The organism is Aquabacter albus (assembly GCF_040049275.1).
Lineage (GTDB): Bacteria > Pseudomonadota > Alphaproteobacteria > Rhizobiales > Xanthobacteraceae > Aquabacter.
Window position 1 is genome coordinate 392,578 of record NZ_JBDZDT010000002.1, and the last position, 55,824, is coordinate 448,401.

Genomic DNA, 55,824 nt, shown 5'->3' on the forward strand with positions numbered 1-55,824 from the left:
GACCCTGGCGCAACGCGCCGAGCGCTATCGCCGCCTGTCGCTCGGCGCGCCCTATGAGCGGGACATCGGGCAGGAGCATGCCGCGATCTACGAGGCCGCCATCGAGCGGGACGCGCCGGCCGCAGAGCGGCTGCTTTGCTTCCACTACGAGCAGACGGCGCGGGCGCTGGAAACCCTCGTTGTCGCGGCGGAGGCGGGATCATCGGGGGAATGGTCGTTATAGCCGGCGCTCATCCTGCCCGAGCCCCGACGTTATCCAAGGTCACGTCGCCGCCTTGCTCGCGGCCACGAGCGCGTTGACCCCGGCGATCCGGGGTGACGCCGCCTTCCACAGAAGGCCCACGCGTCGCACCGGCGCCGGGCCGGGGACGGGGATCTTGAGCAAAGACAGCTTTTCCGGCCAGGGCGGTGACCAGTCCGGCACGAGGGAAACGCCGAGCCCGCGATCCACCATCACCGCGATGGCGTCGAGCGCATCGAGCTCGAACCGCTCGGCGGGCTGGAGCTTCCGGCGCCGCAGATAATCGTCCGCGAGCCGCCCGCCCCAATGCTTCCGGTCATAGCGGATGAAGGGCTCGGTGGAGAGGAGCGCGATGGGGTCGCGGCTTGAGGCCGATTGCGGCGCGATGACGATCAGCGGCTCCTCGCGCAGCACGGTGAAGACGCAGGTCTTGGGCAGCGCGAAGTTCGGCTGGATCAGGATCGCCGCATCCAGCTCGCCATCCATCACCATCTGGTAGAGTTCGACGCTGGTTCCCGGCTCGATATAGATCTCCAGCGCGGGGTGGCGCGTCGTCATCTCCCGCATGATGTCGGGGATGAATCCGGTGAGGGCCGTGGCGATGGCGCCGATGCGCAGCTCGCCCGCCAGCGCCGAGCCCTCCGCGACGAATGTCAGCGCGCGCACCTCCCGCAGCAGCGCCCGCGCCCGCTCCAGAATGGCGGCGCCCGCCTCGGTCGGCCGCACCATGCGCCCCGAGCGGCCGATGAGCGGGGTGCCCAGCTCGGCCTCCAGCGCCCGGATGCGCTGTGCCACGGCGGCCGGTGTCAGGTTGAGCCGGCGCGCGGCCTCGGCCAGGGAGCCGTGGTCCGCAACCGAGACGAAGCTTTGCAGGAAGCGCGTGTCCATCGATAGATTTTGTAACTCGTGAAGGAACATTTAGGTAGATTTTATATCCCCTCGCCGTGCGCCAGTCTTGGCTGTGGAAGGGGATGTCGACATGGATCTTGGTCTTGCCGGTAAGACGGCTCTGGTGCTGGGCGCAGGGGGCGGCCTCGGGGGCGCCATCGCCCGCACATTGGCGCGCGAGGGTGCCATGGTCGCCGCCGCCGACATCGATGCCGCCGCTGCCGGACGCACCGCTGAAGCCATCGCTGGTGCCGGGGGCAAGGCCATCGCCCTCGGCTGGGATCTCGGCGACCTGTCCCTGATCGAGCCCTCCATCGCCCGCATCGAGGCGGAACTCGGCCCGGTGGACGTGCTCGTCAACAATACTGGCGGCCCGCCGCCCACCCCGGCCTCCGGCCAGTCACCGGAGCTGTGGAGCAAGCATTTCCAGTCCATGGTGCTCTCGGTCTTCGTCCTCACCGACCGGGTCCTGCCCGGCATGCGGCAGAGGAAGTGGGGCCGCATCATCACCTCCACCTCCTCCGGCGTGGTGGCGCCGATCCCCAATCTCGGCGTGTCCAACGCCCTGCGGCTGACGCTGGTGGGCTGGTCGAAGACCTTGGCCCGCGAGGTGGGCCGCGACGGCATCACCGCCAACATCGTGCTGCCCGGCCGCATCGGCACGCCGCGCATCACCTTCCTTGATGAGCAGCGGGCGAAGCGCGAGGGGCGGGAGGTGGCGGAGATCGCCGCCGACAGCCAGTCCTCCATCCCGGTGGGGCGTTATGGCGACCCGCAGGAATATGCCGACGTGGTCGCCTTCCTTGCTTCCGTCCCCGCTTCCTATGTCACCGGCTCCGTCATCCGCATCGATGGCGGGCTTATCCAGAGCATCTGAGAGAAGAGAGACCCATGTCGCTGGACCCGACCGCCATTGAGACGCTGCGCGGCATTTCGACGGCCACCCTCACCACCATCCTGCTCAAGAAGGGCTTGAGGAATGTGTGGCTGCGCGGCACCCACCCGCTGAAGCCGGGCCAGGGGCGGCTCGTCGGCCCCGCCTTCACCTTGCGCTTCGTGCCGGCCCGCGAGGACCTCGCGACCCCGGCCTCCTGGGCCTCGCCCATCTCCACCCGCGCGGCCATCGAGGCCATGCCGGAAGGCGCAATCGCGGTGGCGGACGCCATGGGCACCACGGACGCGGGCATCTTCGGCGATATCCTGTGCGCCCGCATGCAGCAGCGCAAAGTGACCGCTTTGGTCACCGACGGCGTGCTGCGCGACCTCGAAGGCTGCCTCGACACCGGCCTTCCCATCTTCTGCCAGGGCGCGGCGGCCCCACCCTCCGTCGCCGGCCTCACCTTCGTCGCCTGGCAGGAGCCCATCGCCTGCGGCGGTGTCGCGGTGTTCCCGGACGATGTGATCGTGGTGGACAATGACGGCGCGGTGGTGATCCCCCAGGCGCTGCTGGATCAGGTGCTCGCCGAGGCGCCCGAGCAGGAGCGCATGGAGGCGTGGATCATGAACGAGGTGATGAACGGCGCCGCGCTGCCCGGCCTCTACCCCATGAATGCCGAGACCAAGGCCCGCTACGAAGCCTCCAAGAAGGGCTGAGATCGACGTACCGGCCCGCCGTGCGGCGGGCTGGTTCCAACAGAGAAAATCCGGGGGAGATGTCGTGACCAAGGGGATGAAGAAGGGCCTGCCCAATTATGGCGACGCGGGATTCTCGCAATTCCTGCGCAAGGCCTTCATCAAGGCCATGGGCCTCTCCGACGACGCGCTCGGCCGCCCCATCGTCGGCATCACCAACACCTATAGCGACTTCAACCCCTGCCACGGCAACGTGCCCCAGCTCATCGAGGCGGTGAAGCGCGGGGTCATGCTGGCGGGCGGGCTGCCGATGGAATTTCCCACCATCTCCATCCATGAGGCCTTCGCCCACCCCACCTCCATGTTCCTGCGCAATCTCCTGGCGCTCGACACCGAGGAGCTGATCCGCGCCCAGCCCATGGACAGCGTCGTGCTGATCGGCGGATGCGACAAGAACATTCCGGCCCAGCTCATGGCGGCGGCGAGCGTCGATCTGCCCGCCGTGGTGCTGCCCACCGGCCCCATGGTGGTCGGCCATTACAAGGGGGAGGTGCTGGGCGCCTGCACCGATTGCCGCCGCCTCTGGGCGGGGTACCGGGCCGGCAACCTCTCCGATACGGAGATCGAGGAAGTGAACGAGCGCCTCGCCCCCTCCGTCGGCACCTGCATGGTGATGGGCACCGCGAGCACCATCGCCTGCATGACCGAGGCCATCGGCATAGCGTTGCCGGGGAGCGCCACCGCGCCCGCGACCCATGCGGACCGGCTGCGCAATGCGGAGGCCGCCGGCAGCGCGGCAGCGCGCCTCGCGAAGGAGGGGGGGCCGAAGCCGAGCGAGGTGATGACCCCCGCCGCGTTCCGCAATGCCCTCACCGTGCTCCAGGCCATCGGCGGTTCCACCAACGGGCTCATCCATTTCACGGCAGTGGCCGGGCGGCTCGGCATCACCCTCGACATGGACGATTTCGACGCGCTGGGCAAAGAGGTGCCCGTGCTCGTGGACCTCAAGCCCTCCGGCGACCACTACATGGAGCACTTCCACTGGTCAGGGGGCATGCGGCGGCTGATCCGCGAGCTCGCTCCCAATCTCGACATGACGGCGCGGGGCGTCAGCGGCCGGACGCTGGCGGAGATCGCGGCGGAGGCGGAGGACTTTCCGCAGACCGTGATCCGCACCCGCGACAATCCCATCGCCACCGGCGGCGGGCTCGCCGTGCTCCGGGGCAACCTCGCCCCCTCCGGCGCGCTCATCAAAAGGTCCGCCTCCACCGAGCGCCTCTTGAAGCACGAGGGCAGGGCAGTGGTGTTCGACGGGCTGGAGGACATGGCGCGCCGCCTCGACGACGACGCCCTCGACGTCTCCGCCGACGACGTGCTCGTGCTGCGCAATGCCGGCCCGAAGGGCGCCCCGGGCATGCCCGAGGCGGGCTATATCCCGATCCCGCGCAAGCTCGCCCGGGCGGGAGTGAAGGACATGGTGCGGATCTCGGACGCGCGCATGAGCGGCACCGCGTTCGGCACCATCGTGCTGCACATCGCGCCCGAGGCCGCCGTGGGCGGTCCCTTGGCGCTGGTGCGCACCGGCGACCGCATCCGGCTCGATGCCGATGCGCGCCGCATCGACCTTCTGGTGGACGAGGCGGAGCTTGCCGCACGCCGCGCCGTTTGGACCGCGCCACCGGCGCCGGCTGGCGCCGAGCGCGGCTATGCCTGGCTGTTCCAGAACCACATCACCCAGGCCGACCAGGGATGCGACTTCGACTTCTGCCTGCCGCCGGCAGGCCGACGCGCGGCCGCATCCCCGGACAGGACCTGACAGGATAGCCGGCGGCAACGTCCGCCAGCTTGAAGTGCGCGTCGCGTAAAGGCTGATCGCCTTTCGTCATTTAGATCTCCACCGCGTACCGCCGGAAACAGGCGGCGGGCTGAACGGTGGGCATGGGCAATCGGGCATGCGCCCGGCCGGAGAGGGCACCCGCAGAAGGTGCCTGCCGGAGGAAACGGAACCAACGGAGGGAAACATGGACGTGACACGACGCGGCCTGCTGGCTCTGGGCGCCGGCGCGGCACTGGCGGGAACATCGCTGGCGGGCCTGTCCGCGGCATCGGCGGCGGACTATCCGGCGCGCACCGTAAGGCTCGTGGTGCCGTTCCCGCCCGGCGGCACCACCGACGTGGTCGGCCGCCTGGTGGCGAGCGCCTTGTCCGAGGAACTGGGCAAGCCGGTCATCGTCGACAATCGCGGTGGGGCAGGGGGCGTTATCGGCGCGGACAATGTCGCGAAGTCCCCGCCGGACGGCTACACCCTCATGGTGTTCCATATCGGCATGGTCTACGGGCCGGCGCTCTATGCCTCGCTGCCCTACGACGTCCTGAAGGACTTCTCCCCCGTCGGCCTCATCGGCATCGCGCCGAGTGCCCTCGTGGTGACGCCGTCTCTGCCGGTCAACAATGTCCAGGAATTCATCGCGCTCGCAAAGTCGAAGCCGGGCGCACTGAATTTCGGCTCCGCGGGCGTTGGCACATCGAGCCATCTCGCGCCAGAACTCTTCAACATCGTTGCGGGCGTCAAGACCACCCATGTGCCCTATAAAGGCGGCGGCCCGGCCTTGACCGGCACCATGGGCGGGGAGGTGCAGTTCATGATCGAGACGGCGGGGTCGCTGGTGCCGTTCGTCAATAGCGGCAAGCTGAAGATCCTCGGCGTCTCCACCCCCGAGCGGTTCTCGGCCATGCCGAACGTGCCGACCATCGCCGAGAGCGGGCTGCCGGACTATGTCTATTCCACCTGGTACGGCATGTGGGCGCCCGCCGGCACGCCGCCGGACGTGGTCAAGATCCTCAGCAATGCCCTCTCCAAGGTGCTCGCCACCGAGAAGCTGAAGAGCGCGCTCCAGGCCGCCGGCATCGACGAGAAGGCCATGCCGCCGGACCAGTTCGCGGCGCTGATCAAGGCCGATCTGACGAAATGGACCAAGATCATCAAGGACGCCGGCATCACGGCGCAATGACCCCTTCGGCGGGGCGCGCTGGGCGCCCCGCCAGACCTGGAACGGAGGCAGCGTGACGCGACCCATGTCCCTCGACGGGCGAACAGCAGTTGTGACCGGCGCCGGCGCCGGCATCGGCCGGGCGGTGGCGCTGCGGCTCGCGGAGGAGGGGGCCGCGGTCGCCGCCACCGACATTAACGGGCCGGCGGCGGAGGAGACGGCCGGCCTCATCGCCGCCGCCGGCGGCCGGGCCCGCGCCTATGCCATGGATGTGGGCAATGAGGCGGCGGTGGCCGGCACCTATGAGCGGGTGCTTCATGAGTTCGGCCGCATCGACGTCCAGGTCAGCAATGCCGGCATCACCGACCGCATGGCCTTCCTCGCCATGCCCATCGACAAGTTTGAGCGCATCCTGCGCATCAATCTCGTGGGCACGGTGCTGTGCGGGCAGGCGGCGGGGCGCGCCATGGCGGCGGCAGGCGGCGGGCGCATCGTCAACCTGACCTCGGTTTCCGGCCAGCAGGGCGGCATCGGCCGCGCGGCCTATGGCGCCTCCAAGGCCGCCATCATCAACCTGACCCAGACCATGGCGGCGGAGCTGGCGGAGCACGGCATCCTGGTGAACGCCGTCGCCCCCGGCCCGACCCAGGTGGCGCGCACCGCGCACTCCCCCGAGCAGCGCGCCGCCTTCCTCAACCGCATGCCCATCAAGCGCTATGCGACCCCTGAGGAGATCGCCGCGGCAGTCCTTTTCCTGGTGTCCGACGATGCCAGCTTCATCACCGGCCACGTGCTCAACGTGGACGGCGGCTTCATGTCCTCCGGGCTTCTCTACGACCCCGACAAAGGTGAACTCTGATGCCTCACGCCACCCTCTCCGACGGGGCCGTCCTGCACTATCACGATTATTGCTTCGCCGATCCGTGGACCACGCCCGAGACCGTGGTGCTGCTGCACGGCTATGTGCGCGACAGCAATTTCTGGTTCGCCTGGGTGCCGGCGCTGGCGCGCCACTACCGCGTGCTGATCCCGGACCTGCGCGCCTGCGGGAAGTCCGATGCCCCGCCGCCCGGCTTCAAATGGAGCCTTGAGCAGTATCACCGCGACCTCGTGGACTTCCTCGACGCCACCGGCACCAAGGCGGCGCATTTCGTCGGCGAATCCATGGGCGGCATGGTCATGCCCTATTTCGCCAACTGGTATCCCGACCGCCTGAAGAGCATCACCTGCTGTTCGTCCAATCTCGGGGTGAAGGGCGTGATGGCGAAGGAGATGTCGGCGGGCGCCGCCTCCATGACGGAGGCCATCACCAGCGCGCCGACCCTGGTGGACTATATCCGCAAGACCGAGACGAGCCGGCTCGCGCCCGACGAGGTGTCTGAGGAGGGCCGTACCTGGTACGCCGAGGAATGGGCGAGCACCCCCCGCCGCATCTGGGAGGAATGGTCCGCCCAGCTCGTGCCGACCATCAATGTGGACGAGGAACTGCTGGCCGGCGTGAAGGTGCCGCTGCTCTTCATCGCCGCCTCGCGCACCGTGAAGCTGCCTTTGTCGGAGGCGCAGTTCTGGGTGGATCACACGCCCGACGCCCGCCTCATCGTGGTGGACAGCGCCAGCCAGGGCCTGGCCTTCGCCAAGGCGGACATCTGCGCGCAGCATACGTTTGAATTTCTGCAGGGTTTGAAGCAGGCTTGAGTTCCCCACCGAGACCCTTCCATGTGGCAGCCGAGCGAACGCTATCCCGATCCCGCCATCGAGATCCTCGATGAAAGCTTCACGAAGTACCGCATCTACAGCGCGGCGGTGGAGCGGCTTGCGACCGGCTACCGCTGGGCCGAAGGGCCGGTCTGGTTCGGGGATGGGCGCTACCTCCTGTGGAGCGACATCCCCAACAACCGCATCCTGAAATGGGAGGAGGAGACGGGGGCGGTGAGCGTGTTCCGCAAGCCCTCCGCCTTCGCCAACGGCAACACCCGCGACCGCCAGGGCCGGCTCGTGACCTGCGAGCATGGCGGGCGGCGCGTGACCCGCACGGAATATGACGGCTCCCTCACGGTGCTGGCCGACAGCTTCGAGGGCAAGCCGCTCAATTCGCCCAATGACGTGGTGGTGAGGTCCGACGGCTCGGTCTGGTTCACCGACCCGCCGTTTGGGATTTCCGGCTGGTATGAGGGCGACCCGGCGCGGCCGGCGCTGCCGCAGAACGTCTACCGGCTCGATCCCGCCGCCGGCGACCTCCGGGTGGTGGCGGGCCACGTGCCGGGCCCCAACGGCCTGTGCTTCTCGCCGGACGAGCGCACGCTCTATCTCGTGGAATCCCGAGCCCAGCCGAACCGGCTCATCGTCGCCTACGACGTGGCGGATGGCGTGCGGCTGGAAAACCGCCGGGTGGTGGTGGATGCCGGGCCCGGCACGCCCGACGGGCTGCGCTGCGACGTGGACGGCAATCTCTGGTGCGGCTGGGGCATGGGCAGCGACGAACTGGACGGGGTCATGGTGTTCTCGCCCGACGGCCTGCCCATCGGCCGCATCCGCCTGCCGGAGCGCTGCGCCAACCTCTGCTTCGGCGGCCGCAACCGCAACCGCCTGTTCATGGCGGCGAGCCAATCGCTCTACGCGCTTTATGTGAACACCCAGGGCGCGTGAGGACGGAGCCCCCGCTCCGTGGCGGCGAGGGTCCTAGGCACCGCCCTTGAAGGTTCGGGCCCAGTACGCCTTGACCTGTTCCACCAGTGCGGGCGGCAAGGGAACGTACCCGAGTTCGGAAGCGTGCTTCTCGCCTTCTCCGAGCGAGAATTTCCAGAAGTCGAACGCCGTCCGGCTGGTGCCGGGTGCCTTTGGCTCCTTGTACATCAGCACGAACGTGGAGGCGGTGATCGGATAGGCGTCCTCAGCCGGAGAATCGGTGATGACGACCGCGAAATCCTCGGTCACCGTCCAGTCGACGCTCGCGGCCGCCGCCTGGAACGAAGCCGCGCTCGGCGCGATGAACTTACCCGCCCGGTTCTGAACGAGGCCGTATGTCAGCTTCACCTGCACGACATACGTGAACTCGACATAGCCGATCGCATTCCTGATCCGCTTCACGTCGGTTGCCATGCCTTCGTTGCCCCGTGCGCCGGAGCCGACGGGCCAGTCGACTGCATTGCCCTCACCGATCCGCTGTTTCCATTCCGGGCTCGCCTTTGACAGGAAGGAGGTCCAGTTGAAGGTCGTTCCGGAGCCATCAGACCGATGAACGACGGCGATTTTCGCGTCAGGGAAGGTCAGGTCCGGATTGATGGCCTTGATGGCAGGATCATTCCACTTGGTAATCTTCCCCATGAAAATGTCGGCCAGCAAGTCCCCGGTGAACTTCATCTGGCCGGGCGCGATGCCCTCCACGTTGAGGACCGGGACGACCCCGCCGAACACGATGGGGAACTGGCCAAGGCCGAGCTTCGCGAGCTCCGCCGGTTGAAGGGGCTTATCGGTGGCGCCGAAATCGGCCGCTCCGTCCTTGATGGCCTTGATGCCCGCGGATGAGCCGACGGACTGATAGCTGACCGTATGGCCCGTCTTCTCCCGGAATGCCTGCGACCACTTCCATATGATCGGATAGGCAAATGTCGAACCCGCTCCCCGGACCTCGTCTGCACGTGCTTCGGGGGCGAGCACGGCGGCGGCCGTCATTGCAGCCAAGGCCAGCCTGAAGATGCGTTTCACGGGATCCTCCTGGCATACTTATGTTTTTTGTCCCGTGAAACGTACACTACCGTATGTCTATGATCTTCGACAAATAAGGTGGATGCCGCAAAGGAATATTGGGCCGCGCACGGCCGTCCCGAAGCCCGCCGCAAGCACTCGCGGTGGGCTTCTTCATCTGGGTGGCCAGCGCAATCTCCCGTGAGACTGTCCGCACCTCTGTGAAGGCAATGTTCCCGAAGGTCGGTGTCCGCAGCCAGCGTGCGCTCCGCATCTTGTGATGGATCTCGCACCGCAGTCCCGGCGTGATGAGTTCAGATCCGCATTGAATGGTCTAGAGTGCGGGTTGGCCGACCCTTCGGAACACCCGTTCGCCCGCCTGCGAGGCATGGAACTGCGGTGTGTCAGCGGCGGACCGGACCGAGCACGTATCCTCAGGAGCAAGACCCAACATGTTGCACCGGCTCGCCTCCGCCCGCTTTGGTTTTGCCGTCTGCGTCGGTGTTTCGCTGCTGATGGGCGCGCCAGCCGGCGCGGCTTCCGTCGTGGACGAGTGGACGAGCGTCAAGGCGCCCCCGCCGCCGGAGGTGAAGCCCGTGACCGCGGATCCCAAGACCACGGCATTGCTGGTGCTCGATCTGGTGCGCCAGGGCTGCAACGAGCAGCGCCGGCCGCGCTGCCTGCCCACGGTGGCGCCCGTCCAGGCGCTGCTGGAAAAGGCCCGCGCTGCCGGCGTGCCGGTCGTCTACAGCCTCGTGGCCAACAGCACCGCGGCCGACGTGCTCAAGGACGTGGCTCCGCTCGGCTCCGAGCCGACGGTGACATCAGGCACCGACAAGTTCCTCGGCACCGATCTCGACAAGATCCTGCGCGAAAAGGGCATCAAGACCGTCATCGTCGTCGGCACCGCCGCCCACGGCGCGGTGCTCACCACTGCCACGGCGGCGGCGCTGCGGGGCTTTTCCGTCGTCGTTCCCGTGGACGGCCTCTCCTCGGAAACGCCCTATGCCGAGCAGTACACCGTCTGGAACCTGGTGAACGCCCCGGTCATCGCCCCCCGCGTGACCCTCACCAAGACCGACACCATTACGTTCTGAGCCGACCACATCCGGCCATGGCCGCAAACTGTGCTCCGTCCTCGGAGCACAGGATCGTTGCTTCCGATTTCGTTCAACAGTTTTGGCTCGAATTCTGCTGAAAGTACCGTCATCGTCCATTTTAGCTGTAAGCACAGCACTTTGCCGGGAGCGTTGCCACACTCATGGCAGGAACGCTAACGGCAAGACCGCCTGGAATTGACATCCTTCCTACTAGTTGGTAAGTAGTCTCATGGGAAGCTTGCAGACCAAGGCTGATGACATTCTTCGCTGTGCGCGCTCCCTCATTATCAGGGGCGGCTACAACAGTTTTAGTTATGCCGATATTTCCAGTGTGGTCGGTATTCGCAATGCGAGTATTCACCACCATTTTCCCAGCAAATCAGATCTGGTCCGCAAACTGGTTGTACAGTATCGGGAGGAAGCTGAAGCCGGGATCGCCGAACTGGAACGAAATGTCTCCGATCCGCTTGAGCAACTTCGCGCTTATGTCGCCTATTGGGAGGGATGTATCGCTGGCGCGACCCACCCCTTCTGCGTCTGTGCCTTGCTCGCCAGTGAGATGCCGGTTCTTCCGGAAGCAGTCGTTCTTGAAGTGCGCGCGCATTTTCGAAGGCTCTCGGACTGGCTCACCTCCGTCTTGGAGCGTGGCGCTGCACAAGGTCGCTTTGCGCTGACCGGGACCGCCAAGGCCAACGCTGAAATGTTCATGGCCACCGTGCATGGCGCGATGCTGTCAGCGCGCGCCTACGGTGATGCCACGGCTTTTCGCACAATCACCCATCCCTTGCTGGAGCGCATCGCCGCCTAAAATTGGGACTTCGCCAGGGAGGTGGACGCATGACCTGGCGGACTACCGACTAGTAGATAGATAGCGCTGCTCGTGAGTTTGTCAGCGGCAGTCTGCTGCTCGATCACCCCGTCCCTTTGGATGAGAAAGGCAATCTCTCATGTTCGGAATTTCTCAGCTTGGCTGGATCCATACACTCGGTAGCCTGCCAGCCATTCCCGTGGCCTTTTATATGTTTGCCCGTCATGGTCGAATCGTTCCCCGATCCACGCTGGGCGCCATCTATTTTGTTTCCATGCTTATTGGCGCCACAACGGTCTTCCTCGTGGCACATCAGCCAGTCAGCTACGGCATCGGCACCCTGACCATCCTGCTCTTGCTTGCAGGTTACGGGATCGAACGCGTTCTGGGTTCAGCGCGCATAGCCAGATACATTGAAACCATCTGTCTGAGCCTGACTGCGTTTCTTTTGATGGTGCCGACCGTTAGCGAGATCCTGCGCCGTGTTCCGGACGGCCATCCCCTGGTTACCGACTTGAAATCGCCGCTGCTTCTCGGCGCTCAGGGGGGACTCTTGGTTATTCTCGTACTCGGCCTGACGGCCCAAATGATCTACCTGGCAAGGCAGGGCAAGACTGCCGCGAACTAGTCGCAAGGCCATATCGCCCGCGGCAATTGTTCTCTCTGCCAATTACCATAGGTGAACGTCCGAACGAGTATCCTCGGGCGGCGTATCCTTGCCGTATCGAGTAGAAACTAGAGTGAAAGGCCCATTGTTCGACCGCAGATACGCTGCCGAAACCACGCTATTGCCGCCGTTTGCATCCCTCACTCCCACTCGATCGTCCCCGGCGGCTTGCTCGTCACGTCGTAAACCACCCGGTTGATCCCCCGCACCTCGTTGATGATGCGGGTTGCCGCGCGGCCGAGGAAGTTCATGTCGAAGGGGTAGAAATCGGCCGTCATGCCGTCCACGGAGGTGACGGCGCGCAAGGCGAGGACGCTGTCATAGGTGCGGCCGTCGCCCATCACGCCCACGGTCCGCACGGGGAGGAGCACGGCGAAGGCCTGCCAGATCACGTCATAGAGGCCGGCGGCGCGGATTTCCTCGAGATAGATGGCGTCCGCTTGGCGCAGGATGTCCAGCTTCTCGCGGGTGATCTCGCCGGGGCAGCGGATGGCGAGGCCCGGGCCGGGGAAGGGGTGGCGGCCGACGAAGCTCTCGGGCAGGCCCAGTTCGCGGCCGAGCGCGCGCACCTCGTCCTTGAAGAGGTCGCGCAGGGGCTCCACGAGCTTCATGTTCATGCGCTCGGGAAGACCGCCCACATTGTGGTGGCTCTTGATGGTCACCGAGGGGCCGCCGGTGAAGGAGACGCTCTCGATCACGTCGGGATAGAGCGTGCCCTGGGCGAGGAAATCGGCGCCGCCCACCTTCTTCGCTTCCGCATCGAACACGTCGATGAAGAGGCGGCCGATGGTCTTGCGCTTGGCCTCGGGGTCCGAGACGCCCTCAAGCTCCTTCAGGAAGAGCTCGGAGGCATCCGCATGGACCAGGGGGATGTTGTAGGTGTTGCGGAACAGGGAAACCACCTGCTCCGCCTCGCCGAGCCGCATCAGGCCATGGTCGACGAACACGCAGGTGAGCTGGTCGCCGATGGCCTCATGGATCAGCACAGCGGCCACCGCCGAATCGACGCCGCCCGAGAGCCCGCAGATGACCCGGCCCTTGCCCACCTGGGCGCGGATCTTCTCGATGGCGGCGTCCTTGAAGGCGCCCATGGTCCAGGCGCCTTCGAGCCGCGCCACCTTGCGCACGAAGTTGGAGAGCAGCCGCGCGCCGTCCGGGGTGTGCACCACTTCGGGGTGGAACATGAGGCCGTAGAAGCGTCGGGCCTCATCCTCGATAATGGCGAAGGGGGCATTGGCCGAAGTGCCCTTCACCTCGAAGCCGGGGGGCAGGGCGGTGATGCGGTCGCCATGGCTCATCCACACGGTATGGCCTTCGCCCTGCTGCCACACGCCGTCGAACAAAGCGGAGGGCTGCTGCACATTGAGGGTGGCGCGGCCGAACTCGCGGTGATGGCCGCTCTCAACCGAGCCGCCGAGCTGCTCGGCCATGGTCATCTGGCCGTAGCAGATGCCGAGCACGGGAATGCCGGCCTCGAACACGGCCTGCGGGGCGCGGGGGCTATCGCCGTCCGGCACCGAGGCCGGACCGCCGGAGAGGATGACAGCCTTCGGCTTGATACGCTGGAAGGCCTCATCCGCCTTCTGGAACGGCACCACTTCGGAATAGACGCCCTCCTCGCGCACGCGACGCGCGATGAGCTGCGTCACCTGGCTGCCGAAATCGATGATGAGGACGGTATCTTGCATGGCGCGGCTTCCGGAAGGGCGGTGGCCCCTCCTTTAACGGCAAAGCGCCGATTCCAAAAGCAAGGCCTGCGCCAAAAGGCGCAGACCTCTTATGCAGGCGGAACAGGGCCGGTTTCAGATGGCCGTCCAGTAGCCCTCGCACCCTTCCGGGGCCGCCTGGGCGCTGGCGTGGCGTTTCTTCAGCTCGGCGCAGCCATAGGCGCGGGCCTCGTTGGGCAGATGCGAATTGATGGCGACGCCGATCTGGTCATAGGGCGAGCTGGCGGCGAAAACGTAATAGGCCCAATAGCCGCCGACGGCGATGATCAGCAGAACGAGGAGGCGGATGATGAACATGGCATGTGTCCTTCGCGCGGGGCCGCAAGCCCCTCGCGCTATGGACGCGCTTGAGGTGGAAACCGTTCCATCGCGCGGTATCAGGCTGCGCGCTTCAGCACGCTGACGAAGAACCCGTCCGTCCCGGTGCGGCGTGGGGTCATGAGCAGCCCCTCCGGGCTTTCCAGCGCCGCCGCCTTCAGTTCCAGCCCCCGGCTGCCCAGCGCCAGAACGGTTTCCACCGCCGGCACCACGGCGAAATCGCCATGCCGCTCCAGGAAGCCCCGGATCTGGGCGCCGTTCTCATCGTCCAGCAAGGAGCAGGTGACATAGGCGATCCGCCCGCCGGGCCGTACGAAGCGGGCGGCGTCGTCGAGGATCTTCGCCTGGTCGGCGGTGCGCTCGGCGAGCGCGCCGGGGCGCACGCGCCATTTGGCATCGGGGTTGCGTCGCCACGTGCCGGTGCCGGTGCAGGGCGCGTCGACGAGAACGAGGTCCATGCGGCCTTCGAGGTCTTCCAGCACGTCCGCCGCGCCGCGCGGGGCGCGCACCTGGACGTTGCGCACATGGGCGCGCTGCAGGCGCTCATGAATGGGCTTCAGCCGGCGGATGTCGGAATCGTGCGCGTAGAGTTGGCCCTTATTGTCCATGAGGGCGGCAAGCTCCAGCGTCTTGCCGCCGGCGCCGGCACACAGGTCCAGCACCTGCGAGCCGGGGATGGGGGCGGCGAGGATGGCCGCGATCTGCGAGCCCTCGTCCTGCACCTCCACCGCGCCTTTCACGAAGGCGGTCTCGGAGGTGAGGGGCGGGGCCTTGCCCTCGGCATCCAGCAGGATGCGCATGGTGAGCGGCGACCAGCGGCCCGGCTCGGGGGAGAGATGGGCGAGATCCTGAAGCGTGGCCTCCGGCGTCGCCGCGAGGGTGTTCACCCGCAGGTCCAGGGGCGCGCGGGCGGCCAGCGCGCGGCCTTCCTCCACCCGCTCCTCGCCGAAGGTGCGGTTGAGATGGGGGTCGAGCCACTGGGAATAGTCGCCCTTCACCCAGGGCGCGGCCTTCTCCAGGCTGGGATCGGCGAGGCGCGTGCGCTCGTCTTCGCTGAGGGGCGCGGGCGCAAAGCGCGAACCGTCCGCGAGGCGCTCGATGGCGGCGAGGTCGAGATTGCGCATCACCGCCAGCATGCCCAGCACCAAAGCGCGGGGCTCGTCGGCGCCCATCACGTAAGCTGACGAGGCGCGGCGGCGCAGGGTATCGAAGATGAGGCCGGCAATGGCGGCGCGGTCGCCGGAGCCGGCGAAGCGGTGGGAGAGGCCCCAATCCTTCAGGCTGTCGCCGGCGGGCCGGCGGCGGGCGGCAAGGTCGGTCAGAACCTCGATGGCGGCGGAGAGGCGCGCGGAAGGCGTCACGGTGCGGACCTCGCAAAGGTAAGGGTGCCGTCTTCCACCTGGGTGGCGAAGGCGTCGAGCGCCGCGGCAAGCTTCTCGTCGATAAGGTGGAGATAGTCGGCCCAGTCCTCATAGCGGGACAATTCGGTGCGGCCATCCGTGATGCCGCGCAGGCCCATCATCTCCACGCCGAAGCGGTGCGCGGCGCGCAGCACGGCGAAGGATTCCATGTCCACCATCTCATCGGCGATGGCGTCATAGGCGGCGCCGGAAATGATCGCCCCGCCGGTGGAGAGGGAAGCGGCGGGGATGCCGGCGATGCGATGGGGCAGGGGGATGACCGCCGGATGGTCGAGGAAGGGCGTGCGCCCCTTCTCGAAGCCCAGCACGGATGCGTCCATGTCGCGATAGGAGACGCTGGCCACCTGGTACACTTCCGCATGCTCCAGCAGGCGCGAGCCCGCCGAGCCGAGGGTGAAGACAAGGTCCGGCGCCGCGCCGTGATGGCTGAGATGGGCCAAGGCGGCAGAGGTCGCGGCCGCCGCCTCGACGGGGCCGACGCCGGTGATCAGCGGCTCGATATGGCGCTTGAGATGCGGCCCATATTCCTGCGCCGTCGCCATGACGAAAAGGACATCGTGCCCGCCCACGGCGCGGACGTGGCGGCGTGGATCATCCATGGCGCGTCACCTGAAGCATTGCGGCGCACTCCTCGGATGCGGGGCGCGCCGTGTCAATGGTGACCTCAAATGTTGAGGAGGATCGCCAGGGCGAACAGCACCCACATGAGCGCAAGGATGATCGCACCCAGCGCATAGGCCGGAAAGCGCAGGCGCATGTCGTTGGAGGTGGCGTGGATGACGGCATGGATGATGCGCGAGAGGACGAACACCCAGGCGAGGATGACGAAGATCAGGTCCGCCTTCCGCGTGAACAAAGCGAGCGCGGTGAGCACATAGAACAGAACCGGCAGCTCGAACTGGTTGTGGAAGGCATTCGCGACCTTGCGGCAGGGCGGCGGGTAGGCCTCCCGGTCGAGCGCCACGTCGGGCCCCGCCTCGCCCGTCGCGACGGCGCGCGCGCGCAACGGGCCGAGGATGAACAGGAGGGCGAAAGTCAGCGCCACCTGGACGAACAGGGGCAGGAGGATCATCGCGACGGTCATGGCGGCCTCTCCAATGGAGCTCGGCTGTAGGAACCTCGAGCGCGGCCACACGTTCCCTTCCCACGTGGGAGTGAACACATGTCCAATTCAGAGCAGCACGTGCCATCAGGGGCGCAGGGTCCGGCTCCGCGCCCTTTCTTCACGCGTTTTTCCCAGCAGGTCGCGCGCTATGCCGGCAAGCCGGTGACCTTCTTCGGCGCCATGGTGGTGATCGTGATCTGGGGCGCGACGGGGCCGCTGTTCGGCTTCGACGACACGTGGCAGCTCATCATCAACACCTCCACCACCATCATCACCTTCCTCATGGTGTTCCTGATCCAGAACAGCCAGAACCGCGACACGGCGGCGCTCCAGATCAAGCTGGACGAGCTGATCGCGCGCACGGAAGGGCCCCGCAATGCCCTCCTGGACCTGGAGGATCTGGACGAGGCGATGCTGGACCGGCTGCGCGCCGACTATGCCCGCCTTGCGGATCTGGCGCGGGCCGAGGTCGGGGAGGGGGCGGAGATGCTGTCGCCGGACCGCAGCATCGGCGAGATCTGCGACCCGGATCAGAACGGCGCGGGGAAAGCGGCCGGGGCGGCGGCTCCGAACGTGATAAAGCCTGCTGGCCGGCTTGCGGCAGCCAAGCCGGCCAAACGTCCTTCCTCTTCCCGACGGCCTGCGCGTTCTGCCGCGGTGAAGGCGAACGAGAAAAGCGGCTGAGGGCCTATCCTTCGAGGATGGGCACCGCGAAGGGCGCGGGCGCCGTTCCGCTCAGCCAGCGCTCCATCATGCGCTCATAGGCGCTTTCGAGATGGCGCGTGTAGCGTGCGATATCGAAAAGCGGCGAGGACAGACTTTCCCCAAGGCGATCCCGGATGGCGGCGAGGAGCGCGGCATCGCCGGCAAGGCCCAGAGCGAGGGCCTCGAACTCTTCCGGCGTCGCTGCCACGCATTCGCCGAGCCCCACCTGGTGCAGCAGGCTCGCCGCCACGCGCGATGCGAAGGTGCGGCCGCGGCGGGTGATCAAAGGCAGGCCCATGCGGAGCGCATCGCTGGCGGTGGTGTGCGCGGTATAGGGAAAGGTGTCGAGGAACAGGTCGGCGAGCGGCAGGCGGGCAAGATGCTGCTCAAGGGGAACCGGCGGGGCGAACAGGATGCGGGCGCCATCGACGCCCCGCGCTTCGGCCTCCCGCCGCAGATTGTCCTGCGCCTGCGTGTGCCGCGCCAGCACCCAGAGCACGCTGCCCGGCACGGCGCGGAGCAGGCGCATGAACAGCGAGAAAGTCTCCGGTTCCAGCTTGTTGACGTTGTTGAACATGCTGAAGACGAAGCCGTCCTCGGGAAGTCCGCATTCAGTGCGCGTGGGGCGCGGGGCTGGCGCCAGGGTCGGATCATTGGGCTGGTAGGCGTCCGGCAGGTGCACGATGCTCTCGGTGAAGAAGGGCGCGTTGGAGAAGGGCACCACCACCGGGTCCGCGATCACATAGTCCATGAAGCCGGCGCCGGTCGTGCCGGGATAGGCGAGGTAGGACACCTGCACGGGCGCGGGGCGGAAGGCGAACGCCTCCATGCGGTTTCCCGTCGTGTGGCCCATGACGTCCACAAGGATATCGATGCCGCAGTCGCGGATTTTGGCGGCGAGCACGGCAGGGGCGTCGCGCGGGCAGGAGACGAAGCGGTCGGCCCCCTCCACGATGCGGCGGCGATAGGGGGAATCAACCTCCGGCCCCAGCGAGAAGGCGGTGATCTCGAACCGCGACCGGTCATGGATTTCCACCAGCCGGCTCATGAGGTGGGTGGTGGGATGGTCACGGAAGTCGGCGGAGACATAGCCGACGCGGATCGGTCCCGGCCGCCGCGCCGCAGGATCGTGCCGGGTGGGCGAAACCTGCGCCAGCCCCTTCTTCTCGACCGCGCGCTGTGCGGCGGCGCGCTGAACCTCCGGATCATCCAGCCAGAGCGTGAAGAAGGGCGAGACCGGCGGACGGGCGGGATCGCCGCTCGCGGCCACGCTCTCCATGAGAAGGTCATGGTCCCGCCAGTCGCAGATGGCGCGGCGCAGCGAGAGCAGCATGCCCACGGCCTCGTGAAGGCCGGCGTCCAAGGCGTGGGCTTGGGCCATGGCCTCCGCGCCCTCGGGATGCCGCTCCAACGCTGAATAAGCGAGGCCCAGATTGAACCAGGCCTTGGCGTCGCCCGGCTTCCGGGCGAGGGCGGAGCGGTAGAGATCGATGGCGTCGTCGAACCGGTTCTGCCGGGCACGGACCATGCCGAGCAGGTTCAGCACGTCCGCATTGTCCGGCGCGCGCTTGAGGATCTTGCGATAGCAGCGCGCGGCGTCCTCGAACTGCTCGCGCAACTGGAACTGGTAGCCGTCGTAGAGCAGCTTCATCAGGTCCGGCGGCAGAGGCGGCGGGGCTGCGATATCGGTGGGGCGGTTCATCGGCTGCTTGTGATGATTGCGCCAGAGGGCCTAGCACGGCCGGGTGCGCCGTTATAGTGAGCATGTCGGAAACGCAGGATGTTCACATGCCGCTTTATTCGCTCGACGGGCTCAGCCCGGAACTGCCCGCCTCCGGCCGCTATTGGGTCGCGCCTGACGCCACCGTCATCGGCCGCGTCATCCTGAAGGACGAAGCCAGCATCTGGTTCGGCTGCGTGCTGCGCGGAGACAATGAGCCGATCGTGGTGGGCGAGGGCACGAACATCCAGGAGAATTGCGTCCTTCACACCGATCCCGGCTTCCCCATGACGCTGGGCACCAATGTCACCGTAGGCCACATGGCGATCCTGCATGGCTGCACGGTGGGCGACAACAGCCTTATCGGCATGGGCGCGACTGTGCTCAACGGCGCGCGCATCGGCAAGAACTGCCTTGTGGGCAGCAATGCGCTTGTCACCGAGGGCAAGGAGTTTCCCGACAATTCCCTGATCGTCGGTGCGCCGGCGAAGGTGATCCGGACCCTGGACGATGAGGCCGCCGAACGCCTGCGCCAGACGGCGCTGCGCTATCAGGCGAACTGGAAGCGCTTCGCCGCCGGAATGAAGCGGATCGACTGACGCAATCATCGTTGCAGAGCAGCCGTCATGGCCGGGCTTGTCCCGGCCATCCACGTCTTGCCGTTGGCGGGTATCCTGCGGAGCAACGTGGATGCCCGGGACAAGCCCGGGCATGGCGGCTGCTCTTATGAATGCTGGCTTTACGAACGCAGGCTCACCGCCCGCCGCCGACCACCGGGGGAGAGCGCGTCTCGCCGAGGGCCACCCACAAAGCAGGGTCGCCCTGGGACTGGCGCTTCACGTAGCGATAGCCGGTGTCCTGCCAGGGCAGGATCTCGCTCGCCTGGTTGTCGAGGATGAGATCGCCCCGGTCGGTGACGACGGTGAGCACAGCATGGCCGTCGCCGTCCTTGTCCCGCACCACCGTGATGAGCAGGACCGAGGCGGGCCAGCCGAGCTTGATCAGCGCCTTGCGCTTGGCGAGCACATAGTCCTCGCAATCGCCCTTGCCGTCGGTGGGATAGGTCCAGCGTTCCGTCTCGCCGAAATGCTCCAGGTCGGTGACCGGCTCGATCTCGGTATTGAGCGTGTTGTTCACCTTCTCAAGCTGCGACAGGTGCGCCTTGTCCAGCGAAACCTCGAAGACAACCTCGCCGCTGGCGGCGCAGTCAGCACCGTTGTCGGCGCAGAAGCGCACATAGCCGACGGGCGGCGAAGTGCCGCCGATGGCGTTGAGGTGCGCCGGCAGCGTCGCGGACGGAAGCGACGTGGAAGGAGACAGCGATGCGGTGTGGGTCTCCGCGGCGGCAACACCCGCCGTGCCCGCAAAGAGCAGGCCGAGGGTCAGGAGCAGGCGGAAGGGAAGCGGCATGGCAGCGGTCGGGTCTCGGTTAACGATTCGATAATGCCCGAGGATCGCCGCATTTGCGCCGTCAACCACTTCTTAACGTTAATGCGTGTTGCAGCGCACGCAAGTGCATCGAAAGCACACCCTCCGGAAGATTGACCGCCGGCAAAAGGCTTTCTCCTTGCCTGCCTTGAGCCGGGCGCCTATGTGCGGGGCGTGCTCGATCCCTTCGATCCCCGCCGCGCGCCACCTCGGCAACCGGTCTTCAATGTTCCCGGAATTGTGGCGGTCCTGGCGGGAGCCATGATCGCTATCGAGGCTCTGCGCACTGTCCTCAGCGAGGACGCGAACATCGAGATCCTCGCCCTCTTCGCCTTCATCCCGGCCCGCTATGACAGCGCGGCCGAGTTTGCCCTGCCCGGCGGGCTCGGGGCGGACATCTGGACCTTCGTGAGCTACGCGCTGCTGCACGGCAACTGGGTCCATCTCCTCGTCAATCTGGTCTGGATGCTCGCCTTCGCCTCGCCCGTGGCGCGCCGCTTCGGGACTGTGCGGTTCATCCTGTTCTGCGTGGTGACGGCTGTGGCCGGTGCAGCAGCCCATCTTGCGGCCTATCCGGGAGCCATGGTGCCCATGATCGGGGCCTCCGCGGTGGTCTCGGGCGCCATGGCGGCGGCGGTCCGCTTCGCTTTCTCGCCGGGCGGCCCGCTCGGCCCTCCCGGCGCGATCCGCGATGATCATCAGCCGGCTGCGTCTCTGCTGGGGGCGTTCCGGGAGCCGCGGGTGCTGGTGTTCGTCGCCGTCTGGGTGGCCCTCAACTTCCTGTTCGGCGTGGGCATTTCCGTTCCCGGCACCGAGGGCTCGGAAATTGCCTGGCAGGCCCATATGGGAGGGTTCTTTGCCGGGCTGCTGCTCTTCTCCTTCTTCGATCCCGTGCCCCCTGCGGCCCGCAGCGCCTCGCTCAATCCTTGAACGGTTCCATTTCGAGGTTGCGGATCGCGCCCTGAGGGGGGATCATTGCCCTAAAGGCAAAGGTCCGGCCGGCGGGCGAGCTCAAAGGCCCGCGCGCCGTCGCCGTAACCACAAGGGAGCGGAGATATTGCCATGACCGTTGGTGTCTTGTTGCAGCGGAAGACCGGGGACATCATCACGATCTCCCCCGAAGCGTCCCTCACCGATGCCTTAAAGAGCCTCGCCGAGCACCGCATCGGCGCCATCGTGGCAGTGGGGCCGGCCGGCCGGCTCGAAGGCATCCTCTCGGAGCGCGACCTTGTGCGCATTCTCGCGGAGAAGGGGCCGGACATCCTGTCCTCGCCCGTCTCCTCGGTCATGACGCGCGCCGTGGTCACCTGCGGCGTCGACGAGACCATTCCCGTCATCATGGAGCGCATGACGCGCGGGCGTTTCCGCCATGTGCCCGTGGTGGACGGGGACAAGCTTCTCGGCATCATCTCCATCGGCGACGTGGTGAAGCACCGGGTCGAGGAGATGGAGCGCGAGAGCGCGGAGCTGCGCGACTACATCATGACCGCGTGATCCGCCCTCTGACGTCATGCCCGGGCCAGGCCCGGGCATGACGGGTGGAGCGGCTAGCTCAGCGCGGCGATGGCGGTGGTGATGTCCTCCATCACCCGTTCGGTGGCTTCCTCGCCGGCGGCGATGGTTTCGCGTGCGCGGTGAAAATCGAACAGGCCGATCTTGCCGAGCTTGGGCGAGACGAGCACGTCCGGCGGATCGCCCGCGAGGCGCGAACGGGCGATGCGGTCCTGCATCACGTTGAACGCATCGATCATCACGGCCGAGATGGCTCTCGGCCCGTCCGCCGGGCCGGAGAGGAAGCCGCCGCGCAGGATGCGGTCGGGGCGGAACATGCGGGCAAAGCCCTCCTTCTTCTGCGTCACCGCCGCCTCGGCGGTGGCAAGGAGGGGACCGCCATGGTCCTGGATCACGGTGCCCCGGCCGAACACTTCGGCATTGAGGTTCACCGCGATGACGATGCGCCCGCCGAGTGCCCGCGCGGTGGAGACCGGGATGGGATTGACCAGCGCACCGTCCATGAGCCAGCGCCCGTTCACCTTCGCAGGCGTGAAGATGCCCGGCAGGCAATAGGAGGCGTGGATGGCGTCCGCGAGATTGCCGCGCGTCAGCCAGATTTCGTGGCCGGTGCCCAATTCCGTGGCGATGGCGCCGAAGGTGACCGGCAGCATCTCGATGTCCAGCGTGCCGATTTCCGTCTTCAGGCGCTCCATCAGGCGCCTGCCGCTGATGAGGCCGGGCGCGCCGAGGGCGGGGTCGATGAGGCCGAGAATGCCGCGCTTGGTGAGATGGACGGCCCAGTCCTCAAATTCGTTCAGCTTGCCCGACGCCCAGAGCCCGCCCACCACGGCGCCGATGGAGGTGCCGGCGACGACGGTCGGCCGGATGCCGTGGCGCTCCAGCGCGCGCAGCACGCCGATATGGGCGAAGCCGCGCGCGGCGCCGCCGCCAAGGGCGATGGCGACGCTGGGGCCTCCCGGCCGGTCGGCCGTCCAGTGCGGGGGAGGGGGCGTTTCGACGTGCTTTGTCTGTTCGGGGGCGGTGCTCCCACTAGCGGCGCCGGACGGATCGGCAGCGCGGCCGAGAAAGTTGAACCCCTGCAACATGTACGCCTCCACGCTCTTCGGCGCGTTGACCGAGGTCTTCAGCTTGGACGCGCTTGGTGTCGGAAGCGTGGCCGGAGCCGGAGGTGCCCTGGTCCCTATGGGTATCAGCTTTTCTGCGGCGTCCCCGCGTAGACCTTGGTGGGGTCGAAACGCGGCGTGTCGCCGGTGAATTCCAGCCGCGCCTCGGACGGCGTGGCGCCGAGCGGCACGCGGCGATAGAAGCAGGAGCGCCGGCCGGTGTGGCAGGCAGCGCCCGTGCCGCCCATCTCCACCTTAACGAGCACCGCATCCTGGTCGCAATCCACCAGGAGTTCCTTGACCTTTTGGGTGTGCCCGGAGCTCTCGCCCTTCCTCCAGAGCGCTTTGCGCGAGCGGCTGTAATAATGCGCCTCGCCGGTCTGGATGGTGAGCGCGAGCGCCTCGTCATTCATATGGGCGAGCATGAGCACCTCGCCGGTGGTCGCGTCCACGGCAATGGCGGTGACGAGGCCGGAGGCGTCGAAGCGCGGGGTCAGGAGCCCGCCTTCTTCCAATGCGTCCTTGCCGGCGCTCGCGCCGAACAGGGCGGTCTCGGACATGGGATTATCTTTCAACTTGGAGGCTCAGGGCCGTCCGCGAACCATGGTGATGAAGCGCACCTGCTCGGCCGGGTCGTCCCGGAAGGCGCCGGTGAACTGGCTGGTCAGCGTGGAAACGCCGGCCTTCTGGATGCCGCGCATGGCCATGCACATATGCTCGGCCTCGATCATGACCGCGACGCCGCGGGGCTTCAGCGCCTCGTCCAGCGCCGTGATGATCTGCGAGGTGAGATGCTCCTGGGTCTGGAGGCGGCGGGCATAGACGTCTACCACCCGCGCGATCTTGGAGAGCCCCACCACCCGCTCCACGGGGAAATAGGCCACGTGCGCCTTGCCCACGAACGGCACCATGTGGTGCTCGCAATGGGAATAGAAGGGAATGTCCCGCAGCAGCACGAAATCGTCGAACGTGCCGATCTCGCCGAAGGTGCGCCCGAGGATCTCCTCGGCATCGTGGCCATAGCCGGCATAGAGTTCTTCATAGGCCCGCACCACCCGGCGCGGCGTGTCCAGCAGGCCCTCGCGGCCGGTATCCTCGCCGATATAGGCGAGCAGCGTGCGCACCGCCGCTTCCGCATCTTCGCGCGAAGGGCGCGATGTGTCTTCCGCAAGCGCCTTCAGCCGCTCATCGGCCTCCAGCTCGGGCTGCGTTTCCAAAAGCTTGGCAATCGCGTCCATGACCAACTCCGTCCGACCGCCCCATTCCTGGGCGGGAGTGTCACCGGTGTCGGCTGCGCATAGCGCGGCCCTGTGATCCGCGCCGCAGCGGCTTCGCCGTCCGTCATCGGGAGCATTCAGCCCCCGCGCGGCGTCTTCCGCCAGCGCTTCCGCGCCCTATATAAGAGGCCCGGCAGGTTGCCGCAAATGCATGTTTTGCCTATCTCCACGCCGCGTAACGCATGGTTGTGATGCTTTGCCGGCGATTACAGATGACCCGCCATGATCAACGACGTGTACAATTCCCGCATCCTCGCCTTCGCCGCCGACATTCCCCGGCTCGGGCGCCTTCCCGAGCCCGGCGCGACGGCCACCGCCCATTCGCGCCTGTGCGGCTCCACGGTGACGGTAGACCTGTCGCTGGACGGCGACACGGTGGCCGATTTCGCCCATGAGGTGCGCGCCTGCGCCCTCGGGCAGGCCTCCTCCTCCATCATGGCGCGCCATGTGGTGGGCTCCAGCGTCGCGGAGCTGCGCGACGTGCGCGAGGCCATGCGCAAGATGCTGAAGGAGAACGGCCCGCCGCCGCAGGGGCGCTGGGCCGAGCTGGAGGTGCTGGAGCCAGTGCGGGACTACAAGGCCCGCCACGCCTCGACCCTGCTCACCTTCGATGCCGTGGTGGACGCCATCGACCAGATCGAGGCGCGGCGCGCCTGACGGTCTTGAGGAGCCGCAATGGCGCGGATGGACGTTTCTTTTCCTGGCGCGCTGAAGGCATTCGCCCGCCTGCCGCGCCTTCTCCTCCGCGTGCCAATCCTCGTCTACCGCTACACGCTCTCCGCCTTCATGGGGCGGCAGTGTCGCTATCTGCCCACCTGCTCGGAATATGCGGACGAGGCCATCTCCCGCCACGGCGCCTGGGCCGGGGGCTGGATGGCGGCGGCCCGCATCTGCCGCTGCCACCCCTGGGGCGGCCACGGCTTCGACCCCGTGCCGCAATGCCTGCCGGCCGAGGGCTCCTGGCGCCGGCCCTGGCGTTATGGCGTCTGGCGCGGGAGCGCGGACACCGACTGAGGCGGATAGCAGCTCTGCGAACGGGTCTGGAGCGCGTTCCACACCATCGCCACGGCCGCATCGTTGTTGCAGGTGTCCTGGGTGGATTCCAACTGCTTGTGCAGGTTGATCTGGACCGCCTTTGACAGCCACCAGCTCATGGAGACTTCCCGCAGGCGCACATCTTGGGCCTTTGAGGGCGCCTGAAGGAGGTCGCAGACATTCCGGGCCGGCAGATCGTCGAACAGCCTTTCCGGAAGGCTTCGGCTCACCTGCGGCCACACATCGATATGCGCCACATGCTGGCTGCAGGGCATGTCGGTGAAGCGGTCAGGGGGCATGGGGTCGGGGATGGAGATAGGGGGATAGTGGGTGCGGGCCCAGGTCTGCAGCTCCGCCACCGCCAGGCGGCCGCGGGCCGTTCGGACGTTCGCGACCCCGCCGAGGGGCGCCGTCACCTCGGTGAAGAAGGGGGCGTCCTGGACGTCGGCGGTCTGGACCGGGCTCTTTGCATCCCGGCGTTCCAGGAACGTGCTTTGCGGGTCGTTGGCGATGATCAGGACGAAGGGCGCGAGCCGGGGTTGCAGCGCCACGATGGCCTTGGCCAGTTCCAGGGCGCTGAGAACCCCGAAATTCTCGAAATAGCCGCCATCGACGATGCGGTCGACGATGTTGCCGTCGAGGTCCCGGATGGAGCCGGGGGGAGAGATGATGGGGAAGCGGGCGGAGTTGGTCGCCGCCGTGCTGAGGGCGATGTCGGCCACATTGCGCCGCGGGGTGGCAGGTTCGCTCCCCGTGGACTGTTCAGCCGTGCCTTTCAGCGCCTTGCTCATCAAGGCCCGGCCTGTTGCCGTGGCCGCCACGCGCGATGTGATCAGGGCTTCATAATCGATGGCCTGCTTGAAGACGCGGCAGGTGCCGGGCTGGCTTCCATCGGGGCAGGGCGCGTTGAGATCATAGGTCGCCGCAAGGTCCGAGGTGATGATGCGCTGCCCGGTGGCGACCGAGGTCCCGTTGAGGATGAGCAGCGGCACCCACTGGCTGGCCCGCAGGTTGCTCGCGAAGAAGGGCCGCTTCAGGCCGGTCTCGGCCGGTTCATTCCCGCCCGAGCCGGTAATCACATTCCGGAACCTGTATTCCCACGCCTGTTCCAGCAGGCTCGCGCGGTCGTCGGTGAACAGCAATTGATAGGGGTCCCACGCCTGCGCCTGGTCGTGGAAGGCGAGGCCGAAGAAGACCGGCGTCAGGTAGTCGCCCGATGTCAGCGCCTCCAGGCAGTCGCGGGCGTTGGAGATTTCATAGCCGTACCATTCCGAGGGCGCGCCGCCGCGGCAGGGCAGCTTGCCGGAGGGGCCGCGTTCCGCGAGCGCCGTCGCCGCCACCACCGCGCCATAGGCGCCGCCGGACACACCGGAAATGGCGAACAGGCGGTTGGCGACATCCGCGGCAGTGAGAGCCGGCGCGTCGGGGGCGGTGCCGGCGAGCTTGACGATGCGGCCGTCGTCATTCTGCGTTTTCACCACGGGCGGCTTGTCGCCCCGGGCCTGCGAGAAGAAGGGGCGGTGCTGCTCCACGTCGAGAAAGTGGCCGATGACGCTGGCGGTGAAGAAGGCCGCGCGGCTCGCACCACCCGCCGCCGCGACGATGATGGGGCGCGGGCAGGTCCCCGGATCCTGCCGGCACTGGTTGGCGTCCATCCAGGCATCGAGCGCCTGCGGGAGCGTCGGCCTCTGGGATTGGAGCGGCGGCTGGCCGGCCTCGGCCTTCCAGGGCCGGACCACATGATTGTCGCCCCAGAAATAGACCAGGATACCCGGCAGCAGCACGAACAGCAGGATCAGCGGCATGCGCAGGCGCCGGCCGTAATAGCCGATGACCGAGAGCACCGGCACCCAGCCACCGAGCACCAGGGGAATGGCGAGCGCCAGGGGAAGCAGGGTTGCGAGGCGCAGCGGCGTCATGATGAGCACGACGCCCACCAACAGCACATAGACCAGCAGGCCCAGACGCCCCGTCGAGCGCATCTCGGCCTGATTGTCCATGGTGGCGCGGAACCCCAGCGCGCGAAACAGCGGGGCGACCCAGGGGTCGAGGATCGTGTCGATATTCTTGCCGCCAGCGCTGTCGGCGAGCCTCCGGCGGGCCATGGCATAGACGAGGAAGATCGGCACGCCCGCCACCATGATCATGGCGAGCGACCAGAGCCGCACCGCGGCGGCCACATCCTCTCCCCCGCTTCCCAGGTTCGGCAGGTCGCGAATGGCATAAAGCGCGCCAATGGAGAAAGGCAGGAAGGTCGCGGCACCCAGGATGCGGGGGAAATAGACGCGAAGCCCCTCGACCCAGGCTTTGGTGACCGGCCCCCGGGTCGCGCGGAAGGTGCTGGCGCGGAAATAGCGGGCGTCCGTCTCCAGCAGCAGGCGAGCGGAATAATGGACCGGCATGGCCCACAGGAAGAAGGTGGACGCGAACAGCGCGAGCATGCGCCACGACACGGGAGCGGACGGCAGGATGGCCTCTGCCATGGCGACGTCCACCAGCGTGTCCTGCGCCTGCGGCACCTTCCACATCAGGAGAAAACCGAGGACGACGCTGGAGAGGGGCGCGCGCAGGATCCATGCGACGTAGCCCAGGTCCAGGACCCAGAGCCAAAGCCTGCCGACCAAACAGTCTAGGCCAGCCTTTGCGCCAAACATCGTCATCACCCATCCAGGGGAGTACCGACGGTAAAGCCAGAGTATCATACAGTCCCTGGATGTATATGGCCGCCGCAGGCCGGTAGTGTTTCAGTTTGAAATCTCGCCGCTTTGACCCACCTGTCGCCAATCCGGCACCGCTCCGATATGCGTAGCTCAAAGCAGGAGAGGCGGATGCCCATGGTCAAGATCGCCAGCAACTCAACGATCCTCAATCTGACTGGAAAGCCAGAACAGCGCGAGGAGTACGTCCGAGCACTGATCTTAAATTTTTACAAACTTGGGCCCAACCGTGCCGGCTTCGTTGTCCGCATTGGAGCGCAAGGTAAGGGGCATTCCCCGCATTACAGATTCGAAACCGCTGTTCCTGTCATGCATGGTGATCAACCGGCAGGCTTTTCACAGGACACATTCATTATCTACAACGGGCTAAACCATGAAGAAATGACCGCATTTGAGATCCAGGATACGAACGATCAAAACTGGTCTTCAAAAACCATGACGTTTGCTGAAGTGGAGTCGCATTTTGGCGACCTCCGCGCGCGTCCAAGGAGAATTTGATGTCCCGTGCGTGTCACTTCGTCGTCGCGGTGTGTTCGACGATTTAAGTTTCAAACTGACACTACCCCCAGATCTTCCGCCCTCTGGACGATTGCCGTCCGCCAGCCTAGATGATGCGCTGCCAAAAGATGCCTACCTGCGTGGTGCGCAGGAGTGGGCGGGAGAGAAGCCATGATCCATTTGACGTTCCCCGACGGTGCGGTGCGCGATTACGCCGAGGGGACCTCCGGCGCCGATATTGCCGCCGCCATTTCCAAATCCCTTTCGAAGAAAGCGGTCGCCGTCACCCTCGACGGCGTGCTGACCGATTTGTCCGAGCCCATCACCAGGGATGCGCGCATCGAGATCGTGGTGCGCGATGACGAGCGGGCGCTGGAGCTGATCCGGCACGATGCCGCGCACGTGCTCGCCGAGGCGGTGCAGGATCTCTATCCGGGCACGCAGGTGACCATCGGCCCGGTGATCGAGAACGGCTTCTATTACGATTTCGCCCGCAACGAGCCCTTCACCACCGAAGACCTGCCGAAGATCGAAGCGAAGATGCGCGAGATCATCGCCCGAGACCGGCCGTTCACCCGCGAGATCTGGTCCCGCGAGAAGGCCAAGAACACCTTCGCCATGAAGGGCGAGGCGTTCAAGGTGGAACTGGTGGACGCCATCCCCGAAGGCCAGGACCTCAAGATCTACTTCCAGGGCGACTGGTTCGACCTGTGCCGCGGCCCCCACATGCCCTCCACCGGCAAGGTGGGCAACGCCTTCAAGCTCATGAAGGTGGCAGGCGCCTATTGGCGCGGCGACAGCAACAACCCCATGCTCACCCGCATCTACGGCACCGCCTGGCACGACCAAAGCGAGTTGGACGCCTATCTCCATCGCCTGGAGCAGGCGGAGAAGCGCGACCACCGCCGGCTCGGCCGGGAGATGGACCTCTTCCACTTCCAGGAGGAGGGGCCGGGCACGGTGTTCTGGCACCCGAAGGGCTGGACCCTGTTCCAGGAACTGGTGGCCTATATGCGCCGCCGCCTGAAGGCCGATTATGACGAGGTGAACGCCCCCCAGGTGCTGGACAAGTCCCTGTGGGAGACCTCGGGCCATTGGGGCTGGTACAAGGAGAACATGTTCAAGGTGCAGTCCGCGGGCGAGGAAACCGAAGACGAGCGCGTGTTCGCGCTGAAGCCCATGAACTGCCCCGGCCATGTGCAGATCTTCAAGCACGGCCTGAAATCCTATCGCGACCTGCCCATGCGCCTCGCCGAGTTCGGCGCGGTGCACCGCTACGAGCCTTCCGGCGCGCTGCACGGGCTCATGCGCGTGCGCGGCTTCACCCAGGACGACGCCCACATCTTCTGCACCGAGGAGCAGATGGCGGCCGAGTGCCTGAAGATCAACGATCTCATCCTCTCCACTTATGCCGATTTCGGCTTCGAAGAGATCATCGTGAAGCTCTCCACGCGCCCGGAGAAGCGCGTGGGCTCGGACGCGGTGTGGGACCATGCCGAGGAGGTCATGGGCCGGGTGCTGAAGCAGATCGAGGCGCAGTCCGGCGGCAAGATCAAGACCGGCATCCTGCCGGGCGAGGGCGCGTTCTACGGGCCGAAGTTCGAATACACCCTCTCGGACGCCATCGGCCGGGAATGGCAGTGCGGCACCACCCAGGTGGACTTCAACCTCCCCGAGCGGTTCGGTGCCTTCTACGTGGACACGGACGGCAGCAAGAAGACGCCGGTCATGATCCACCGCGCCATCTGCGGCTCCATGGAGCGCTTCACGGGCATCCTCATCGAGCATTTCGCGGGCCATTTCCCGCTCTGGCTCGCGCCCACGCAGGTCGTGGTGACCACCATCACCTCGGAAGCCGACCCGTATGCGGAGGAGGTGGCCGCCGCCACGCGGGCGCTGGACCTGCGCACGGAGCTCGATCTTCGCAACGAGAAGATCAACTACAAGGTCCGCGAGCATTCGCTGGCCAAGGTGCCGGTGCTGCTGGTGGCGGGGCGCAAGGAGGCGGCGGAACGCACCGTCTCCATCCGCCGCCTCGGCTCCAACGACCAGGTCTCCATGCCGCTGGATCAGGCCCTCGCCATGCTGGCGGCGGAAGCGACCCCGCCAGACCAGCTCCGGCGCGCTTTGCAGCAAGCGGCAGCTTGACCATGTCGTGCGGGAAGGTCCCCGGCGTGGGTGGTTTTCCCATCTAAATCAAGGCCATGGGGCGTGTGCTCGCCCCATGGTTTTTTTTGTCCGTTGGATCCAAAGGCATTCTTTATTCCGGCCAAGCCGATATGATGCCCGCCACGTATTCGCCATTTTTCGGCGGGGCTGGCTAGGGGCGGGCATATGAAAATCGGAAGACTTGCTGCCGTCGGTATCGGCGTGGGCGCGCTGGCTATCGTATCGGAAGCGCAAGCGCAGGCGCCGACGCCCTATACGACGCTGAATTTCGGTACCAGCGGCACCTTTCTGACCGGCATTCGCGGCAATACCATCGTCGGCAATTACGTGGTGCCCGGCACCACCGCCACCGGCGGGCTGCTCTACAACATGTCCTCCGGCCAGTGGTCGCCCATGCCGGTGGCCACCGCCAATGGCGTGAACTATCCCGGCGCCATCGGCTCTTCGCCCTACGGGCCGAGCTTCGGCAACCAGGGCGGCGTCCTGCGCACCGTGGGCAGCTACATGACCGCGGCCTCCTCGCCGTATGACCTCAGCTATCTCTATGACGGAGCGGCGGCTCCGGGGCGGCAGCTGACCGGCATCTTCTATCCCGACTCGCCCGGCGACACGACGCTTTACACCATCGCCCACAGCACGTTCGGCAATCAGGTGGTGGGCAATTACGACACCCGCCTCACCACCGGCAATGCGATGATCTACACGATCTCCACCGGCACCTACGTCACCAACAACAAGCCAGGCGCCATCAGCACCACGGCCTATGGCGTCTATGGCGATATCATCGCCGGAGGCTATTACAATGTGGGGCCGGGCGGCGGCATCGGCCCCGAGCACGGCTATCTCTACGACAAGAGCAAAGGCACCTGGGCCACCTACGACCATCCCGACGCCGTCGTCACCCATCTGGAAGGCATCACCGGCGCCGGACGCTCCGGCGAGTACAACATGGTCGCCGACTGGGTGACCGCGGACGGCGTGGTGCATGCCGGCGTGCTGCACGTGGACGCCCTCGGCATTCCCACTTGGTACGAGATCAACATCCCCGGCGCGTCGCTGGTGTCCTCGAACTCGGCCTATGGCGACACGGTGGTGGGCATCTATCTCACGCCGGGCTCCACCACGCCTAACGGCTATGTCGCCACCATTGCGGGCATCTACAATCCCATCCGCAATACCGGCACGCTGACATCCAGCGCCACCAATGCCGCCGCTTTGTCCGGCGGCAAGGGCGACGACATCGTCAATAGCGGCACCGTCCGGGTCAGCGGCAATGGCGGCATCGGCATGCGCGGCGAGACCTATGGCGTCTTGACCAATACCGGCACCGTCGTCTCCACCGGCATCGCCGGCGCAGCCGTGGAGATGCATGGCCTCTACGGCACCTTGCTGAATTACGGCATTTTGCAGACGAGCGCGGAGTCCGATGCCCTGCGCACCGGCCCCGACAGCTACGGCACGGTGATCGTGAACACCGGCATCATCGACGGCCGGCTCGCCGCGACGGCGGGGCCGGAGAAGCGGTTCGAGAACAGCGGCTGGCTGGGCGTCTCCGGCACGGGCGTGTCCATCACCCATCTCCTCAGCGGCACTTTTGTCCAGACCTCCGCCGGAACCCTCTCCTTGCGGGTCACCTCCGACGGCACCACGGATACGCTGGGAATAACCGGCGTGGCGCGGCTCGCCGGCTCGCTGCAGGTTCCCTTCCAGACCTCGAACCTGTCGAACGCTTATACCTTGATCCGCGCCACCGACGGGATGACGGGTACCTTCGAGACGCTGGCCACATCCGGCCTGCCGGGCTTCATGAGCGCCTCGCTCGCCTATGCGCCCACATCCGTCACCGTCAACCTGACCTCGGGCATGGCGAAGCTGCCGGGCCTGACGCCGAACCAAGGCGCCGTCGGCGCGGGCCTCGATCGGGCCTTCAACACGTTCAACAGCGTGTCCGGCGATCTCACCGCGCTCTATTCGCTCATGTCGGGCGAGCTTCCCTCGGCGCTGAGCGCGCTGTCGGGCGAGGCCTATGCCAGCGAGCAGTCGGTGCTGATCGGTGATGGGCTCTATGGCCGGCAGGCCGTGCTCGGGCGCCTGCGCCAGGGGTCTTATGCCAACCAGGCCGGCCCCCTGTCGGCGCTCGCCTATGGCGGCCCGGCGCTCGCTTATGCCGGTCCCCAGGCAGCCGCAGCCGCCCAGCCCACCGCCAGCGCGGCGCTGGCTTATGCCACGAAGGCGCCGGTGGCGGCGGCAGCTCCCGCTCTTTCCGGCACCACGGTGTGGGCCCAGGGTTTCGGCGCCTGGGCCAAGCTCGACGGCAACGGCAACGCCTCCAGCGTCAGCGAGACCGTGGGCGGCATCGTCTCGGGCGCGGATATCCAGGTCGGCAACTGGCAGCTCGGCGCGGCGCTGGGCTACACCAACTCCAACGCGAGCGTGAGCAATCTTTCCAGTTCGTCCGAGGTGAACTCCATGCTGGTGGCGCTCTATGCGGGCACCAGCGCCGGCCCCTGGAACCTGCGCCTCGGTGCCTCCTATGCCTTCAATCAGATCGATGCCAGCCGCACGGTCGCCTTCCCCGGCTTCATCGAGCAGGCGAGCGCACAGTATGACGGCGGCACCGGCCAGGTGTTCGCGGAAGTGGGCTACGGCTTCGCGTTCCAGGCGCTGGCGCTCGAACCCTATGCGGGCTTTGCCTGGGTGCATCTCAACACCGACAGCTTCACCGAGACGGGGGCTCCCTCTGCCGGCCTCACGGGTGCCTCCACCTCCTCGGACGTGGGCTACACCTCACTCGGCCTGCGGGCGGCGACCACTGTGGCGCTGTCCAACGGCATGATGCTGGCGCCCCACGCCTCGGCCGCCTGGCAATATGCCTTCGGCGACCTGAGCCCGAGCGCGCAGCTCGCCCTCACCGCCACTCCGGGGTCGAACTTCACGGTGGGCGGCGTGCCGCTGGCACAGAACACGGCGCTCCTCGAGGCGGGCGTGGACCTCCACCTCAACGCCCAGGCCCGTATCGGCGTGTCCTATGTGGGCCAGTTCGCCGACAGCGTCACCGTCAACGCCTTCCAGGCGAACTTTACCTGGAGCTTCTGACCTCAATGAGCGCGCCTTCGGGCGCGCTCATTTCAGAATGATCTATTTCAGGATGACCAGGACCTCCTGGTCCTGCCCTGCTTCCACCTTGAACTCCCGGCTCAGGGTGCGCCCGTCATTGCGAGCGAAGGCCACGTAATCGCCTTCGGTCAGCACGAATTGCGGGAAGGCGCCGATGGATTCCTTGATGGTGTCGCCGCCCGGCGTGGTGACGGTCCATTGGGTGTCCGCCAGCGCCTCGCCGCCGGTCTGCCTTACCAGCTTGAGGGTGACCTGCGCGGCGCGATGGTGAACGGTCGCATCCGTGAGCTTGCCCGCTTGCACGGCTACGTCCGCGCGCACCACGGCGTTCGCATCCCCATAGGTTGAGACCACGTGATAGGTGCCCTCCGGCAGGAGCACCACCTCGCCGGCATTGGCGCCCCTGTAATAAGGCTGGGTGGAGGTGCGGCCCTGGAGGAAGGAGCCTTCGAAGATATCGAAGGTCACCTTCTGGCCGGGGATGGGCTTGTTCTCCACATCGGCGGTCAGGCGCAGGCCGCCCGCGGGGAGAGTGAAGGCCTCGCGCTTGGAGACTGCGCCCATCTGCACCCGCTGCGCGCTGGTTGCGAAGCCATAGGTCACATGCACCACATAGCCGCCGGGGTTGAGGAAGAAGACCGGGAATGGCTCGGAGCTCTCGGCCACCAGGGGGAAGGCGCCTGAGGCTTCCGCTGTGTCCGCGAACACCCGCCAGGCGACGCCGCGGGGGATCGGCGCGCCGTCTGCGCCGAACCGGGCATAGGCGCCGAGCGCCACCTTGCCGGCGGGGGGCTGGGGCAGGACCGCATGCGGCTCACGGCTTATGGCGGGGGGAGGGCCACCGGGGCGGCCGCCGCCCGGCGGCGGGGGCGCGAAGCTGTCCGACGGCACCGTGGCCGGCCCGCCCATGAAGGGCATGCCTTGCGCCGATGCTGCCCCGCAAGGCAGGAGAAGGGCGAGGGCCAGAAGCGCGTGGCGGACGCAAAATCGAGAACGCATGGCGCTGAGGTGCCTCGAAACGGCGCCGGTTTCAAGTCACCGCAACGTCATCGCCGCCCACGGGCGGCTCCATGGAAAGGCGCTTTTAGCGTGCCATGGCACCTGATAGATCATGCTCCAGGCCATGCCCCGTTGCGTCGCGAAGGTCGTTTCATGCCCGATGCCCTCCAATTGCTGCTGACCCGCCGCTCCACCCGGATCCTTGATTTCATCGAGCCCGGCCCCGGCGAGGAGGATCTGAAGACGCTCCTCACCATCGCGTCCCGCGTGCCGGACCACGGCAAGCTCGTGCCCTGGCGCTTCATCCTGTTCCTGGGCGATGCCCGTGCACGCGCCGGCGAGGCGCTTACGGCAGTGCTGAAGGAGGTGGACCCGGAGGCCAGCGAGCGCCGCGTCGAGGAGGAGCGCAAGCGCTTTTCCCGTGCGCCTCTGGTGGTGGCGGTGGTCTCCAAGGCGGGGCCGCATGTGAAAATCCCGGAATGGGAGCAGGTGCTGTCCTCCGCCGCTGCCGCCTACAATCTGCTGCTCGGCGCTGCCGCGCTGGGTTACGGCGCCACCTGGATGACCGAATGGCCGGCTTACGAGCCGAAGGCTCGCGCCGCGCTCGGGCTCTCGGAAAGCGAGCGCATCACCGGCTTCGTCTATATCGGCACCGCCGCCAACAAGATGGAAGACCGGCCGCGTCCGTCGCTGGATGAAATCGTCACCCGCTATTGAGGCCAGGCGCCCATGTTCTACGAACCCTCCAAGCGCGACCACGGCCTTCCCTTCTCCCCGCTGAAGGCCATCGTCGCCCCGCGCCCCATCGGCTGGATCTCCTCGCTGAGCGAGACTGGCGTGGCGAACCTTGCGCCTTACTCCTTCTTCAACCTCATCTCCGAGGACCCGGCGCTGGTGATGTTCTCCTCGGTCGGCCGCAAGCACTCCGTGGCCAACATCGAGGCGACAGGCGAGTTCGTCTGCAACCTTGCCACCATCGATCTCATCGATGCGGTGAACATCTCTTCCGCCAACGTGGCGGCCGACAAGAGCGAGTTCGACCACGCGCAGATCGCCCAGGTCCCCTCGCGTCTCGTGAAGCCGCCGCGGGTGGCAGAGGCGCCGTGCGCGCTGGAGTGCGTCTATATCGAGACGCTGCGGCCCAAGGACCGGCATGGCAAGGTCATCGACCGCCATGTGGTGATCGGCGAGGTGGTGGGGGTCTATGTGAACGAGGCCTTCATCCGCAACGGGCGGGTGGACACCGCGCTCATGGGCGCGTTGGCCCGCTGCGGCTACAGGGACTTCTCCGCCGTTGAGGAGCTTGTGGAGCGGGTTCGGCCGGACGATCCGAAATGAGCGGGCGGGCGGTGTGATGCGGTCCTTCGGCGCGCGGGCGGAGATCGCCAAGCAGCTCTTTGCAGCCGCGTCGGGCGTGCTTGCCGGAGAGAACCCGGTGCGGCGGCTGCGCAAGGCGCTGCGGCTGCTCTCAGTGCCGCCCGATACGGGACGGGGCGCGGACAAGGACGTGCTGGATGCCGGCTTCCGGGCCCTGCGGCTCCCCTCGCTTGCCGAAGCGACCGGGCCGGTCTGCCTGTTCGTGGCCTATGCGCCGGACGGGCGCTTCTTCGCCCATACGCTGCGCTATTGCGCGGACCTCAAGCGCAACGGGCTCAGGCTGGTGCTCATTGCCGTGACCGACCGGCCCGACCTCGACTGCCTCGATCCGGGCCCCGAGGTCGCCGACGCGCTCGTGGTGCGCGAGAACCACGGCTACGATTTCGCCGCGTGGGCGGCGTGCCTGCGCTACATGCCCGAGCTCTGGGCGGCGCCCGAGTTGTGGTTCGCCAATGACAGCGTCTACCACGCCGCGGCGCCTCTTGCTGAAATGGTCGAGCGGGTGCGCCGGAGCCCGGCGGACGTGGTGGCCATGACCGGCAGCAGCGAGATCGCGCCGCACTTCCAGAGCTATCTGTTCGTGCTGAAGGACGGCGCGCTGCGCCGGGAGGGCGTGCGCCGTTTCTGGGGCGGAGTGCGCTCGCTGGCCGACAAGAACCAGGTGATCCGCGACTATGAAGTGCGCCAGAAGGCGACGCTGGAGGCCGAGGGCCTGAAGGTGGAGATCCTCTTCTCCGCCCCCGGCGGGGACGGCGACAACCGCCTGCACCATGGCTGGCGCGCGTTGCTCGCCGCCGGCTTTCCCTTCGTGAAGGTGCAGCTTTTGCGCGACAATCCCTATGGCGCGGACCTTGCGGGCTGGCGGGACGCGCTGGCCGCCCATGAGTTCGACATTCCCGAGATCACGTTCCATCTCGGCGCCCGGCCGGACGGCGCGGCGGCGCTGCTGGAACTGCGCTAGCGCCAATCGACATTCACTCTTGGGACTATGGCCCAAAGCGCCGTCATGCCCGGGCTTGTCCCGGGCATCCACGTCTCTCCGTTAAGCCGCGCCCGGCGGAGCTCCGTGGATGGCCGGGACAAGCCCGGCCATGACGGCAGGAAAGGCAGTGAACCTGCTATTTCTAAAGATCGATTGGCTCTGGACCCTAGGGCATGCCCATGGGCAGCCCCTTGCAGGGCAGCGAGCGCTCGGTGGGCGCGTAGATCACGATGTCCGGCTTGAACGTGTCGATGGCGTTCCACTCGAACTTGCAGGAATTGTTGTGCATCCAGCCGAAGCGGCTCGCCCGCGCCTTCAGGAGGCGCGGCCAATAGTGCTGGGTGAAGGAATCCCCGATCACCAATATGCTCGGACCCTCATGGCCCGTGGAATAGGCATAGGGCTGGAAGGGGTCGCTGTCCGGCCGCACCGGCACGACGCCCTTTAGGGGCGTGAGTTTGGCGCCCGGTGCGGGATCGAGGATGACGTAATCCTTGTCTCCGGTCTCGCTGGCCTCGCCGAGATAGCGTGCAAGATCACCAGTGGGCACGGAGATAAGCGGCCCGATGGCCTGGTCCAGCGGCACAACGAGGTCGGGCCGGCCGGCGGCCTTTATGGCGTCGTTGAAGGCGATGACGGCCGCGCGCTGGTTCCAATGGGTGTCGGTGCGGCGATAGATGGGGCCGGTCTTCGCCGCCTCGTTGAAGGGCGCGCGCAGGTCCACGAAGGCAACGCCGCGTTTGGGCAGGTCGCGCGCCACGATGTCGAGCTCGGTCGGCCCGCGCATCTGCGCCTTGGCCCATTCCGGCAGCTTCTCGGGCACGGCGGTGGCGTTGTTGAGCGGGGAGGTGACGACGAGCTTCGCCCCACGCCCGGCCAGGGTGCGATCGAGCTTTTCGAGCACATCCTCCAGCGTCACCAGCGGCGGCTCGCGCACGAGGAGGCCGAGGGACTGCTCCAGCGCCTTGTCGCCGGTGTAATAGAGCTGCCCGCTTTCGCCGATGATCAGGGGGCGCGCGCGGGTGGAATGGAAGGCGCGGGCATAAGCGGCATTGGCACCCATGATGACGCCGCGAAAGCCGAAATGGGCATTGATGAAGGGGTCGAGCCGCTCGGTCGCATGTACCCACCAGCGCTCCGCCGGGGCGATGGCGGGCCGCACGGGGCCCGGCAGATCGGGCAGGAAATGGCCGAGCGCCGGCAGCAGCAGGATGCCCGTGAAGATCAGGCACCACCAGCGGCGATAGGCGAGAAGCATCGGCATGGCGGCTAGAACCGGAAATAGAGGAAGGGGCTGTAGTTCGCCGCCCCCACGGTGATCACGCTCAGCGCGAACAGCGCCAGGATGACCACGCTGTCGCAAAGCGCAAACACCGCCTGCCGCACCATCCGGGGAAGCGGGCCCGCCGGCAGATTGGGCACACCCCACATGGCGAGCGGCCATCCCAATACCATCATGACGATGGTGACCGGCTGGAGCGCAGTCTGGAGCGAGGTGTCTATGGGGCCGAAGCCGTTCAGCCCCACGAGACCGGCGAACACATCCAGGGCATGGGGCACGGTCAGCGCGCGGAACCAGACCCAGCCGGACAGGAACACCAGGAACACATAGGCGTGGCGCAGCACCAGCGGTGAGCGGGCGAGCGCCTTGCCGAAGCGGGTGCGCTCCAGCACCAGGAACAGGCCGTGATGGGCGCCCCAGATCAGGAACGTCCAGGCCGCCCCGTGCCAGATGCCGCAGAGGAGGAAGACGGTCCACAGGTTGACGGCGGTATGCAGGTGGCCGTGCCGGTTGCCGCCGAGGGGGATGTAGACATAGTCCCGGAACCAGCTGGACAGGCTCATGTGCCAGCGGCGCCAGAAATCGGTGATGGAGAGGGCGCCGTAGGGCAGGCGGAAATTGCGCGGGAAGTTCAGCCCCATGGCCAAGGCGAGGCCGATGGCCATGTTGGAATAGCCGCCGAAATCGAAATAGATCTGGAGGGAATAAGCGAGGAGCCCGAGCCAGGCGGTGACGAAGTTCGGCGCGTCTGTCTGGTCGAACACCATCCCGGCGACGGAGGCCACCTCGTCGGCGATCAGCACCTTCCAGGCGAGGCCGATGACGAAGATGCGCAGGCCCGCCGAGATGCGCCCGAACGTGGTCCGCCGGTCGCGGATGCGGGCGGCGATGGTGGAATAGCGCACGATGGGGCCCGCCACGAGCTGCGGGAACATGGTGATGTAGACCGCGATCTCCTCGAACCGCCCATTGGCCTGCGCCCGCCCGCGATAGACGTCCACCAGATAGGAGATGGCGTGGAAGGTGAAGAAGGAGATGCCCAAGGGCAGCCCCACATGCAGCACCGGCACGGCAAGCTCGGCGGGCAGGAGGAGGTTCAGGTTCTCGGCGAGGAAGCCGATATATTTGAAGAAGATGAGCCCTGCGAGATTGCACGCGACGGCGAGCCACAAAGCCGGCAGCCGGCGCCCCGGCGGGCGGGAGCCGATGAGGAGGGCGAGGAAATAGTTGCCCACCATGGACACCGCCAGGATGGCGAGGTTCCCAATCCCGCCCCAGCCGTAGAAGACCAGCGAAAATGCGAGGAGGACAAGATTCCGCGCGCGCGTGCCCCGGGTCGCGAAATAGGCGATGAGGAAGGCGGGCAGGAAATAGCAGAGGAAGGTGACGGAGGAGAAGACCATGCGCTCGGCGGGGCTATGAACCGGGGTCGGGCAGACCCCTCAATACACGAATTGTTCGCGAAGAATGCGTTCTTCCAGCCCATGATCGGGGTCGAACAGCATCGCGGAAGATGAGGCGACGTCAAGCTGGGCGGAAACGGATACCACGTTGCGCACCTCATAGTGATCGGCCACCGCGCTCACCGGCCGTTTCCCGGCCTCCAGCACCGCAATGTCGATGCGTCCCTTGTCCGGCACCAGGGCACCGCGCCAGCGGCGGGGGCGGAAGGGGGAGATGGGGGTGAGCGCGAGAAGCGGCGTGCCCAGCGGCAGGATGGGTCCGTGGGCGGACAAATTGTAGGCGGTCGAACCGGCCGGGGTGGCGACGATTACGCCGTCGCAGATCAATTCGTCCAGCCGCACCTTGTCGTCGATGGAAACGCGCAGCTTGCCGGCCTGGTAGGTCTGGCGGAACAGGGCCACCTCGTTGAAGGCTGGCGCCCGGTGGCGCACGCCGTCCTGGTCCACCGCCTCCATCATGAGCGGGTGGATTTGCACCTGCACCGCCGCCGCGAGGCGGTCGGGCAAATGGTCTTCCCGATAGGTGTTCATGAGGAAGCCCACCGAACCCCGGTGCATGCCGTAGATCGGCACGCCCTGCCCACGGAAGGCATGCAGGGTCTGGAGCATCATGCCGTCGCCGCCGAGGGCGACGATCACATCCGCCTCATCGTCGCTCGCCTTGCCGTAGCGGCTCACGAGCCGCTCGCGGGCCGCTTCGGCCTCCGGCGTTGAGGCGGCGACAAAGGCGATCTTCTCGAACGACGGGGCGGGCTCGCTCATCAAGACGGCCGCTCCGGCGGCTCCTCTAAAGGCGCCGGAAGCGGCGCTTTGCCTTCGTATCGGGCGACGGCAGGCTTGTCGAGGCGCCGCCCCCGCCCCATGCTTGCGTGCCGCAGCGCGAGGCGCCCATGGAAGTGAAGCTCGTTTATTCCACCTTTCCCTCGCTCGCCTCCGCCGAGGCGGTGGCGCGCACGCTGGTGGAGGCGCGCCTGGCCGCCTGCGGCAACATCCTGCCGGCCATGGTTTCCTTCTATGAGTGGCAGGGCGCCATGGAGCGGGCGGAGGAGGTGGTGCTGCTGCTCAAGACCACCGCCGCGCTCGCACCGGAGCTGATGGCCCGGCTGAAGGCGGCGCATCCCTACGAGGTGCCGGCGATCCTTCTCCTGCCGGTGGAGGCAGCCGATGCCGCTTTCGCAACATGGGTGGAAGCGCAGACGGGGGTGAGGCCGGTTTGAGGCGGCCTGCACCCGATACGCCTATGCCGCGCTAATGACCCGTGAAGACGAGGGTCTGGATGGGAAGCAGCAGCGCCTGCAACCGCAGGAGCATCGCATGCACGAGCCCGACCGCGTCCACCCCGTGAAGAACGAGACCGTGGAGCGTACCGACCTTGCCTGAAGCGATCAGGTCATGGTTGCTGGAATAGGCATTGGCGATGCAGCTGCTGCCTGGGGTCACGCCGTCCAGCCCGCCTTCAAAGAGCGGTTCGAGGAAGACCACGATCGTCCCCGGCCGCGTCACCTGCTGCGGATCGATCAGCTGCTCGCCGCCGCGAAACTGGCCCGCTGCGATGAAGTCCTGGACCACGGTCACCACCATGGGAATGATGGTCCACGGCTTCGAGATGCACGTCACCTCGGCCACCATGCCGACCTTCATGACCTGCGCCTCGATCTGCCCGAAGCCCGCTTGAATGGAGTTTCGCCCGGCGCCTTCGGGGATGAGGACGCCTGCGGGACGCATGAACGGGTTGACGATGTCGCCCACCTTCAGCGCGAACTGCTCCACCCGTCCGGTCACGCCGGCGCGGATGATCGTCTTCTCCAGATTCACCTGGGCCTGGGCGAGGGCGGCTTCGGCGCTCGCTTTCTCTGCCGGCAGGAGGATGGCGATGCGCGCCTCGGCCGCTTCCTTCGCGGCCATTGCGGACGTGATGGCGCCCTTGCGGCCTTCCACCAGGTTTTCCAGCCGCTCGATTTCGCGAACCGTGACGGTGGCGGGGTTGCGACGGAAGAGTTCCTGCTTCACCTCCAATTCGTCCAGGGCCTGCTGATGGGCGCTCTGGGCCTCTTGGATCTTGCCCTCCGTTGCAGCAATGTCGGTGCGTGCCACCACCATTGCCGCTTCCACCTCGGCAATCCTGCGCTGGTCGGCCTCCACTGCCGCTTGCTGGGCCGTATTGTCGAGCCTGAAGATCGGGGCGCCCTGCGTAACCTTATCGCTCATTCCGAGATAGATTTCGGCGACGCGCCCGTTTGTTTCCGAGATGATCGGAATGGTCCTGTAATACAATGTCGCGTTGCTGGTGGAGGGGTGATTGTAGAAAATCACCGTGATCAACCCGATGGTGAGCATCACACAAGCGGTTATGCCCCATCTCAGCTCAAACCATGCTGAATAGAGAGTGATTTCCTTGCCGAGCCTCTTTCCTTGCCCATAGCGGCGGTAGAGATAGTCGGGCAGGATTGTGAGCAGGGAGCAGAGAAGAAGCTCAAGCATGGATCAGCCCTCTGCGCCCGTCGGAGCGAGTCTTGGTTTTGCCTGGGACTCCGGCTGGGGTGGATCAGGAGGCTGAAGGCCCGCATCCATCTCATCCGGCACGTCGTCCGCACCCTTGCCCGGCGGAATGCCTGCGATCTTCTCGAGCGCTCCCGCCATCCGCCCAAGCGCGCCCCCGAAATCGGGGAAGTCGATGAGGGCGAGCAGCAGGCCGGCCACCCAGAACAGATGCACGTGCGTGAAGAGGGCCAGCAGGCCCAACACCGCAACAATTTCGAGCTGAAGTTTTTTGGACTTGTGTGCGATGCGCTCGGGCAGGGTGTGCAGCCGCAGGAACAAGATGCCGACTGCCAGCACGGCCACGACCAGAAAGACGGCCATCACCGTCATGAGGACATCCGTCTCGCCCGGAGCGGTGATGAATGCCGGCAGATGATGGGGCGCAGCGGAGTGAAGCGACGCGTTCATACAAGCCTCACCTTCGACTTCACCTTCGAGCTTTCTCGACTAGAAGCACATAGCACAGGTCGCAGGCTCAGACGAGGCTTGGCGCTCGGAGCGATCGGCAACGCTGGCGCTTGCCGGGCTCCATGCTGCGGGCCGCCTCGGCAAAAATATGCGATGCCTTTTGTCGGTGTGGAGCGGCCCTGTTCGTCCTATGCGCGAAGAGGCGATCCGCGCCTCGGACTTAGAGGAGTGAGACTGATGCGCGTGATGGTTCTGGTGAAGGCGACCGCCGACAGCGAGGCGGGGGCGATGCCTTCGAGCGAGCTTCTTGAAGCCATGGGCAAGTACAATGCAGAGCTGATCGAGGCCGGCATCATGCTGGCGGGCGAAGGCCTGCACCCCTCCGCCAAGGGCAAGCGGATCGCGTTCGACGGGCTGGGCCGCACGGTCATTGATGGCCCCTTCGCCGAGACGAAGGAGCTTGTCGCCGGCTTCTGGCTCTGGGAGGTCAAGGACATCGAGGAGGCGGTGGAATGGCTGAAGCGCTGCCCCAATCCCATGCCCGGCCCCAGCGAGATCGAGATCCGCCCGGTGGTCGAGCTCGCCGATTTCGGCGAAGTGCTCACCCCGGAACTTGCCGCGCTGCACGATCGGAATCGCCAGAAGGTATCCGGCGGCTGAGCCTCATCCATCTGCGCCAGGGTTGCAGGGGGCGCTTGATCCCTCCGATCCTACCCGCCGGCGGCTCGCTGACGCCGGCGGGCCGGCCTTCGGGGCCGTGTGCAGAACCGGAAAATGCCATGGGCACGGCGCGCCGGGTCGTTCACACTCGCTTCACATCGCGAATCGGCGAGGGATGGGGCGCGCCATGGGGAGGGGAAGTCTCGGGCGGCGGCGCAGAGCCCTGGCCCTGGCATCATGCGGTTTCCTTCTCGGAACGGGCTCTTCCGTCTTCGCCCAGTCCAGCACCTGGGATTCCACCATCTCCAATTCGCACTGGTATGTGACGGTGCCGCAGATGCTGGCTTATGCGGCGCCCAGCACGTCCTTTGCCAATCCCGCTCCCATCGGCGACCAGACCTTGTGGAGCCTCGGCACCTCGGTCAACGGCGCCTTCACGGGGACGTCGTCGGCGCAACTCGCCATCGGCCCGATCACCACCTCCTCCGATTCCAACATCCAGGGCTCGGTCACGCCGGCCGGGCAGATCACCATGGTCTTCACGCCCACCACCGGGGGCTCCACCACCATCGGCCTCGGGCAGATGACGGACCGGGGCGGCGTCACAGAGATGGAAATGCAGATGATCACCGGCACAAGCCTGTTGGTGACCCATTGGGCCTATATGGTGCCCTACGATCCCGCCACCTTCACGCCGCCTGCCGCGCAGGCGGTGCCGAGCAACGCATCGCCGCAATGGGCCTGGACCGCCGGCACGCCCTGGCACGTCGTCAGCCCGCGCCTGTTCGGCAGCACCGCTCCGGGCACCATCGTCATCACCAATTACAAGAGCGGCTATTTCTGGGGGGCGGGCGTCGCGCCGGGCGGCGGCACGTTCACGCTCATGGGTTCCATCACGCCCGAGGGCAAGGTGCTGCTCAACGCGATCTCGCCGGTGGGGCTGTCGAGCCTCTATGGCGACCTCGCCGGAGATCCCTCCACCGCCCAGATGCTGCTGGGCGCGTACGATTCCCTCGGTAACTATACCGGCGACGTGACCACTCTCTCTCTGGTTTCTCCTTATGCCGAGGCGGTGGCGGCGGCGAACAACCCCTCGGCCCTGGGCGCGGCGAACATGCTCTACGGGGTAGCCGGCACCACGGACGGGCTCTTCGGCCCCCTGGCGCCGGCCATCAATGTGCTGAACACGCTCCAGGGCGCGGCCTTGTCCACCGCCATCAGCCAGACGCTGCCGGTGCTGGCCGGCGCGGGGGCGCAGGCGACCTATGCGACGCAGCGCGCGCTCCAGCAGGTGGTCATGACCCGCCTCGACGCCATCCACGGCACGGATGCGCCGGGCGCGGAGCGGAATGTCTGGCTGCGGCCCTTCGGCAGCTTCGCCGACCAGGGCAGCGTCGGCGGCGTGCCCGGCTACAGCGCCAGCGGCGGCGGCGTGGCGGCGGGCATCGACAAGGCCCTCTCGCCCGATTTCGCCCTGGGCAGCGTGTTCGCCTATTCCTACACGTCCATCACCGGCGGCAACGATGCCGTGCCCAATTCCCTCGGCATCAGCACCTACCAGCTCGGTCTCTATGGCGCCTATTCGCTGCAGCCGGACCTCGACCTCAACTTCCAGCTCGATGCCGGCTACAACCGGAACAGCGAAAACCGCACCATCGCCTTCATGGGCAGCACGGCTTCAGCGGATTATGGCGGCTACACCACCCATGCGGGCCTCGGCCTGCGCAAGACGTTCACTCTAGCTCCGGGCGTCACCCTCGCGCCCATCCTGCGGCTCGATTATGCGCAGGTCAGCGCCGATGCCTATGCCGAGACCGGCGCGGGGGCGTTGGACCTTGCCGTCAATTCCCAGACCTACCGGGAGCTGATGCTCACTGCCGGCCTCAAGGGCACGTATCAGGTCGCCGACCATGTGCTGGTCACGGCCAACGCGGGCATCGGCTACAACATGCTGAACAACCAGACGCAGATCATCGCCGCCTATGCGGGGGGAGGGGGCAGCTTCGTCACCTCGGGCCTCGATGTCTCGCCCTGGCTCTATACGGCCGGCGTGGGTCTCGTCGGCATGCGCACGGAAAGCCTGGACCTGAGTCTCAATTACGATCTGGAGGCGAGCCCCAGCGGCTTCCTGAACCAGATGGGCTCGCTGGTGCTGAAGATGAAGATCTGAGGGGCTTGGTCCTCCCTCTACCTTGCGGGACCGCGTCGATACGCCCGCCAAGCTCCCTCTCCCGCTTGCGGGGGAGGGGACTGTGCAGAGGTCCCGGATGAGAGGGGGAGTGCGGTGCCCCTGTCCTACCGCCCCACCGTACATTCTATCTGCCCATGGGGCTCGTCGGTGGGCAGGAAGACCACATTGTCGTTGTCCAGCCCGAACGGCTCCAGGTTGATCAAAAGATAATGCTTGTTGGGGCAGGCCATGGAGATGTCGATGATCTCGGGTACCTTCGCGAGCGCCGCCGTGCCCATGCGGTAGAGGCTGTCCTGCACGCTTTCGGAGAAGGTGGTGGCGAACACTTCGATGAGGGTCGAGAGGATCGTGGTGTTGGCGGCCTTGTAGTCGGCCGGTGCCGTGCGCCAGCGCCAGCTCGCCTCCATGGCGGTGGCGCAGATGCGGTCCCGCGTCTCCTTGATGGTGGTGTAGGGATCGCGGGCATAATTGTCCCAGGCGGACGCCGTGGTCTTCATGAAGGTGAAGTCCGAAACGCCGGAGGTGATCTCCACGCCCGAGCGGGTCGCATGGACCTTGGCGAAGGGCTTTCCGTTGCCGTCCAGCACGAAGGAGTGGGGGTGCGGCACGCCGCCGAAGGAAAGGCGGTCCCACTTGGTCTCGTGGCCGGTGACGGTGGTGGTCTCCACCTGCGGGTAGGAGTCGAGAATGCGCGCTGCCACCGCCGCGCAGAACGCCTCGGTGTCGAGGCCGGGATTTTCGCGGGCCACCACGTTCACCACGTTCTTGATGGTGTCGGTGGAGACCATCTTCGAATTGTCCGCCGCCACGAAGGCACCGGCGAAGTCGCCGGTGATCATGGCCTTGACGGTGAGCTCGCGCACCTCGTGATGCGCGCCGTCCTTCTTCACCCGGAGGACGCGCACGCGGTCCTTGCCATATGTCTTGCTGACCAAGGTCATCGTCATTCACCTCTGGCTGGTTATTTGGGCGGGACGTTTACTGCCCGCCTTGATGTCGATCAGGAGAGGAGGTCCGCCAGCGTGCGGGTGATCACCCGTGTCGCCAGCGTCAGGTCGGAGAGGCGCAGCTTCTCGTCCGCGCGGTGGCCGTTGGCCTCCTCGATGGTGCGCGGGCCGGCGCCGTAGAGCACCACGGGATGGCCCGCTTCCGCATAGAGCCGCGCGTCGGTGTAGAGCGGCACGCCCTTGGCGGGAATCTCCTCGCCCAGAACCTCGGCCGCATTGCGCTGGATGGCCTGCGAGAGGTGCAGCGTCGCCTCGCTCGGCACCAGCGGGCGGGCGAGCAGGATGCGCCGGATGGAAATGCGGGCCTTCGGGAAGGCGGCGGCGCCCTTCTCGATGACGGCGCGCACCTCCGCCTCCACCGCCTCCGGTTGTTCTTCCGGCACGATGCGCCGGTCGAGGCGGAAGGTGACGCGGTCCGGCACCACATTGGTGTTGATGCCGCCGGAGATGAGGCCGACCGTGAGCTGCGGCGAGCCGATGCCCGGCACCGCCGAGACGGTCTTCTTCAACGTGTCGCGATAGGCATAGAGGGCGGCAAGGATGCCAGTTGTCGCCTCCAGCGCATCGACTCCGGTGAAGGGGAGGGCGGCGTGGGCGGACTTGCCGGCCACCTCCACCTCCAGGTGCAGGCAGCCATTGTGGGCCACCACCACCGCATAGGAGAAGCCGGCGGAGATGACGTAATCGGGCTTGGTCAGCCCTTCCCCGATGAGGAAGCCGGGGCCGATCTCGCCGCCGATCTCCTCGTCATAGGTGAAATGCAGCTCCACCGTGCCCTTCAGCGGCAGCCCGGAGTGCTTCAGCACATCGAGTGCGAACGCATAGGTGGCGAAGTCGGATTTGGAGACGGCGGCGCCGCGGCCATACATCTCGCCGTCCACCACCGCCGCGCCATAGGGATCCTGCGACCAGCCCTCGCCGGGCGGCACCACGTCGCCATGGGCGTTTAGGGCGATGGTGGGGCCCTCGCCGAAGCGGTGACGCACCACGAGGTTGGTGGCGGAGATCATGCCCGTCGCCCGGGCGCGCGCCTCCGGCACGTGGTGGCGCTCCACCGTGTGGCCGAGCGCTTCCAGCAGCTCCACCGCGCGCGCGGCGTGGGGCGCGCAATCGCCGGGCGGGTTGTCGGAGGGCGTCTTCACCAGCGCGGCCAGGAAGGCGCGCTGCGCCGCCTCGCGCTCGGCAATAAGGGCATCCAGGCGGGCGGCCTCGGTGGGGGTCATGGGCAGGGGTCCTTCAACTGACGCGACAATGATGCCTCAGGCGCGACCCCGCAGGGCAGTTGTCAGGTGGACGCGGGGGAAGGATCTTCCATATTGGTGTGGAGAAAGCGGAGGGAACACATGGGACGCCTGTCGACGCACGTGCTGGATCTGGTCGACGGCGTGCCGGCGCTGGGGGTGGAGATCGAACTGTTCCGCGTCGCCGCCGACGGCGCGCGCAACTTCGTCTCCCGCCATGTCACCAATGCGGACGGCCGCACGGACGCCCCGCTCCTGGCGGGCGAGAGCTTCGCGGCCGGCACCTATGAGCTGGTGTTCCACATGGGGCCGTATTTCCTGGCGCAGGGCGCCGAACTCGCCGAGCCGGCCTTCCTCGACCAGATCCCGTTGCGCTTTTCCATGGCCGAGGACGGGCATTACCATGTGCCCCTCCTGTGCTCGCCCTGGGCCTATTCCACCTATCGCGGCTCCTGACATGACCTCCAAACCCTATCCGCGCGACCTTATCGGCTATAGCCGCACCCCGCCGCACCCCCGCTGGCCGGGCGATGCGCGCATCGCGGTGCAGTTCGTGATGAATTACGAGGAGGGCGGGGAAAACTCGATCCTCCATGGGGACGCCGCCTCCGAAGCTTTCCTGTCCGAGATCGTCGGCGCGGCGCCCTGGCCCGGCCAGCGGCACATGAACATGGAGAGCATCTACGAATTCGGCTCCCGCGTCGGCTTCTGGCGGCTGCACCGCCTGTTCACGGAGCGGGGCCTGCCATTGACCGTGTTCGGCATCGCCACCGCCATGGAACGCCACCCGGAGGCGGTGGCGGCCATGAACGCGGCCGGATGGGAGGTGGCGAGCCACGGCTATAAGTGGATCGACTACAAGGACATCCCGAAGAAGACCGAGCGCAAGCACATCGCGGAGGCCATCCGCATCCACACCGAGGTGGCGGGCACCCGCCCGCTGGGCTTCTACCAGGGCCGTTCCTCCGAGAATTCCACGCCCCTGGCGATGGCGGAGGGCGGCTTCCTCTATTGCGCCGACAGCTATGCGGACGAGCTGCCTTATTGGGTGGAAGGGCCGAAGGGGCCGTTCCTGATGGTGCCCTATACGCTCGACGCCAACGACATGCGCTTCTCCATCCCCGCCGGGTTCAGCAATGGCGATCAGTTCTTCACCTATCTGAAGGACAGCTTCGACCTGCTCTATGCGGAAGGAGAGACGGTGCCGCGCATGCTCTCCATCGGCCTTCACAACCGCCTCGTGGGGCGGCCGGGTCGCGCGGCGGCGCTGGCGCGCTTCCTCGATTACATTCAGGGGCACGAGAAGGTGTGGGTGGCGCGGCGCATCGACATCGCCCGTCACTGGATCGCCCATCATCCCCCGCCCGGCGGCTATGTGCCGAGCCGCCTGTCCCGCGCGCTATTCGTGGAGCGGTTCGGGGGCGTGTTCGAGCATTCGCCCTGGATCGCCGAGGGGGCCTATGAGGCGGGAATCGGCCCGAAGCAGGACAAGGCGGCCGGGCTCCACGCCGCCTTGGTGAAGGTGTTTCGCGCGGCTTCGCCCCGGCAGCAGATGGACGTGATCAACGCCCATCCCGACCTTGCGGGCAAGCTGGCGGCGGCGAAGATGCTGACCACCGAGAGCCGCGAGGAGCAGGCCTCCGCCGGCCTCGACCGGCTGACGCCTGCGGAGAAGGCCTCGTTCACGCAGCTCAACGCGGCCTATATGGCGAAGTTCGGCTTCGTCTTCATCATGGCCATCCGCGGCCGCACGAAGGACGAGGTGCTCAACGCCTTCGAGAAGCGGCTGAAGAACACGCCGGAACAGGAGCAGGCCGAAGCGCTGAAGCAGATCGAGCGCATCGCCCTGCTGCGCCTGGAGCAGATGCTGCCGGGGTGAGGGGAATAGCTGTGAATCGCCGTCATGCCCGGGCTTGTCCCGGGCATCCACGCCTGTCCGTTAGGCGAACACTTGCGGCGCTGCGTGAATGGCTGGGACAAGCCCGGCCATGACGGTTCGTTCGTGAAGGAATGGAAGAATATTTAATGGCACCCACCAACAGCGCCCAAGCCCTCGACGGCGAGGCCATCGTCGCGCGGCTGAAGGCGCTGGCTGCCTTCACCGACGTGCCGGGGGAGATGACCCGCCTGTCCCTTTCCCCCGCGCACAGGAAAGCTGCCGGGCAAGTCGCCGAGTGGTTCCGGGCTGCGGGCCTGGAGCAGATTCATATGGACGGCACGGGCTCCATTGTCGGCCGCTATGCTGCCGACCGGCCGGATGCGAAGACCCTCATCATCGGCTCGCACATCGACACCGTGCGCAATGCCGGCATTTATGACGGCAATCTGGGCGTGCTGGTGGGCATCGCCGCTGTCGAACAACTCCATCGGGAGGGCCGCCGGCTGCCCTTTGCCGTCGAAGTGGTGGCGTTCGCCGACGAGGAGGGAGTGCGCTTCCCCTCCACCTTGTCCTCGTCGCGGGCGCTGGCCGGCACCTTCGATCCCGCCTGCCTCGACGATGTGGACGCCGACGGCATGTCCCGCCGTGTGGCGCTTCGGGCCTTCGGCGCGCCGGTGGAGACCATTTCCGCCTGCGCGCGCGATCCCGCCGGAACGCTCGGCTATGTGGAGGTGCATATCGAGCAGGGGCCGGTGCTTGATGCGCTCGGCCTTCCGCTCGGCATCGTCACGGCCATTGCCGGCGCCACGCGCGGCACCGTGCGGCTTGAGGGGCAGGCGGCCCATTCCGGCACGATGCCCATGCCCATGCGCCAGGACGCGCTGACGGCGGCGGCCGAGATCATCCTTGCGGTGGAGCGTCGCGGGTCCGCCGACGTCGCGCCCGCCTCGCTGGTGGCGACCGTGGGCACGCTCGCCATTTCCGGCGGCGCGGTGAACGTGGTGCCGGGCGATGTGCAGTTCTCCATCGATGTCCGCTCCTCGAATGATCTGGTGCGCAAGGCGGCGGTGGTGGATATCGAGCGAGAGATTGAGGAGATCTCCGCCCGCCGTGGCGTCACGCCCCACCTCGCCTGGGGCCACGATGCCCCGGCCGCGCCCTGCAACGAGGACCTGCGTGCGCGGCTTGCGGCGGCTGTGGACCGGGTCGGCGTTCCCGCCCATCATCTGCCCTCTGGCGCGGGCCATGACGCCATGGTCTTCCGCGGGGTGCTGCCCATGACCATGCTGTTCGTGCGCTCGCAGAACGGCAGCCACAATCCCAGGGAATACGCCTCCCCGCAGGATATCGGCCTCGCCGCGAAGGCGCTGCATGGGTTTTTGGTGGATCTGGCGGGAAGCAATTCGCTCTGAAAGGTGGGCGCCCGTCAGGCTCCCTCTCCCGTTTGCGGGGGAGGGCTGGGGAGGGGGCTCTTCAAGCAGGAAAACGCATCCGGATCTGCAGCGAGCGCCCTTTCCCCTCCCTAGGCTGGACCAGCATTCACTTCTGCATCGCCTCAAAGAACCATCGTCATGGCCGGGCTTGTCCCGGCCATCCACGTGGCTCCGCTAGGCGGATGCTTGAGGGATAGACGTGGATGCCCGGGACAAGCCCGGGCATGACGACCGTAAAGGTCGAAGATCATTCGCTATTTTGAATGTCGATACAGCCTAACCCTCCCCCGCAAGCGGGAGAGGGGAATGGGCGGCGGTGCACTGCGGGAAGGGCGCGCGCGATCACGCCTCATGCGGTCCGCGCGGCAGGAGGATCGTTGCCTTCCGTCCGCTCATGTCGAGCGTGAGGGGAAGGGCGGCGACGGACACATCCAGGTCATCGTCCACCCGAAGGCGCTTATGGGCGGTGAGGACCGTGATCTCCCGCCCACTCAAACATTCCACCGGCGGTTGGACGCCCCAGTCGCCTTCCTTTAGCCAGTTCACCAGTGCCTCGCGCTTCTCCTCCGTCGCATAGACCACCTCGGCCTTGCCGTCATTGGGCTCTGCCCAGGGCGCGAGGTTGATCTTGGGGCCGATCCTGCTGATGTTGGTGATCTCCGCGAAGATCACGTCCAGCGTGGCGCGGCGCCCGTCCACATCCAGCTCGACGGTCCGGGGCTTCTTGGTTTCCATGGCGCGGATGATGGCCGCGCGGGCGCGGGCGATCTGCTCCTCCGGGGGCCCGGTGATGTCGTCCAGCTTGCGCATGGCGGCGGCGAAAGCGCCGATACCGATGCCTTCGACCACGCTGCGGGTGCCGTCCGCGCTGTCCACGGTACCGATGTCGAAATGGCCGACCTTCGCGCTCTCCCAACCCTCGATCAGCGCATCCTGCGCACCGCAGATGCCCAGCGACACGGCGATGTTGTTGGCCGTGCCGAGCGGCAGGATGCCGACCGGCGGCGCGTCGGCGGACAATTGCTTCAGCACCTTGCTGACCGTGCCGTCCCCACCCGCCGTGACGATGAGGTCCGCCGGCCATGTGAGGGCCTGGGCAAGCGCCGGGTCCTTGCTCGACCGGTAATGGACGGAATGGCCGTGGTCCCGCAGGAGATCGACCAGTTCCTGGGGGTCTGAGACCCCGTCGCCGGCACCAGAATTGTGGATGAGGGTGACACGCACGCGATTTCTCCAGCCTTCCCGCAGTCAACAGCGCAACGGCAGAGCTTGTTCCCTGTGGAAAGGACTGCGGGAGAAGCGACGCGGAACCGCGGCTGGCGGCCGCGCGACTGGTGTCCGGGCCGGCGCGGCCGGCGCCCCCGACAAGGCCGCCCCTGGACTCAAGGCGCCTTTACGTGAAGGATTGAAAATCCAAGCGCGCCAACGCGCCCGGCGCGGGACTGAAGGGACATGCTGCAAGCCTGGGTCGTCGTCGTCGTCGCGCTCGCCTATATCGGCCTGCTGTTCGCCGTGGCGAGCTTCGGGGACAGGCTGCGCCGGGCGAACAAGAGCGGCGCGCCGCGCCCGCTCATCTATTCCCTGTCGCTGGCCGTCTATTGCACCTCCTGGACCTTTTTCGGCTCGGTGGGCCTCGCCACCACCCAGGGCTTCGACTTCCTGACCATCTATCTCGGGCCGATCATCGTCATCGCGGCGGGCACCCCCGTCCTCATGCGCATCGTGCGGCTCGCCAAGGCGCACAACATCACCTCCATCGCCGACTTCCTGGCGGCCCGATATGGCAAGCACCAGGGCATCGCGGCGCTGGTGACCGTGGTCGCCATCGTCGGCTCCATCCCCTACATCTCCCTCCAGCTCAAGGCCGTGTCCTCCTCGCTCCTGGCGGTGATGGGCCATCTCGGCTCCGAGCCGCTGCCGGGCTCTATCGGTGGTGACCTCGCGCTGTTCGTGGCCTTCGCCATGGCGGCCTTCGCGGTGCTGTTCGGCACCCGCCATGCGGACGCCACCGAGCACCAGGAAGGCCTGATGCTGGCGGTGGCGACGGAATCCATCGTCAAGCTCGTGGCCTTCCTGGCGGTGGGTTTCTTCGTCACCTTCCTGCTGTTCGACGGCCTCGGCCCCATCGTCGATTCCGCCCGCCAGACCGGCGTGATCGCACCCTTCGAGCAGGGTATCTCGCTGGAGAACTGGGTCACAATGACCGTGCTCTCCGCCGGCGCCTTCGTGCTGCTGCCGCGCCAGTTCCATGTGGGGGTGGTGGAGAACCGGGGCGTCGAGGAGATCAAGCGCGCGCGCTGGCTGTTCCCCGTCTATCTCGTCCTCATCAACCTGTTCGTGGTGCCGGTGGCGCTGGCGGGCATGGTGCTGTTCCCCCTCCAGACGGTGGACCGGGACGTGTTCGTCCTCGCTGTGCCGCTGGCCGCGGGCGCGGAGCATCTGGCGCTGCTCGCCTTCGTGGGCGGGCTTTCCGCGGCGACAGCCATGGTGATCGTGGAGACGGTGGCACTGTCCATCATGGTCTCCAACGACCTCGTCATGCCCCTGCTGCTGCGCCGGCGCGCGGCGCGCGGCGAGATGCAGCAGACGCCGCACGACATGGTGGGGGTGCTGCTCTCCGTGCGGCGGGCGGCGATCTTCCTCATCCTGCTGCTGACCTATCTCTATTACCGCACCACCGGCGACGTTCAGCTCGCCCAGATCGGCCTTCTCTCCTTCGCCGCCATCGCCCAGGTGGGCCCAGCGTTTGCCGCCGGCCTCATCTGGCGCCGCGCCACCGCGAAGGGGGCCATTGCCGGCATCCTGGTCGGCATATTGGTCTGGGCCTATACGCTGCTTCTGCCGACGCTGGCGGATGCCGGCCTCGTGCCGCACGACTTCGTAGAGGCGGGGCCGTTCGGCATCGCCCTGCTGCGGCCGGGCCATCTGCTGGGCCTCACGGCGAGCCCGCTTGCCCACGGCGTCGCCTGGAGCCTCGGGCTCAACACGCTTCTCCTGATCGGCATTTCGCTGCTCACCAAGCCCACCTCCATCGAGCAGGTGCAGGCGGGGCTGTTCATCGCCTCCGAGCAGGCGGTGCCGCGGCCCAATTTCCGGCGCTGGCGCTCCTCCGTGACGGTGGAGGAGCTGATCACCACCGTCGCCCGCTATCTCGGCGGGGAACGCGCCCGGTCCGCCTTTGCCGCTTTCGCCCGAGACCGGGGCCTGAAGCTCGATCCGCGCCATGAGGCGGATGCGCAGCTTGTGCGCCATGCGGAGCATCTGCTCGCCTCGGCCATCGGCGCGGCCTCATCGCGCCTCGTGCTCTCGCTGCTGCTGCGCAAGCGCGCGGTCTCCACCAAGGCGGCGCTGAAGCTGCTGGACGATGCCTCCGCCGCCATCCAGTACAATCGCGAGCTGCTCCAGACCGCCATCGACCATGTGGGCCAGGGCATTGCGGTGTTCGACCGCGAGCTGCATCTGGTCTGCTGGAACCGCCAGTTCGGCGAGATGCTGGACCTGCCGCCGGAATGCTACGCCATCGGAGTGACGCTGGAGGAGATCCTGCGCCATGCCCAGGCGGAGCCGGAGGACGCCGCCGCCGATTTCGACGCGCGCCTCGCCCGCTATGCCGCGGGCGGACCGGGATGCCAGGAGCGGCTGAAGCACCTCAATTCCTCCATCGAGGCGCGCTCGGACCCGCTGCCGGACGGCGGCATCGTCGTCACCTTCACCGACATTACCGCCTCGGTGGATGCCGAGATGGCGCTGGAGCGCGCCAACGAGACCCTGGAGCGCCGGGTGCGCGAGCGCACGGACGAGCTGGAACGCCTCAACCATGCGCTGGAGCGGGCGCGCACGGCAGCGGACGAGGCCAATGTCTCCAAGACCCGCTTTCTCGCCGCCGCGAGCCACGACATCCTCCAGCCGCTGAACGCCGCCCGGCTCTATGTGACCAGCCTCGTGGAGCGCGCCCAGGCGCCGGATCAGGCGCGGCTCGCCGGCAATATCGATTCCTCCCTGGAGGCGGTGGAGGAGATCCTCTCGGCCCTGCTCGACATTTCCCGGCTCGACAGCGGGGCCATGCGGCCGGAGATCGCGCCGTTCCGGGTGAACGACGTGCTGAAGCAGCTGGAGCTGGAATTCGCGCCGCTGGCGGCGGAGAAAAAGCTGACGCTCACCTTCGTGCCGTCCTCCCTCACCGTGCGCTCGGACCGGCGCCTGCTGCGGCGCCTGCTGCAGAACCTCATCTCCAACGCCATCAAATACACCCCCAAGGGCCGCGTGCTGGTGGGCTGCCGGCGGCGGCGCGGCAAGCTGCGCGTGGAGGTGATCGACACCGGCATGGGCATCCCGCGCTCCAAGCACAAGCTGGTGTTCCAGGAGTTCCAGAGGCTCGACCAGGGCGCGCGGGAGGCGCGCGGGCTCGGGCTCGGGCTCTCCATCGTCGAGCGAATCGCGCGGGTGCTGGAGCATCCCGTCACCATCCGCTCCGTCCTGGGCAAGGGGTCCAGCTTTGCGGTGGAACTACCGATCGCCGTGGCCCTGCCGGAGGTGGCAGTGGCGCCGCGCGGCGT

At 66.8% G+C, this 55,824-nt stretch carries 52 protein-coding genes (2 of these 52 cut by a window edge); 30 read left to right on the forward strand and 22 right to left on the reverse strand.

What is annotated here, in order from left to right; translation table 11 throughout:
* On the forward strand, positions 1 to 223 hold the 3' portion of the coding sequence (locus tag ABLE91_RS04830; RefSeq protein WP_348928911.1) for a GntR family transcriptional regulator. It extends 482 nt beyond the left edge of the window; only the last 223 of its 705 coding nucleotides appear in the window; its start codon lies off the left edge, out of view; it ends in the stop codon at positions 221 to 223.
* 39 nt (positions 224 to 262) lie between these two features.
* Here the strand turns inward: ABLE91_RS04830 and ABLE91_RS04835 are convergent, their stop codons facing one another.
* Positions 263 to 1,129: a LysR family transcriptional regulator gene (locus tag ABLE91_RS04835; protein WP_348928913.1), complete on the reverse strand. Its 867-nt coding sequence runs from the start codon at positions 1,127 to 1,129 to the stop codon at positions 263 to 265.
* A gap of 91 nt (positions 1,130 to 1,220) precedes the next feature.
* Here ABLE91_RS04835 and ABLE91_RS04840 point away from each other — a divergent pair, with 91 nt between their 5' ends.
* The 7 genes from ABLE91_RS04840 (at position 1,221) to ABLE91_RS04870 (ending at position 8,337) form a co-directional block, all read left to right on the forward strand.
* Positions 1,221 to 2,006, forward strand: coding sequence for an SDR family oxidoreductase (locus ABLE91_RS04840; protein ID WP_348928914.1), 786 nt, complete (start codon positions 1,221 to 1,223; stop codon positions 2,004 to 2,006).
* A 14-nt stretch (positions 2,007 to 2,020) separates the two neighbouring features.
* Positions 2,021 to 2,722, forward strand: a complete 702-nt coding sequence (locus ABLE91_RS04845; protein WP_348928420.1) for a ribonuclease activity regulator RraA — start codon at positions 2,021 to 2,023, stop codon at positions 2,720 to 2,722.
* Positions 2,723 to 2,786: 64 nt separating this feature from the next.
* Positions 2,787 to 4,517: an IlvD/Edd family dehydratase gene (locus ABLE91_RS04850; protein WP_348928916.1), complete on the forward strand. Its 1,731-nt coding sequence runs from the start codon at positions 2,787 to 2,789 to the stop codon at positions 4,515 to 4,517.
* A gap of 205 nt (positions 4,518 to 4,722) precedes the next feature.
* A complete protein-coding gene (locus tag ABLE91_RS04855) occupies positions 4,723 to 5,712 on the forward strand; it encodes a Bug family tripartite tricarboxylate transporter substrate binding protein (protein ID WP_348928917.1) in 990 nt (329 codons plus the stop codon).
* Positions 5,713 to 5,764: 52 nt separating this feature from the next.
* Positions 5,765 to 6,550, forward strand: coding sequence for an SDR family NAD(P)-dependent oxidoreductase (locus ABLE91_RS04860; protein WP_348928918.1), 786 nt, complete (start codon positions 5,765 to 5,767; stop codon positions 6,548 to 6,550).
* Positions 6,550 to 7,386 carry an alpha/beta fold hydrolase gene (locus ABLE91_RS04865; RefSeq protein WP_348928920.1) on the forward strand — a complete coding sequence of 279 codons (837 nt, stop codon included), beginning with the start codon at positions 6,550 to 6,552 and terminating at the stop codon, positions 7,384 to 7,386. The genes ABLE91_RS04860 and ABLE91_RS04865 overlap by 1 nt, the downstream gene beginning before the upstream one ends.
* A gap of 21 nt (positions 7,387 to 7,407) precedes the next feature.
* Entirely contained in the window at positions 7,408 to 8,337 is a 930-nt protein-coding gene (locus ABLE91_RS04870) for an SMP-30/gluconolactonase/LRE family protein (protein WP_348928922.1), read from the forward strand.
* Positions 8,338 to 8,370: 33 nt separating this feature from the next.
* On the opposite strand, the gene pstS is transcribed toward ABLE91_RS04870, so the two are convergent.
* Entirely contained in the window at positions 8,371 to 9,387 is a 1,017-nt protein-coding gene (pstS, locus tag ABLE91_RS04875; RefSeq protein ID WP_510181910.1) for a phosphate ABC transporter substrate-binding protein PstS, read from the reverse strand.
* Positions 9,388 to 9,827: 440 nt separating this feature from the next.
* Here pstS and ABLE91_RS04880 point away from each other — a divergent pair, with 440 nt between their 5' ends.
* From ABLE91_RS04880 to ABLE91_RS04890, 3 genes are all read left to right on the forward strand, one after another.
* Positions 9,828 to 10,472 (forward strand): isochorismatase family protein, encoded by a 645-nt coding sequence (locus ABLE91_RS04880; RefSeq protein WP_348928924.1) that lies wholly within the window; start codon positions 9,828 to 9,830, stop codon positions 10,470 to 10,472.
* A gap of 232 nt (positions 10,473 to 10,704) precedes the next feature.
* Complete coding sequence (locus ABLE91_RS04885) at positions 10,705 to 11,283, forward strand: TetR/AcrR family transcriptional regulator (protein WP_348928926.1); 579 nt, start codon at positions 10,705 to 10,707, stop codon at positions 11,281 to 11,283.
* Between the two features lie 139 nt (positions 11,284 to 11,422).
* Positions 11,423 to 11,911 (forward strand): hypothetical protein, encoded by a 489-nt coding sequence (locus ABLE91_RS04890; RefSeq protein ID WP_348928928.1) that lies wholly within the window; start codon positions 11,423 to 11,425, stop codon positions 11,909 to 11,911.
* 179 nt (positions 11,912 to 12,090) lie between these two features.
* On the opposite strand, the gene guaA is transcribed toward ABLE91_RS04890, so the two are convergent.
* From guaA to ABLE91_RS04915, 5 genes are all read right to left on the reverse strand, one after another.
* Positions 12,091 to 13,638, reverse strand: coding sequence for a glutamine-hydrolyzing GMP synthase (gene guaA / locus ABLE91_RS04895; protein WP_348928929.1), 1,548 nt, complete (start codon positions 13,636 to 13,638; stop codon positions 12,091 to 12,093).
* 114 nt (positions 13,639 to 13,752) lie between these two features.
* Positions 13,753 to 13,974, reverse strand: coding sequence for a hypothetical protein (locus ABLE91_RS04900; RefSeq protein ID WP_348928931.1), 222 nt, complete (start codon positions 13,972 to 13,974; stop codon positions 13,753 to 13,755).
* An 80-nt stretch (positions 13,975 to 14,054) separates the two neighbouring features.
* Entirely contained in the window at positions 14,055 to 15,356 is a 1,302-nt protein-coding gene (locus tag ABLE91_RS04905; RefSeq protein WP_348928932.1) for an RsmB/NOP family class I SAM-dependent RNA methyltransferase, read from the reverse strand.
* Positions 15,353 to 16,015, reverse strand: coding sequence for a 5'-methylthioadenosine/S-adenosylhomocysteine nucleosidase (locus tag ABLE91_RS04910; protein WP_348928934.1), 663 nt, complete (start codon positions 16,013 to 16,015; stop codon positions 15,353 to 15,355). The genes ABLE91_RS04905 and ABLE91_RS04910 overlap by 4 nt, the downstream gene beginning before the upstream one ends.
* Positions 16,016 to 16,080: 65 nt before the next feature.
* Complete coding sequence (locus tag ABLE91_RS04915; RefSeq protein ID WP_348928936.1) at positions 16,081 to 16,500, reverse strand: MAPEG family protein; 420 nt, start codon at positions 16,498 to 16,500, stop codon at positions 16,081 to 16,083.
* Between the two features lie 78 nt (positions 16,501 to 16,578).
* On the opposite strand from ABLE91_RS04915, the gene ABLE91_RS04920 reads away from it, so the two are divergent.
* Positions 16,579 to 17,205, forward strand: coding sequence for a low affinity iron permease family protein (locus ABLE91_RS04920; RefSeq protein WP_348928938.1), 627 nt, complete (start codon positions 16,579 to 16,581; stop codon positions 17,203 to 17,205).
* 4 nt (positions 17,206 to 17,209) lie between these two features.
* Here ABLE91_RS04920 and ABLE91_RS04925 read toward each other — a convergent pair whose 3' ends face one another.
* A complete protein-coding gene (locus tag ABLE91_RS04925; protein ID WP_348928940.1) occupies positions 17,210 to 18,928 on the reverse strand; it encodes an O-linked N-acetylglucosamine transferase, SPINDLY family protein in 1,719 nt (572 codons plus the stop codon).
* 86 nt (positions 18,929 to 19,014) lie between these two features.
* Here ABLE91_RS04925 and ABLE91_RS04930 point away from each other — a divergent pair, with 86 nt between their 5' ends.
* Positions 19,015 to 19,545: a gamma carbonic anhydrase family protein gene (locus tag ABLE91_RS04930; protein WP_348928941.1), complete on the forward strand. Its 531-nt coding sequence runs from the start codon at positions 19,015 to 19,017 to the stop codon at positions 19,543 to 19,545.
* Between the two features lie 154 nt (positions 19,546 to 19,699).
* Here the strand turns inward: ABLE91_RS04930 and ABLE91_RS04935 are convergent, their stop codons facing one another.
* On the reverse strand, positions 19,700 to 20,356 hold the full coding sequence (locus ABLE91_RS04935) for a transglutaminase-like cysteine peptidase (protein ID WP_348928943.1): 657 nt from the start codon (positions 20,354 to 20,356) through the stop codon (positions 19,700 to 19,702).
* A 279-nt stretch (positions 20,357 to 20,635) separates the two neighbouring features.
* Here ABLE91_RS04935 and ABLE91_RS04940 point away from each other — a divergent pair, with 279 nt between their 5' ends.
* A complete protein-coding gene (locus ABLE91_RS04940) occupies positions 20,636 to 21,304 on the forward strand; it encodes a rhomboid family intramembrane serine protease (RefSeq protein ID WP_348928945.1) in 669 nt (222 codons plus the stop codon).
* Between the two features lie 132 nt (positions 21,305 to 21,436).
* Entirely contained in the window at positions 21,437 to 21,868 is a 432-nt protein-coding gene (locus ABLE91_RS04945; RefSeq protein ID WP_348928947.1) for a CBS domain-containing protein, read from the forward strand.
* Between the two features lie 53 nt (positions 21,869 to 21,921).
* Here ABLE91_RS04945 and ABLE91_RS04950 read toward each other — a convergent pair whose 3' ends face one another.
* From ABLE91_RS04950 to folE, 3 genes are all read right to left on the reverse strand, one after another.
* Positions 21,922 to 22,974 carry a patatin-like phospholipase family protein gene (locus ABLE91_RS04950; protein WP_348928949.1) on the reverse strand — a complete coding sequence of 351 codons (1,053 nt, stop codon included), beginning with the start codon at positions 22,972 to 22,974 and terminating at the stop codon, positions 21,922 to 21,924.
* 104 nt (positions 22,975 to 23,078) lie between these two features.
* Complete coding sequence (hisI, locus tag ABLE91_RS04955) at positions 23,079 to 23,552, reverse strand: phosphoribosyl-AMP cyclohydrolase (protein ID WP_348928951.1); 474 nt, start codon at positions 23,550 to 23,552, stop codon at positions 23,079 to 23,081.
* A 24-nt stretch (positions 23,553 to 23,576) separates the two neighbouring features.
* Positions 23,577 to 24,230 (reverse strand): GTP cyclohydrolase I FolE, encoded by a 654-nt coding sequence (gene folE, locus ABLE91_RS04960; protein WP_348928953.1) that lies wholly within the window; start codon positions 24,228 to 24,230, stop codon positions 23,577 to 23,579.
* A 261-nt stretch (positions 24,231 to 24,491) separates the two neighbouring features.
* On the opposite strand from folE, the gene ABLE91_RS04965 reads away from it, so the two are divergent.
* Both ABLE91_RS04965 and yidD read left to right on the forward strand, forming a co-directional pair.
* Entirely contained in the window at positions 24,492 to 24,926 is a 435-nt protein-coding gene (locus ABLE91_RS04965) for an iron-sulfur cluster assembly scaffold protein (RefSeq protein WP_348928954.1), read from the forward strand.
* Positions 24,927 to 24,953: 27 nt separating this feature from the next.
* Entirely contained in the window at positions 24,954 to 25,283 is a 330-nt protein-coding gene (yidD, locus tag ABLE91_RS04970) for a membrane protein insertion efficiency factor YidD (protein WP_348928956.1), read from the forward strand.
* Here the strand turns inward: yidD and ABLE91_RS04975 are convergent.
* A complete protein-coding gene (locus ABLE91_RS04975; RefSeq protein WP_348928958.1) occupies positions 25,247 to 27,928 on the reverse strand; it encodes a hypothetical protein in 2,682 nt (893 codons plus the stop codon). The two genes, yidD and ABLE91_RS04975, sit on opposite strands and share 37 nt — an antisense overlap.
* Positions 27,929 to 28,132: 204 nt before the next feature.
* On the opposite strand from ABLE91_RS04975, the gene ABLE91_RS04980 reads away from it, so the two are divergent.
* From ABLE91_RS04980 to ABLE91_RS04990, 3 genes are all read left to right on the forward strand, one after another.
* Positions 28,133 to 28,519, forward strand: coding sequence for a hypothetical protein (locus tag ABLE91_RS04980; protein WP_348928960.1), 387 nt, complete (start codon positions 28,133 to 28,135; stop codon positions 28,517 to 28,519).
* A 171-nt stretch (positions 28,520 to 28,690) separates the two neighbouring features.
* On the forward strand, positions 28,691 to 30,667 hold the full coding sequence (gene thrS, locus ABLE91_RS04985) for a threonine--tRNA ligase (RefSeq protein ID WP_348928962.1): 1,977 nt from the start codon (positions 28,691 to 28,693) through the stop codon (positions 30,665 to 30,667).
* 186 nt (positions 30,668 to 30,853) lie between these two features.
* Positions 30,854 to 33,784, forward strand: coding sequence for an autotransporter outer membrane beta-barrel domain-containing protein (locus ABLE91_RS04990; protein ID WP_348928963.1), 2,931 nt, complete (start codon positions 30,854 to 30,856; stop codon positions 33,782 to 33,784).
* A 42-nt stretch (positions 33,785 to 33,826) separates the two neighbouring features.
* On the opposite strand, the gene ABLE91_RS04995 is transcribed toward ABLE91_RS04990, so the two are convergent.
* A complete protein-coding gene (locus tag ABLE91_RS04995; RefSeq protein WP_348928964.1) occupies positions 33,827 to 34,804 on the reverse strand; it encodes an RgsD C-terminal domain-containing protein in 978 nt (325 codons plus the stop codon).
* Between the two features lie 153 nt (positions 34,805 to 34,957).
* Here ABLE91_RS04995 and ABLE91_RS05000 point away from each other — a divergent pair, with 153 nt between their 5' ends.
* Genes ABLE91_RS05000 through ABLE91_RS05010 form a run of 3 tightly spaced genes read left to right on the forward strand, consistent with a single transcriptional unit; the run spans position 34,958 to position 37,142 of the window.
* Positions 34,958 to 35,521, forward strand: coding sequence for a nitroreductase family protein (locus ABLE91_RS05000; RefSeq protein WP_348928965.1), 564 nt, complete (start codon positions 34,958 to 34,960; stop codon positions 35,519 to 35,521).
* Between the two features lie 12 nt (positions 35,522 to 35,533).
* A complete protein-coding gene (locus ABLE91_RS05005; RefSeq protein WP_348928967.1) occupies positions 35,534 to 36,142 on the forward strand; it encodes a flavin reductase family protein in 609 nt (202 codons plus the stop codon).
* A 16-nt stretch (positions 36,143 to 36,158) separates the two neighbouring features.
* A complete protein-coding gene (locus ABLE91_RS05010) occupies positions 36,159 to 37,142 on the forward strand; it encodes a rhamnan synthesis F family protein (protein WP_348928969.1) in 984 nt (327 codons plus the stop codon).
* A 187-nt stretch (positions 37,143 to 37,329) separates the two neighbouring features.
* On the opposite strand, the gene ABLE91_RS05015 is transcribed toward ABLE91_RS05010, so the two are convergent.
* From ABLE91_RS05015 to ABLE91_RS05025, 3 genes are read right to left on the reverse strand one after another with little or no spacing between them, the layout of a single operon-like run.
* Positions 37,330 to 38,427: an alginate O-acetyltransferase AlgX-related protein gene (locus ABLE91_RS05015; RefSeq protein ID WP_348928971.1), complete on the reverse strand. Its 1,098-nt coding sequence runs from the start codon at positions 38,425 to 38,427 to the stop codon at positions 37,330 to 37,332.
* Positions 38,428 to 38,432: 5 nt separating this feature from the next.
* Complete coding sequence (locus ABLE91_RS05020; protein WP_348928973.1) at positions 38,433 to 39,848, reverse strand: MBOAT family O-acyltransferase; 1,416 nt, start codon at positions 39,846 to 39,848, stop codon at positions 38,433 to 38,435.
* 39 nt (positions 39,849 to 39,887) lie between these two features.
* Positions 39,888 to 40,670, reverse strand: a complete 783-nt coding sequence (locus ABLE91_RS05025; protein WP_348928975.1) for an NAD kinase — start codon at positions 40,668 to 40,670, stop codon at positions 39,888 to 39,890.
* Positions 40,671 to 40,798: 128 nt separating this feature from the next.
* Between ABLE91_RS05025 and cutA the strand changes: the two genes are divergently transcribed.
* On the forward strand, positions 40,799 to 41,125 hold the full coding sequence (gene cutA / locus ABLE91_RS05030) for a divalent-cation tolerance protein CutA (protein ID WP_348928977.1): 327 nt from the start codon (positions 40,799 to 40,801) through the stop codon (positions 41,123 to 41,125).
* A 31-nt stretch (positions 41,126 to 41,156) separates the two neighbouring features.
* Here cutA and ABLE91_RS05035 read toward each other — a convergent pair whose 3' ends face one another.
* Both ABLE91_RS05035 and ABLE91_RS05040 read right to left on the reverse strand, forming a co-directional pair.
* Entirely contained in the window at positions 41,157 to 42,389 is a 1,233-nt protein-coding gene (locus tag ABLE91_RS05035; RefSeq protein ID WP_348928978.1) for an HlyD family secretion protein, read from the reverse strand.
* Between the two features lie 3 nt (positions 42,390 to 42,392).
* Positions 42,393 to 42,857: a hypothetical protein gene (locus ABLE91_RS05040; RefSeq protein ID WP_348928980.1), complete on the reverse strand. Its 465-nt coding sequence runs from the start codon at positions 42,855 to 42,857 to the stop codon at positions 42,393 to 42,395.
* 237 nt (positions 42,858 to 43,094) lie between these two features.
* Between ABLE91_RS05040 and ABLE91_RS05045 the strand changes: the two genes are divergently transcribed.
* Together ABLE91_RS05045 and ABLE91_RS05050 are read left to right on the forward strand one after the other, a co-directional pair.
* The gene (locus ABLE91_RS05045) at positions 43,095 to 43,517 is read left to right on the forward strand and encodes a YciI family protein (RefSeq protein WP_348928981.1); all 423 of its coding nucleotides are present in this window, start codon (positions 43,095 to 43,097) and stop codon (positions 43,515 to 43,517) included.
* Positions 43,518 to 43,704: 187 nt separating this feature from the next.
* Positions 43,705 to 45,687 carry an autotransporter family protein gene (locus tag ABLE91_RS05050; protein ID WP_348928983.1) on the forward strand — a complete coding sequence of 661 codons (1,983 nt, stop codon included), beginning with the start codon at positions 43,705 to 43,707 and terminating at the stop codon, positions 45,685 to 45,687.
* A gap of 125 nt (positions 45,688 to 45,812) precedes the next feature.
* Here the strand turns inward: ABLE91_RS05050 and pucL are convergent, their stop codons facing one another.
* Together pucL and ABLE91_RS05060 are read right to left on the reverse strand one after the other, a co-directional pair.
* Positions 45,813 to 46,649, reverse strand: a complete 837-nt coding sequence (pucL, locus tag ABLE91_RS05055; RefSeq protein WP_348928984.1) for a factor-independent urate hydroxylase — start codon at positions 46,647 to 46,649, stop codon at positions 45,813 to 45,815.
* Positions 46,650 to 46,708: 59 nt separating this feature from the next.
* Positions 46,709 to 47,938, reverse strand: a complete 1,230-nt coding sequence (locus tag ABLE91_RS05060; protein ID WP_348928986.1) for a M20/M25/M40 family metallo-hydrolase — start codon at positions 47,936 to 47,938, stop codon at positions 46,709 to 46,711.
* A 120-nt stretch (positions 47,939 to 48,058) separates the two neighbouring features.
* Here ABLE91_RS05060 and uraH point away from each other — a divergent pair, with 120 nt between their 5' ends.
* The 3 genes from uraH to ABLE91_RS05075 all read left to right on the forward strand — a co-directional run bounded on the left by uraH (position 48,059) and on the right by ABLE91_RS05075 (position 51,247).
* Complete coding sequence (gene uraH / locus ABLE91_RS05065) at positions 48,059 to 48,412, forward strand: hydroxyisourate hydrolase (RefSeq protein WP_348928987.1); 354 nt, start codon at positions 48,059 to 48,061, stop codon at positions 48,410 to 48,412.
* Position 48,413: 1 nt separating this feature from the next.
* Positions 48,414 to 49,835, forward strand: a complete 1,422-nt coding sequence (gene puuE / locus ABLE91_RS05070) for an allantoinase PuuE (protein ID WP_348928989.1) — start codon at positions 48,414 to 48,416, stop codon at positions 49,833 to 49,835.
* Between the two features lie 146 nt (positions 49,836 to 49,981).
* Positions 49,982 to 51,247 carry an allantoate amidohydrolase gene (locus tag ABLE91_RS05075; RefSeq protein WP_348928991.1) on the forward strand — a complete coding sequence of 422 codons (1,266 nt, stop codon included), beginning with the start codon at positions 49,982 to 49,984 and terminating at the stop codon, positions 51,245 to 51,247.
* Between the two features lie 363 nt (positions 51,248 to 51,610).
* Here ABLE91_RS05075 and ABLE91_RS05080 read toward each other — a convergent pair whose 3' ends face one another.
* On the reverse strand, positions 51,611 to 52,492 hold the full coding sequence (locus ABLE91_RS05080; protein ID WP_348928993.1) for a diacylglycerol/lipid kinase family protein: 882 nt from the start codon (positions 52,490 to 52,492) through the stop codon (positions 51,611 to 51,613).
* A gap of 228 nt (positions 52,493 to 52,720) precedes the next feature.
* On the opposite strand from ABLE91_RS05080, the gene ABLE91_RS05085 reads away from it, so the two are divergent.
* A protein-coding gene (locus ABLE91_RS05085; protein ID WP_348928995.1) for a PAS domain-containing hybrid sensor histidine kinase/response regulator crosses the window boundary here: on the forward strand, positions 52,721 to 55,824 show its 5' portion. Its footprint extends 403 nt past the window's final position; the window shows 3,104 of its 3,507 coding nt (coding positions 1-3,104); its start codon is at positions 52,721 to 52,723; the stop codon falls past the right edge of the window.

Excerpts from the sequence above, each read along its gene's own strand:
- ABLE91_RS04835 (WP_348928913.1), bottom strand. The coding sequence starts at position 1,129 with ATGGACACGCGCTTCCTGCAAAGCTTCGTCTCGGTTGCGGACCACGGC.
- ABLE91_RS04840 (WP_348928914.1), top strand. The coding sequence starts at position 1,221 with ATGGATCTTGGTCTTGCCGGTAAGACGGCTCTGGTGCTGGGCGCAGGG.
- ABLE91_RS04845 (WP_348928420.1), top strand. The coding sequence starts at position 2,021 with ATGTCGCTGGACCCGACCGCCATTGAGACGCTGCGCGGCATTTCGACG.
- ABLE91_RS04855 (WP_348928917.1), top strand. The coding sequence starts at position 4,723 with ATGGACGTGACACGACGCGGCCTGCTGGCTCTGGGCGCCGGCGCGGCA.
- ABLE91_RS04865 (WP_348928920.1), top strand. The coding sequence starts at position 6,550 with ATGCCTCACGCCACCCTCTCCGACGGGGCCGTCCTGCACTATCACGAT.
- ABLE91_RS04870 (WP_348928922.1), top strand. The coding sequence starts at position 7,408 with ATGTGGCAGCCGAGCGAACGCTATCCCGATCCCGCCATCGAGATCCTC.
- ABLE91_RS04880 (WP_348928924.1), top strand. The coding sequence starts at position 9,828 with ATGTTGCACCGGCTCGCCTCCGCCCGCTTTGGTTTTGCCGTCTGCGTC.
- ABLE91_RS04885 (WP_348928926.1), top strand. The coding sequence starts at position 10,705 with ATGGGAAGCTTGCAGACCAAGGCTGATGACATTCTTCGCTGTGCGCGC.
- ABLE91_RS04890 (WP_348928928.1), top strand. The coding sequence starts at position 11,423 with ATGTTCGGAATTTCTCAGCTTGGCTGGATCCATACACTCGGTAGCCTG.
- guaA (WP_348928929.1), bottom strand. The coding sequence starts at position 13,638 with ATGCAAGATACCGTCCTCATCATCGATTTCGGCAGCCAGGTGACGCAG.
- ABLE91_RS04900 (WP_348928931.1), bottom strand. The coding sequence starts at position 13,974 with ATGTTCATCATCCGCCTCCTCGTTCTGCTGATCATCGCCGTCGGCGGC.
- ABLE91_RS04910 (WP_348928934.1), bottom strand. The coding sequence starts at position 16,015 with ATGGATGATCCACGCCGCCACGTCCGCGCCGTGGGCGGGCACGATGTC.
- ABLE91_RS04915 (WP_348928936.1), bottom strand. The coding sequence starts at position 16,500 with ATGACCGTCGCGATGATCCTCCTGCCCCTGTTCGTCCAGGTGGCGCTG.
- ABLE91_RS04920 (WP_348928938.1), top strand. The coding sequence starts at position 16,579 with ATGTCCAATTCAGAGCAGCACGTGCCATCAGGGGCGCAGGGTCCGGCT.
- ABLE91_RS04925 (WP_348928940.1), bottom strand. The coding sequence starts at position 18,928 with ATGAACCGCCCCACCGATATCGCAGCCCCGCCGCCTCTGCCGCCGGAC.
- ABLE91_RS04930 (WP_348928941.1), top strand. The coding sequence starts at position 19,015 with ATGCCGCTTTATTCGCTCGACGGGCTCAGCCCGGAACTGCCCGCCTCC.
- ABLE91_RS04935 (WP_348928943.1), bottom strand. The coding sequence starts at position 20,356 with ATGCCGCTTCCCTTCCGCCTGCTCCTGACCCTCGGCCTGCTCTTTGCG.
- ABLE91_RS04940 (WP_348928945.1), top strand. The coding sequence starts at position 20,636 with ATGATCGCTATCGAGGCTCTGCGCACTGTCCTCAGCGAGGACGCGAAC.
- ABLE91_RS04945 (WP_348928947.1), top strand. The coding sequence starts at position 21,437 with ATGACCGTTGGTGTCTTGTTGCAGCGGAAGACCGGGGACATCATCACG.
- ABLE91_RS04950 (WP_348928949.1), bottom strand. The coding sequence starts at position 22,974 with ATGTTGCAGGGGTTCAACTTTCTCGGCCGCGCTGCCGATCCGTCCGGC.
- hisI (WP_348928951.1), bottom strand. The coding sequence starts at position 23,552 with ATGTCCGAGACCGCCCTGTTCGGCGCGAGCGCCGGCAAGGACGCATTG.
- folE (WP_348928953.1), bottom strand. The coding sequence starts at position 24,230 with ATGGACGCGATTGCCAAGCTTTTGGAAACGCAGCCCGAGCTGGAGGCC.
- ABLE91_RS04965 (WP_348928954.1), top strand. The coding sequence starts at position 24,492 with ATGATCAACGACGTGTACAATTCCCGCATCCTCGCCTTCGCCGCCGAC.
- yidD (WP_348928956.1), top strand. The coding sequence starts at position 24,954 with ATGGACGTTTCTTTTCCTGGCGCGCTGAAGGCATTCGCCCGCCTGCCG.
- ABLE91_RS04980 (WP_348928960.1), top strand. The coding sequence starts at position 28,133 with ATGCCCATGGTCAAGATCGCCAGCAACTCAACGATCCTCAATCTGACT.
- thrS (WP_348928962.1), top strand. The coding sequence starts at position 28,691 with ATGATCCATTTGACGTTCCCCGACGGTGCGGTGCGCGATTACGCCGAG.
- ABLE91_RS04990 (WP_348928963.1), top strand. The coding sequence starts at position 30,854 with ATGAAAATCGGAAGACTTGCTGCCGTCGGTATCGGCGTGGGCGCGCTG.
- ABLE91_RS04995 (WP_348928964.1), bottom strand. The coding sequence starts at position 34,804 with ATGCGTTCTCGATTTTGCGTCCGCCACGCGCTTCTGGCCCTCGCCCTT.
- ABLE91_RS05000 (WP_348928965.1), top strand. The coding sequence starts at position 34,958 with ATGCCCGATGCCCTCCAATTGCTGCTGACCCGCCGCTCCACCCGGATC.
- ABLE91_RS05005 (WP_348928967.1), top strand. The coding sequence starts at position 35,534 with ATGTTCTACGAACCCTCCAAGCGCGACCACGGCCTTCCCTTCTCCCCG.
- ABLE91_RS05010 (WP_348928969.1), top strand. The coding sequence starts at position 36,159 with ATGCGGTCCTTCGGCGCGCGGGCGGAGATCGCCAAGCAGCTCTTTGCA.
- ABLE91_RS05015 (WP_348928971.1), bottom strand. The coding sequence starts at position 38,427 with ATGCCGATGCTTCTCGCCTATCGCCGCTGGTGGTGCCTGATCTTCACG.
- ABLE91_RS05020 (WP_348928973.1), bottom strand. The coding sequence starts at position 39,848 with ATGGTCTTCTCCTCCGTCACCTTCCTCTGCTATTTCCTGCCCGCCTTC.
- ABLE91_RS05025 (WP_348928975.1), bottom strand. The coding sequence starts at position 40,670 with ATGAGCGAGCCCGCCCCGTCGTTCGAGAAGATCGCCTTTGTCGCCGCC.
- cutA (WP_348928977.1), top strand. The coding sequence starts at position 40,799 with ATGGAAGTGAAGCTCGTTTATTCCACCTTTCCCTCGCTCGCCTCCGCC.
- ABLE91_RS05035 (WP_348928978.1), bottom strand. The coding sequence starts at position 42,389 with ATGCTTGAGCTTCTTCTCTGCTCCCTGCTCACAATCCTGCCCGACTAT.
- ABLE91_RS05040 (WP_348928980.1), bottom strand. The coding sequence starts at position 42,857 with ATGAACGCGTCGCTTCACTCCGCTGCGCCCCATCATCTGCCGGCATTC.
- ABLE91_RS05045 (WP_348928981.1), top strand. The coding sequence starts at position 43,095 with ATGCGCGTGATGGTTCTGGTGAAGGCGACCGCCGACAGCGAGGCGGGG.
- ABLE91_RS05050 (WP_348928983.1), top strand. The coding sequence starts at position 43,705 with ATGGGGAGGGGAAGTCTCGGGCGGCGGCGCAGAGCCCTGGCCCTGGCA.
- pucL (WP_348928984.1), bottom strand. The coding sequence starts at position 46,649 with ATGACCTTGGTCAGCAAGACATATGGCAAGGACCGCGTGCGCGTCCTC.
- ABLE91_RS05060 (WP_348928986.1), bottom strand. The coding sequence starts at position 47,938 with ATGACCCCCACCGAGGCCGCCCGCCTGGATGCCCTTATTGCCGAGCGC.
- uraH (WP_348928987.1), top strand. The coding sequence starts at position 48,059 with ATGGGACGCCTGTCGACGCACGTGCTGGATCTGGTCGACGGCGTGCCG.
- puuE (WP_348928989.1), top strand. The coding sequence starts at position 48,414 with ATGACCTCCAAACCCTATCCGCGCGACCTTATCGGCTATAGCCGCACC.
- ABLE91_RS05075 (WP_348928991.1), top strand. The coding sequence starts at position 49,982 with ATGGCACCCACCAACAGCGCCCAAGCCCTCGACGGCGAGGCCATCGTC.